Here is a 56,345-nt window from a genome sequence, read left to right as displayed (position 1 = left end):
TTCTTCTACCTACAACCTCAACAACGTGGTAACCGTAAGAAGTTCCTACAACTCCAATAGTTCCAACTGGCTCGTTGAATGCAAAATCATTAAATTCAGGAACCATAACACCTTCTGGGAAGTTTTTGTAAACTCCGTGGTTCATTTTCCCTCCTGGATCCTCATTGAATTGAGCTTCCATTTCAACGTAGTTGTCTTGCTCCTTAATCACATTCATGATGCTATCCGCTTTCACTTTAGCAGCAGCATAAGCATCTTCGTCATTCTTGTTTGCAGAAATCAAGATGTGACGAACGTGCGCTTGTTTTTGCTCTTCAATCTCTTTTACCTTAGCAACACCAATAAAAGTTGAAGTACTAATTGGTCCAACAATATCTCCCACTGCTAAATTTGTCATCTCTGCAGGGTAAACTTGTTGCATTTGCTGTGGGTTCAAGTAAGAATCCTCAGGGTAGAATTTAATCGCTTCTACCGTTGGTGTTTGCATGTATTGTTGTACAAACAATGTATCGTTTTGTGCATTCTCAAAAGAGTTTTTTAACTGAACCATATTGTTCAATGCAGAAATCGTATCATCTTCAGAAGGAGTTAATGGAACTGTAAAGTAAGAAACTTTACGTGTACCTTGTTGCTCGTACTTCTTTTCGTTTTTGTGTTCTGCGTAGTATGCCTTTAACTCATCTTCTGAAACTTCAATTTCATTCGATGGAATTTCACTGAAACGCTTAAAGATGAAAGAAACATTCTTCACTGTTTTTCCAGCTTCATATTCTTCCTTCGCCTCCAAAGTTGTCGCCTTTACTCCGTAAGACAACATAGACATGTACTTTTCGTTCAAACGGTTAAATTTGATTTCATCAACCACCGCTTGGTATCTTGCAGGATCTTCCATTTGCAATTGATCCAAAATCTGCTGTGCTCTTGCCGAGTTAAACAAACCATTTGAATCTACTGCTACCTGACGAATGATAGGAGAAGGTTCAAACCCACTTCTTCCGTAAAGAATTCCATCCAATTCGTAAGGAGAAACCATCAATCCTAACTCTTCATATTGTTCAGTAGTAAGCATTTTACCTACTAACGCATTCCATGCTTGAGTTTCAGCATTTTTTAAATCTTGTTCGGTTAAACTAGCGTTAGGGTCTTGTTGCCTTTTACTATTGAACATGTTTTGAGCAATGTTGTTTTTGTATTGCTCATAAGCATTAGCATCAACTCTTTCTCCATTAACAGTACCAAATCCAAGGTTCTCACCACGACTCGCTGACCCGTTAAAAATTTGGTCCCAAGGTAAAATGAAGGCCAACATAGCCACACCTACCACTACTAATAATAACCACGATTTCTCGCGAATTTGTCCAATTAAAGCCATTTGTTCTTTTTCTATAAGGTTGCGAATATAATGATATGAATTTATAAATGAAAGCTACTCCCCCCAGTATTTTAGAGTTTTCAGTTTATAAGCTGCATTTGTTTACACCCTTTACGCTTAACTCCTCATATTGAGTGCCTAAGTAAGAAATAATATGTTTGCAGAAGAAGCTATCGGGGCTTGTACGGGCTATTCACTTTAGTCCTCAAAAGCAGTGTTATTTTGTGTATTCGTCAACAAGCTTCTTAGGTCGCTTGCCCCCAAATTACACACATAAAACAGTGCTTTTTGTGGGCTGCCGCTGCTATCCCTAAGCCAAAAAAATTAAAAAATAAAGGAATGTTTATGAGTATCCGCTTTATTGCCGACCTTTAAAAAACTTCGCATAGACACATCGAAAAAGAGCGTAGATTCCCTTCCAATACCGTTCTAATTACAAAAATTTATCAAGAAAATAGGAATTCGGAAGAAAGGCGGATATTCAGCAAAAACATAAAAAATTGGTCGTCGTAATAACCGATTAGCTCTTAAGAATTAATCTTTTATTTCTATTCTCACCACTTCAATTCTTCGATCAGATACCTCCTCGATGATGAACTTATAATTGTTCAATTCGACCTCATCTCCTTCTTCTGGTATAGATGCAATTCGATTCAAGATTAATCCTCCAAGTGTTTCATACTCTGCAGACTCTTCGAAGTCAAAATCATATTTCTCATTCAACCAATCGATATCTGTTCTTGCAGAAAATCTATACGTGTGTTCATCTATTTGCTCCTCCAATAACTCATCCGCATCGTGCTCATCTTCAATATCTCCAAAGATTTCTTCAATAACATCTTCTATGGTCACAACACCAGAAGTTCCACCGAACTCATCCACAACTACAGCAATATTTCCTTGTTGTTTTGTAAACAATTCTAAGAGTTCTTTACCCGGAACCGCCTCTGGAACAAAGCTGATAGGTATTAAGATGTCTTTGATGCGTTTTGGGTGTTTAAACAATTCAAAACTATGTGAGTATCCTATCACATTATCTATGTTGTCTCTATAGATTAGGATTTTCGACAAACCTGTTTCAACAAAAAGTTCACTCAAATGTTGAATATCATCCTCAACATCCACGGCTACAATTTCTGTACGCGGTATCATACAGTCTCTTGCCTTTACATTTCCAAAATTTAATGCATTCTGAAGAATTTGCATTTCATTACCCAATTCGTCTTCATCCTCCATTCGCTCATTCAAATCACGCACATAATGATCTAAATCAACCTTTGAAAACACATTGCTTCCGTTATCTGACTTTACTCTAAACAAGCGCAACAAACCATTGCTCAACAACATGGTAAACTGAGTTGGAATAAAGAGTATGTAATAGATAATCACAAGCGGTATAGCCGCAAATTTTAAAATTCTATTGGGGTTAATTTGAAATATAGCTTTGGGTAAAAACTCGGCGGTAACCAGTATGAGCAATGTTGAAACTATGGTTTGCACCAAAAGTACCCAAGCACTCTCTCCCATCATAGCTTCTAAGGGAGCTTCGATTAGTTTCGCCATTTGTATACCATATATTACAAGGGCAATATTATTACCCAATAACATGGCCGCGATAAAGTTGGCATCGTATTGTACAAAACGACCTAAAATTTTACCACTGATATTACCCTTGGTTCTATCTAGCTCAATTTTCAACTTATTGGCCGATACAAAAGCAATCTCCATACCTGAGAAAAAGGCAGAAGCGATAAGTGTTCCTATAATGAAAAATATGGTATATGATTCCATCTGTTAAAACCCGAATTTAATAAAATTAATGGCAGCTTAAACCCACCTTATAAATATTTAATCCACATCGGGGTGCGTAAAATATCCTCTTTTATAAAACAAAAAACGAATGGCAACAGTGCGCTACCATTCGTTTATTATCAATTATTAATCAATCTATTTTAAATCGAATCCTATGTCTTTTCTGTAGTACGACTTTTCAAATTCTATTTTTTGAATATTCTCGTACGACTTTTCAAGAGCAGATTCCATGTCTTTACCGTAACTTGTAACAGCTAAAACTCTTCCTCCAGCTGTCGTTACTGCCGGACCATCAGCTTTTGTTCCTGCGTGGAATACGATACTATCTTGAACAGCGTTCAATCCGTAAATCGCTTTTCCTTTTTCATAAGCCTCTGGATACCCTCCAGAAACCATCATCACAGTTGTAGCTGTTCTTGGATCTATTTCCACGTCTCTTTCAGATAAAGTCTGTGTTCCTACACCTTCAAATAAGTCTAGTAAGTCAGACTTCAAACGCGGTAAAACAACCTCTGTTTCAGGATCACCCATTCTACAGTTATACTCGATAACAAATGGCTCACCTTTTACATTGATCAAACCAATGAAAATGAATCCTCTGTACTCGATTCCATCCGCTTTTAACCCTTTAATTGTAGGAATAATAACTTGGTTCAATACTTTATCAGAAAATCCTGAAGCGGCAAATGGCACTGGAGAAACAGCTCCCATTCCACCTGTATTTAAACCTGTATCACCTTCACCAATTCTCTTGTAATCTTTTGCCTCTGGCAATACTTTAAACCCATCACCGTCACTCAATACAAATGTTGACATCTCAACACCTGTTAAGAACTCTTCAATAACTACACGAGAAGAAGCATCTCCGAATTTCGCATCACTCAACATGCTTTCCAATTCTTGCTGAGCTTCATCTAAAGTTTCCAAAATCAAAACACCCTTACCTGCAGCTAATCCATCTGCCTTTAATACATAAGGTGCCTTTAACGAGGCTAAAAATGCTTTCCCTTCTTCCAAAGTATCTTTTGTAAAGGTCTTGTACTTCGCTGTTGGTATATTATGACGCATCATAAACTCCTTGGCGAAATCTTTCGATCCCTCTAATTGAGCAGCCTCTTTGTTTGGTCCGATTACATAAACTCCTTTCAACGCATCATCTGCAGCAAAGAAATCTGAAATCCCTTGTACCAAAGGATCTTCAGGACCAACAACAACCATTTCTATTACGTTTTCAATCACAAAAGTTTTGATTGCTTCAAAATCAGTAACTGAAATATTCACGTTAGTTCCTAACTCTTTAGTTCCAGCATTTCCCGGTGCTATGTACAATTCATCTAAATGACTACTTTGTGCAATTTTCCAGGCAAATGCATGCTCTCTACCTCCAGATCCTAATATTAAAACTTTCATCTTTTTCTATGTAATTTATACGCGTGGGCAAAATTAAACAATTGGTAGAATTAGAGCACCATCTAAACTCTATTTTTAGCAAGAACTTCGTGAGTAAATTCCTGGAAAAACACAATCCTTCAACTTTATTAAAGTTACTTTTCACATTATTTACAAAGCTCATTGCTCTTTTAGAAAGTGTTTCAAGAAGAGTTCATTACATTTGCAAGCATTGCTTTTGAGGATTCTCCTTGGAGCAAAAACACAAAATAGTACAAGTACAGAGGATGAAAAAAATATTTGTTATAGGTATAACGGCTTTATTGGTAGCCTGTGGAGGAAAAGAAGAGAAAGCAAATAATTCAGCACAAAAAACAGCAATAAAAGATACTGTTGTTGAGCTTCCTAAAAACATGAAGTACGGCTTCGATTTAAACGAATTCGATGTATACCATGATACGGTAAAAATGAATTGGACCATGAGTCACATGCTTCTACCTTATGGAATTGACCAGTATAGCATTAACACCATTGCAGAAATGGCCGGTGACTCTGCCGTTGGTTTAGATTATGTGAATTATAATGATCCTTTCGTTGTTCTTGTTAGAAAAGGAGATACAAATAACCGCGCACAACATTTAATCTATGAAGCCAACATAGAAAGTTATTATGTATTCAATTTTGGAGATAGTCTGAGCGTTGAGAAACATTACCGAGATATTAAAGTAAATCGAGAGACGTTAACTGGAGAAATTGTTCAGAACTCTAACCTTACCTTGGCTATAGACGAACAAATAAACGATTTTGGAACTACAGCGGCATTAGCAGAAGCCTTCGAAAACATCTTTGCATGGAGCATTGACTTCTTTAAGCTTCAAGCCGGAGATCAGTTCAAAGTGGTCTACGAACAAAAAAGCATAGAAGGTGAAGCTTACGGAATAGGTGATATCATTGGAATTTGGTTTAAGCACAGTGGAGAAGGTATGTACTCTTTTAGATATACTACAGACTCTACCAACATGGAAACAGGCTATTACAATGAAGAAGGTAAGGAAATGAAACGTCCCTTCTTAATGTCGCCCGTGAAATTTGCACGTATGACTTCGGCATACAACCTAAGAAGATTTCACCCTATTTACAAACGTGTAAAAGCACATAAAGGGACAGATTATGCAGCACCTTATGGAACCCCTATTTTAAGTACAGCTGACGGTACGGTAACCAAAGCTTCTAGATCTGGAGGAAATGGGAATTACGTTAAAATTCGTCACAACGCCACTTATGAAACACAGTACTTACACATGCAAAAATTTGCCAAAGGAATTCGTCCGGGTGTACGCGTAAAACAAGGTGATGTTATCGGATACGTTGGTTCAACTGGAGCTGCAACGGGTCCACACGTATGCTACCGTTTTTGGAAAAATGGTAGACAAGTAGATCACAGAGCACAGAAATTCCCTCAGTCTGAACCTATGAAGAAAGAATTGATACCGGATTACTTAACCTTTATTGAACCCTTGAAATCTGAATTAGATAGTTTAACGATTGCCCCATCTCGCGTAGGTATGGAGTAATACTCAAATAGATGAAAATTTATTGAATCCCCTGGTTTCGGCTGGGGGATTTTTTTGTTAAAATGGCATCGACTATCCTTCCAATTCGTGAGTCTCTGCAATTCTACCGACTAAATTGGAGTATTAAGGATTTCACACCCCCATCATATTGACATATATCACTTGATAAAACCTTCTTTTTTGTTAAATTGCAAGCCATTCTTGAAGAACATAAAATACAATGACGAACTATACGAATAGCTTAGAATTTGCGAGAGAGAAAGACGCGAAAGACGAATTAAATAAATACAGAACCCAATTCTACATTCCAAACTTCCGTGAGGATGTGGTTTACTTTACTGGGAACTCTCTTGGGCTACAACCCAAAACAACCAAAGAATACATAGAAAGAGAACTTAACGATTGGGCTAAGTGGGGTGTTGAAGGTCACTTCTACGCTGAAAAGCCTTGGTTCGAATACCATGAGTTCTTAACAGAAAAAGCAGCTAAAGTAGTGGGTGCTCTTCCTAAAGAGGTCGTGATAACACACTCATTAACTACAAACCTTCACCTTTTGATGGTAAGTTTTTACCGTCCAGAAGGTAAGCGTAAGAAAATCATTTGTGAGGCAAAAGCTTTCCCATCTGACCAATACGCTTTGGAGTCTCAAGTTAAATTCCATGGATTAGATCCACAAACGGACTTGGTGGAGGTTGCACCTCGTGAAGGTGAACACTTGATCAGAGAAGAAGATATCTATGCAAAAATCGAAGAAGTTGGTGATGAGCTTGCTTTAGTTATGATTGGTGGTGTAAACTACTATACTGGACAGTTGTTCGACATGAAAACCATCACTGAAAAAGCGCATGCTGTTGGTGCCATCTGTGGTTTCGATTTAGCACACGCTGCAGGTAACATTCATTTAAAGTTACACGATTGGGGAGTAGATTTTGCCGCTTGGTGTACTTACAAATACTTAAACTCTTCTCCAGGTGGAGTTTCTGGAATTTTCGTGCATGAACGTCATGAGTACAAACCAGAATTGCCACGTTTCGCGGGATGGTGGGGATATGATAAAGAAACGCGTTTCCAAATGGAACCTGGTTTCAACCCTATGAAAGGTGCAGAAGGATGGCAGTTGAGTAATGCTCCTGTTTTAGGAATGGCTGCTCACCTTGCGTCTTTAGATATTTTCGACGAAGTAGGAATGGAGAAACTATGTGCGAAACGCGATGATTTAACAGCTTACTTAGAGTTTGTTATCGATGAGATTTCTGCACGTAACGAAAACGCTACTTTCGAAATTATTACACCTCGAGATAAAACAAAGAGAGGAGCTCAGCTTTCTATTTTAGCGCACGGACAAGGAAAAGCTTTGTTTGATGCCATGACAGAAAGAGGTGTAGTTGCCGATTGGAGAGAACCGAACGTAATTCGTGTTGCTCCAGCTCCTTTATACAACACTTACGAAGACGTATTCAACTTCGGAAGAATTTTAGAAGAAAGTATACAGTAAAATGAATATCCAAGAATTGATACAAACCCGGTTTTCTGGGGCAATTAACAATGAGGCTGAATACATAGAAATTATTGTACAGGCCATTGCTGTATTGATTTTTGGTATCGTAGTTTGGCGTGGAATGGCCGCTGTACACAACAGAAAAAAAGCAAAGCGTGCTGACAATATGTTTTCACGTGAACGCTACGAAACAAAGTGGAGAAAATAAACAATGGATGTTTGTAAAACATCTTTGACTATAGAACTATGAAAAAAATTGCAATAGTAGGAGCAGGTTTAGTGGGAAGCTTACAAGCCATCTTAATGGCAAAAAAAGGCTACCAAGTGGATGTGTTCGAACGTAGACCCGATTTGCGTAAGGCGGATGAGATTGGTGGAAGGTCTATCAATTTAGCTTTATCAGATAGAGGTTGGAGAGCTTTAGAATTAGCTGGCATTTCAGATGAAATTAAGAAAATGTCTTTACCGATGTACGGTAGAAAAATGCACGATGTTGAAGGGAATTTATCTGACCTTCCTTACGGATTAAACGGAGAAGCAATCTACTCTGTATCGCGTGGAGGTTTAAATCAGAAGCTCATGAATTTGGCGGATGATTACCCAAACATTACTTACCGTTTCAACAGAAAGTGTTTAGACATTGATTTAAAATCAAACACTATCTCTTTTCTAAATACAGAGGAGAACAAGAAAGAAGAATATACTTACGACCAAATTTTTGGAACAGATGGAGCATTCTCTGCAGTACGTTCGCGTTTGCAAAAAACTCCAATGTTCAACTATTCGCAAGAATACCTTTCTCACGGATACAAAGAATTGGTTATTCCGCCGAATGAGGATGGAACACACCGTATCGCTAACGATGCTTTACACATATGGCCAAGAGGTGAATTCATGATGATTGCACTTCCAAATATGGATGGGAGCTTCACATGTACGCTGTTCTTCCCAATGAAAGGAGAGCTTTCGTTTGATACGATCAAAACAGAGGAGCAAGTAATGGACTTCTTCCAGAAGACTTTCCCAGACGCTGTACCTCACATGCCAACCTTGGTAGAAGATTACTTCGAGAATCCAACTTCTACTTTAGTTACGGTAAGATGTAGTCCATGGAACTACGATGATAAAGTATTGATTTTAGGAGATGCTTCTCACGCTATTGTTCCTTTCTACGGACAGGGAATGAACTCTGGTTTCGAAGATTGTACTGTATTCCACAACATGTACAATGAGATGGAAGGAGATTGGGATAAATTATTCGAAACTTTCAGTACTACTCGTAAACCAGATGCTGATGCTATAGCAGATCTGGCTTTGTACAATTACATTGAAATGCGCGATTTATCTGGAGATCCAGATTTCTTATTGCGTAAGAAAATTGAAAAGAAGTTTGCTAAATTACATCCAGACAAATGGATGCCACTATACTCTGAGGTAACCTTTAGTCATATTCCTTACTCACAAGCCCTTAAAGGTGGTGAAGAGAAAAATAGAATCATGGAAAAAGTAATGCAGATGGATAACATCCACGAAAACTGGGACAAACCAGAGGTAATGGACAAAATGTTAGAATTACTGTAAATCTTACATCAAATAGTAAAAGGCTTCCCGCAACGGAAGCCTTTTTTATGAACATAACTATCGTAAACTATTTACACGCTTCTAATGCATCCCAAGAGGAAAACATCTTTTTCGTACGAGCAGATAGTCCTTTTAACTTCTGAATATTTTTAACAATCTTCTTTATCTGTCCTGCAGATTTCACCTCTAAACTTAAGGTCCCAAAGGAATTACAGACACGTAACTTGTGTACATTCGGTTTTCGATCTTTCTTCTTGTCTTTCTCCTCTCTAAAATAATTACTGAGTACTTCTATGTCTGATCTACAAATTCCCTGATAGTAGGCAAACGAGGAGCTAAAATCCTTTTCATAACAGCGAAAAGACTTGGCCAAGTAAGAACTTGTTAAGGCACTGTTGGAATAATATAAAACAGAATCCATCAACACCAAACCTTCCGCTCTCGGAGCAACACTATCATTTAGGGGTATAACAAGCTCTACATAGAGAGCTTTCGGAAAATGTTTCTTTGTAGAGAAACTAGTAGTAAGTAATATAATTAGCAGTAGAAATATACAGTGGTATAATTTCATACCGAAAAAATAAAAGATTCATTGCGATCCCACAAATTTATTTTATTTCTAACTCTCCTTTTCTGGGTGTAGGGTAAGGGACAGCAACGGCAACCCGCAGCGCAACACCTATATCAAAAGTACACGTGCACAAAGCGACCCAAGAAGCTTAGTGCGCGCCCTACTTTTACAGGTGTTGTGGGAGGATTATAGTGTATGGCCCGGTGGGCTGTATTGCAAAGGAAGCACATACCCCCAAAGCTTATCAAATAATAAGTGTCTATAAGTTTTTCTAGTTCACCTTCTGCTGCTCTAACATCTATCCTTACCTTTGTGTGTAACCCATTCGTTATCATGAATTATTCTAGTATGAGAGTTCTTGTTTTTGTATTAATGTCTTTGCTGGCCTTCAATGGTTCAGCCCAAATGTATAAGCAAAAGAAAAAGCGTAAACAGCATTTTGGAAATCAGCGTTTACACAAGCCGCTTTACCGTTGGGTAACTGGAGATTATCTGCGTCATGGTATACAAATCGCGGTAGGCCCTACTTATTTGTTAACCAATTTAGAGGTGCCGCAGCGAGAAACAACGCTAGGAGGACGACCTGCTTTATATCAGTTTGATCCTGCAGGAAAACTTGGTGTTTACGGAGAAATCGGGATGGTACACATTACCAAACGTCCCCGCAAATTTATACAGTATTACGATTGGTCTTTGGGCTACAAATATTTTGGTGGTAAAGAGGAATTACAAATAGATTTACTCGACAATTCTGGGGATGTTGTAACTTCAGAATTTGGATCGGGCGACTTTAACTTAGGTTATGCTTTTGCGCGTTTCGGCGTTCACAATGTTTTCCAAATTAACCCGCGCAACTTTATTGATCACGCCTTAGGGGTTAACCTAGATTTTCGCGTAAGTGGTGGAAATATGGACTATGTTGGGAGCAGTTTACCGCAAACTCAATTCTTCCAAAATGATTTGGTATCACAGTTAAACTACGAAATTGGCTACGGTTTTAAAATAAATGGTGGATTTTTCATTATTCCTGGAGTACGAATGCCCATCATGGAAATTTACGAATGGAGAACAGGAAACCCTTCATTAGAGTGGTATTCGAGTACTTATCAGCCGCTACTTATTAAATTAAAATTCGTTTGGTTATTCAAAAAAGACCCGAATCGTTGTCCGCCTGTTGAGGTAAACTCGAAAGACAGGGAATTGATGAAAAACTTGTAAATAATCTTTAGGCTGCCTACCCCAAGTAACTTGGGTACCCGCTTTCCGCTAAAGTTACCCTATCCAACATCAAGTAGCAGGATACAAAAAAAGGCACTTCCTGTGGTCGTACCTTTTCTTGTAATGCTTCTAAATGTTTGCTAGGGCAAGCTACCGCTGCAATCTGGGGCAGTTTTACTTTTCCTTCGCTATAATGCGTATTCCTACATCAACAATTTCTTTTATTTCTTGCTGATTTGTGGCTTGTTCTATTTCAAATGAATAGTTTCCTTTCAATGGAAATTGTTGGGCACTAAAACGCATAGCGCTACTTACCAACGATCCAGATTTTGTACCTATCCATTTGCCTTTGTCATCTGCAATATTCACTTTCACCGCCTGTTTAGATGTTGTACTGTCTGGTGCTGTAATATTCACCATTACCCACAAATTACTAAAAGCATAATCTGTGGTTGTACGCAATTGCACATCGAAATAATAAGGCGTTAAAGTATCTGTAACATCTACGTGGAACACTGCTTTTTCTTGCTGGTTCCAGGCTCTATTTTCAAAAGAATAACTGTTATCAAACATAGGACGCTCCCCGCAAGATGCGAGGAGAATTCCTAAGCCTAATATCATCACAATTTTATTCACCATCTTTCTTGGCTTGTGGTTTATTTCCGCCCTGCGGACGTGGTTTTCTCTTCTTGAAATTCTTCTTTGGAGCAGCTTTTGGTTGACCTTCAGCTTTAGGTCCTTTAACTGGTTTTTTCTCCGTTTTTGCCTTTTGCTCTGGCTTTGGCCCTTTCGGTTTTGGCTTATTCCCACCCTTCACCTCTTTTGGGTTCTGGGTGTTTTTTGCTGCATTCTGAGGCTTCGGCTTACGCGGCTTACCTTTCGCATTTTGCGGACGAGGTTTACGCGTTGGCTTTGGCTTATTTCCTTCAGCTTTTGCTTCTTGCTTGGCTGCTGGTTTGTTGCTTGTTTTCTGTGCTTCTGCCTTCTTAGCTGCCGGTCTTCCTCCTGGTTTTTTACGCTTTTTCTTTCTGCGCTTAAACACGTGCTCAAACCTGTCTAAATCATCTTGTCCAACCACATTAGAGTAATCTGGCTCCACCTTGATTTGTTCTTCAAAGTCTTTTAAATCTGCCGGTTTCTCTCTTTTCTTGTTGAGTTCAACGATTTCTTCAACACGCTCAGGCGATAAAGGAATTAATCCTGATCCTACACCTGCCTCACCTTCATAAGCATACCACATCAAACGTTTAAACACATCTGTTTTTACGTGTATGGCAGAACCTTTTTCGGTGTACAAACGCGTATCTGGTTTAGGAAACTTTTTAATGCTGTCTAAGTACATGTCTAACTCGTAGTTTAAACAACATTTTAGTTTACCACATTGTCCAGCCAACTTTTGCGGGTTCAATGATAATTGTTGGTAACGCGCCGCACTAGTAGATACAGATCTAAAATCTGTTAACCACGTAGAACAACACAATTCTCTACCACAAGAACCTATTCCACCTAATCGAGCTGCTTCCTGACGAGCTCCAATCTGACGCATTTCAATTCTAATTTTGAATGCCTCCGCCATATCTTTTATCAACTGTCTAAAATCGACACGTTGATCTGCTGTGTAATAAAAAGTGGCTTTTGTTAAGTCCCCTTGATATTCCACATCTGAGATTTTCATCTCTAAATTTAGGTTAATCGCCAATTCTCGGGCTTGGTGCATCACCTCTTTCTCAAGGTTTCTTGCTTCCATCCACTTGTCGATATCTTCCTGATTCGCAATGCGATAAATCTTCTTTGCTTCGTGCGCCTTCATATTTGGCGCTTTCTTTTGAACTTGTATCCTGGTAAGTTCACCCACTATCGACACCACTCCAATGTCAAAACCTGGGCTACCTTCTACAACAACTACATCGCCAACTTGTAACGATAAGTCCTTTACATTTCTATAAAAACCTTTACGGCTATTTTTGAATCTTACTTCAATTATATCATATTGGCTCTGACCAGCAGGCAATTGCATATTTGCCAACCAGTTAAAAACGCCAAGTTTATTGCATCCACCAGAACTACAAGTTCCATTGTTTTGACAGCCTCTCGGAGTACCTCCTCCGCTGCTACAACTGGAACATCCCATAGTTACTAATTATTTTGAATTCAAAAATAACAATTATTTAGGCGATTCAAACCATAAAGCGCATCGAGGCAAAGCTTATTTGTCAGATTTCAACACGAAGATGACCGAAGGAAAACAAAAACCTATTGACATTTTGCCGTATAGATGAACTATTTACGTATAAAAGCAAGGAACATCACCTGCATTTCTTAACTTCGCAGCATGAAATTTCGTTTATTAAACCAGGAAGAAAGAGCAGCTTTTGACGAGGATTTTAAGCACTTCTTGATTGCCAATGGAGTAAGCAATGAAGAGTGGCTTGAGATGAATGAAAAAAACAGTGCAAAAGCAGAAGAGTTAGTGGCCATATTTTCTGATACCGTTTTTCAGAAAGTAATGGAAAAGATGAAGTTTTTAGAAATGCGTGCTAAAGACAGCCTACTCGTGTTTAAATGCACTAAAGAAGAAATAGAATTAATTGGAATTAATCCAAAATCTCCAGAAGCTGAAGTAGACCTTTCAACTCCGGAGTCTATTCATGAAAGTTTAAGTACGAAGGCACAACAATTACAATTCTTTAAGCATAAAAAAGCCTACAGCAAAGAAAGAGAAATTGAAGTTTTCGAAATGATAGAAAACGGATGTGTTCCTTCCCATGAGGCATTTTGGATGGCTTTGGATAAATCAATACAATAAGCATGACGATTGTAGAACAAGAAATGATCAATCGCTTCGGTGAAGGAAGAGTAATTCCTTACGAAGCTAAAACTGAAGACGAAGTTTCTTTGCTCATGCTAGAGCTGGAGTTACAGACTCCCGTTACGGTAATAATGACCAATGGATTGGCGCAAAAAGATATGCCCGTTCCGGAAAAATACAAGGACAGAAAACACTGCGAACTCTACTTCTGTTTACCCAGTTACTGGGAATGGGAAGACATAGAGAACCCAAACATGAATTGGGTTTTCCCCGCCATACAACGCTTGGCCAAACATTTGAGAGATAATGACACCTACTACAACGCGGGGCATACTTTCAAAGCGAATAGAGAAGGAAATCCTATCTCTGCTACTATGAAGCAAAATCATTTCATTTTAACAGATCCTATCTTGTTAGAACAACAATTGGCTCCTATAGAAAATGAGGATATCTATTTCTTTGCCATTGTGCCTATCTTCGAAGATGAGTTTGACTGGAAAAATGCAAAAGGTCACTTTAAATTTATGAGACGATTTACAGGAAAAAACAACTCTGAAAAATTAGATGACTTTAGAGAGTCTATCCGTAAAAGTCGCTTAAAATTGTTCTAGATTCATGAAGGTACTTGTAGTTCGTTTTAGTTCTATTGGAGATATTGTTTTAACCTCTCCCATTGTTCGTTGTTTGAAAGAACAATTGGGTGAACAAAGCGAAATACACTTTTTAAGCAAAGTTCAATTTACGGACCTTTTAATAGATAGTCCCTACATTGATAAGCTTTATACAATTAAAAAAGACATCAACGAGGTGCTTCCTCATTTAAGGAGTGAAGGTTATACCCATATTGTTGACTTACATAAAAACCTCCGTTCAAAGCGGTTAATTTCCAAATTAAAAGTAAAAAGCTCGAGCTTTCCTAAGCTCAACATAGAGAAATGGTTATTGACCAATTTTAAGATCAACAAAATGCCTCAGCTCCACATCGTTGATCGTTACTTTGAGGCTGTTTTAGAACTAGGAGTTAAAAACGACCAAAAGGGCCTAGATTTTTTCATTCGACCTGAAAACGAAATTAAGATAAAAGATGCTTACGCTTTAGAAAGCTTTAAAGCCATTGCTATTGGAGCCCAATTTGCTACCAAACGATTACCTTTTGAACAGTTGAAGCAAATCATTGCGCAACTTAATGGTCCTATTGTGCTTTTAGGGGGTCCTACAGACACAAAACTAGGTGAACAACTCGTGCAAGCCCTCCCAGAGAAAGACCTTCGCAATCTATGTGGTCAATTAAACCTACAAGAAAGTGCTAGCGTTTTAAAACAAGCCAGTGTGCTTCTTACCCACGACACAGGCTTAATGCACATCGCATCTGCTTTTAACATGCCCATAGTTTCAGTTTGGGGAAATACAGTTCCCGATCTTGGGATGTATGCATACATGCCGGCAAACCCCGGTTTAGTAAGCATACATGAGGTGAAGGATTTGAACTGTAGACCTTGTTCAAAAATAGGGTATAAAGGATGTCCAAAAAAACACTTTAAATGCATGATTGAACAGGATGTAGAGGGGATAGTTGAGGATGTAAACGGGTATTAAAAAGGTCCCAAAAACTACAACTTTCGTCTGATTATCCACAAAAAAAAGGTCCCTTCTCAGAAACCCTTTTTCAGTATGTATTTTTTAGATTAAACTCTTATTCTTCTTCCAATCCTAATTTGTAATCTTCTCCTTTATCCACAGCAGGAATTCCTTCTATTAACCATTCAGGAGCCGGAGCATCCAAGAGATAATAGTCAAAGAATTGACGCATACGAATACTTAAATCTACACGGTTCGCATTGATCATAAGGTTATGTCCATCCCCGTTGTAATTCAACATCCAAACTGGTTTACCCAGTCTTTTCAGTCCAACAAACATTTCAATTCCTTGGTACCATGGAACTGCTCCATCATTATCATTATGCATAATCAACACGGGAGTTTCTACGTTTGGTAAGTGAAAGATAGGCGAGTTTTCCACATATAATTCTGGTGCTTCCCAAATCGTTTTCCCTATTCTCGATTGAGTTTTCTCGTACTGGAACTGACGGTTTAAACCACTACCCCAACGAATTCCTCCATAGGCAGAGAACATATTAGAAACCGGTGCTCCTGCCATAGCTGCAGCATATCTATTGGTCATCGTAATCAGCTGAGCTGTTTGATATCCTCCCCAACTTTGTCCTTGGAGTCCCATACGCGTAGAGTCTATATTTGGATACAACTCCAAAATTTTATCTGTTCCACTCATAATGCAGTCGTATGCACTTTGTGCTGGGTGACCTTCCTCGTACCTTACATCTGGGAAAAATACCATGTATCCTGCAGATGCATATTCTGTAGCAAAAATGATAGAAGCTGTTGGACGAGGAGCATAATGGTTGTGCAATTCATCCGAATACAATTCATAATAATACACCAATAATGGGTAGTTTTTAGTTGAATCGTAGTTCTCTGGTTTGTACAACAATCCATTCAAACTATCTCCAGCATAACTCGTCCAATTTACTTGCTCTACCGTAGCCCAGTTGTACTCATCTTGTTGTGGGTTTGCCACAGAAACTCGAGTGGTCGTTTTAAAATTATCACGCGTTACTTTAATATCTGGATAGTCTTTGATTGACATCTCTCTGTACACGATAGCATCTCCTTCTTCCGCTTTGTGTAAATAAACAATAGCGTGATCTGTAAAGTACTGTTCCTTCACCTGTGCATCTTCTTCAAAAGAATTTAGCGTGAATACTCCTTCTGCTTTACTTACTTTATCAAAAGCTTTGATGTACGAATTTTCTGGAGTTAAATAAGTACTATCTCTTTCCCATTCGTTCAAACGGTATTGAATATTATTTTCCTTTCCTTCTGTAATTCTTCTTAAATCATGGGCTGCAATATCATAGTGCCATACATCGAATTCTGAATTCAATATGATAGCTTTTTCACCCTCCGTATATCCTGTTATTCCAAGAGGTCCCGCCATTGCCGGCATTCCGTTCATATCTTGCAACCAATTTACACCAGGTGCCATGCAGGTAATACATTTTTCTGTTCCCGCCTTAACGTCCTTAATTACAATACCCGTTGTATCGAAATACAAAAAGTAATTTCCCTTAGGCGACAAACCAGATGCGTAACCAATCTTTTTCCCTAATAGTTTCGTGTTACCCGTGTTAACATCCACAGCATAATAATCCGAAGGCCACGGGTATTCCCAATTATACGTTCCAGCATAACTTTCGTTAGACATTCCCAAAGCAATGTCACTATTTCCATGGTCCATTAAACGTACATCAAGTGTATCATTACTTAATACTGTAAAAGTCTTGGCATTTACTCTGTGGTAAACTACCATAAATGTTTTTCTCTCTTCCCAAGATTTGTACAACAACTGCTGCGGTTGTAATTGCTTATCCTTATAATGCCATAAATCAAGAGTCGCTTTCTCTGATGCTAACAATGTATCCTCTGATTCTTGCTCAGGAATATCTGCAATACCAAAGTATAATTTGCTTCCATCTCTAGAATATCTCGGTGCAGAAAAATTAGAGGCAGTTTTACCCTCCAATAATACATTGTTTGTATCCAAAATTTTGGTCAAAACATCCTGTTGTAAATTCCACTCGTATAAATCGAATAGCTTGTTTTCTTCTACTGTATCTCTACTTGCTAAGAAGGCAATAAACTCACCTTCATAATCGAAGGTAAATTGACCCAAAGCTGTAAAAGGCATTGACTGTGCAAACTCCTCACCTTTGTTCAAGTCAAATACAAAAAGGTAGCTGCTGTCTTTTTCATTCTTTTTAATTGCCTTAGTGTAGACTAAGTATTTTCCATTTCTACCAAAACGGTAATCACTTACATCTCCTATAATATGCTCTTCTCCTGTAACAGGGTTGTACACATTTAATTGTTTCCCTTCGCTGGTAAACTCAGGTTCTTCTTTTATCTTTTTACCAAAAATCCAAAACCTTCTTTTCTCCTTCAATTCACGTTCTACATTTTCTGTACGCATGAAGGCCATCCAATCGTTACGCTCGTTTAATTGATACGAAGAAACATTGTCGAATTTGCGAATTGAATCTGACTCCAACCAAACCACAACCATACTATCTTTTACCCATTCTGGTCTTTTTACCTCTTCCAATTCTAAGGTTCTTAGGGTATCAAAACCTGGGTTAATTCCAGCAACTAAGTATGAGTTATTGCTATTAAATTGAGGGTTCTCTCCACGGAGTAATGAATTTTGCGTTCCACTCACAGTGTTATACCAATACAATGTACCGTCTCCTCTGTGCGGTGTTATCTGATAGGCAATCCAGTTACCATCTTTAGAAGTTTCCGTGTTTCGGACGGACTTCCAATCGTTGTATACGGAATGATCTAGTGTTTTCTTTTGTCCTACAGCACTACCAACAGCTGCAAGCAAACAGGTTACTAATAGTTTTAATCTCATTTGGTTCTGATTTTCCTCAAAAATACTAAAACAAAAGCACTATTCTCAACGAATTTATACGTTCTAAAAGCCTAAGGTTGTTTCTCTTTTAAAATATTTCATGTGGTCCATATCAAACAGTGACAGCAATGGCAGCGCCCTGAAAGTTTGCCTTAGTAAGCACAAGTAAAAAGCCACGACCAGCGGAAGTGGTTTTGCGGTTTTGTGCGACTTAGGGAAAAGGAAGGGACTAAAATGGATGGCACGGCAGTTTGCCAAAAAAAGTTTAGCGAAGGAGGAGGGAGTATAGAAGATGAATTAATGGAACAAAAAAACGCCCCAAAAATATGGGGCGTTTGCATTGCGTGGTTTATAAAAACGGCACAATTATTAACCTATACGCAGTATTGTTCAAATGACTGGGTCTCACAAGTTTGAGTTATGCCGCTCATTCTCATGATAGCGACCCTATCATTTTCCTCAGATATCATCTTAAACGCAAGTGTTCTCGACGCTAACGTATCATCCTAAACACAAGTGGCTTCGCCGAATGCGTCCTGGATGCTAACGTATCATCCTGAACACATTTCGCAGTTATCCGGATCATCTAAAGAACATGCGATTTCTGCTTGTCTTTCTTCTTCCGTTTTAGCTACTACTTTGTCAGCTGTTATTGTTTTGTCTACTGTAAACTTAATTGCATCCGTAGCTGCTTTCGTTCTCAAGTAGTACATTCCTGTTTTCAATCCTTGTTTCCATCCGAAGAAGTGCATAGAAGTTAACTTACCGAAGTTAGCGTTCTCCATAAATACATTCAACGATTGAGATTGACAGATGTAAGCTCCTCTATCTGCAGCTTGCTCGATGATCTCTTTTTGAGACAATTCCCAAGCTGTTTTGTAAAGGTCTTTCAACTCTTGTGGAATCTCAGAAATGTTTTGAACAGATCCATTAGACGCCATCAATTTCTGACGCATTTCGTTGTTCCAGATACCTTCTTTTACCAAGTCTCTTAACAAGTGCTTGTTTACGATAATAAACTCACCTGATAATACTCTTCTTGTGTAAATGTTAGAAGTATATGGCTCAAAACATTCGTTGTTTCCTAAGATTTGTGCAGTTGAAGCTGTTGGCATTGGTGCTAACAACAATGAGTTACGTACACCGTGCTCTTTTACTTCTTCTTTCAACACATCCCATTCCCATCTGTCTGATGGAGTAACACCCCACATATCGAATTGGAAAATTCCTTTTGAAACTGGAGAACCTTCGATTGTTTGGTAAGGTCCTTCTACTTTCGCCAAGTCCTTAGAAGCAGTCATTGCCGCGTAGTAAATCGTTTCAAAAATCTCCTTGTTCAATTGTTTTGCTTCTGGAGAATCGAATGGGTAACGCATTAAAATGTACGTATCTGCCAAACCTTGAACACCTAAACCAATTGGTCTGTGACGTAAGTTAGAATTCTCAGCTTCTGGTACTGGGTAGTAATTTCCGTCGATAATTCTATTTAAGTTCACTGCTGCTTGGTAAGTCACCTCGAATAATTTATCGTGGTTAAATTTCCCATCCTCAACATACTTCGGCAATGCCAAAGAAGCCAAGTTACATACAGCAACCTCATCCGGTGCAGTGTATTCTATAATTTCAGTACACAAGTTAGACGACTTAATCGTACCTAAATTCTGTTGGTTAGACTTCTTGTTCGCAGCATCTTTGTACAACATGTAAGGTGTACCTGTTTCAATTTGCGATTCTAAAATCTTAAACCAAAGATCTTGTGCTTTGATTGTTTTTCTTCCTTTTCCTTCTGATTCGTACTTTGTGTAAAGTGCTTCGAACTCATCACCGTAAGTTTCAGAAAGACCTGGACATTCGTGAGGACACATTAAGGTCCATTGTCCGTTTTCTTCTACACGTTTCATGAACAAGTCTGGAATCCAAAGTGCGTAGAATAAATCTCTTGCTCTTTGCTCTTCCTTACCGTGGTTTTTCTTCAAGTCTAAGAAGTCAAACACATCTGCGTGCCATGGTTCCAAGTACATTGCGAAAGAACCTTTACGTTTTCCTCCACCTTGGTCTACATAACGTGCAGTGTCATTAAACACACGTAACATTGGAACAATACCGTTAGAAGTACCGTTTGTTCCTTTTATATAAGAACCTTTTGCTCTAATATCGTGAATAGCCAATCCAATTCCACCAGCACTTTGAGAGATTTGCGCGCATGATTGTAAAGTGTCGTAGATACCGCTGATGCTATCTTCTTTCATTGTTAATAAGAAACAAGAAGACATTTGCGGTTTTGGAGTTCCGGCGTTAAATAATGTTGGTGTAGCATGTGTAAACCAACCTTCAGACATCAAGTTGTACGTTTTGATTGCAGCTTCGATATCGTGTTTGTGGATACCTACTGATACACGCATCAACATGTGTTGAGGACGTTCAGCAATCTCACCATTTAACTTTAATAAGTAAGATCTTTCCAAAGTTTTGAAACCGAAGTAATCGTAACGGAAATCTCTATCGTAAATGATACTTGAGTCTAATCTGTCTTTGTTTTCCATAATAACGTCGTAAACGTCATCGGCTAACAAAGCAGCGTTTTCACCTGTCTTAGGATCAATGTATCTGTACAAATCTTCCATTGCCTCAGAGAAGGTTTTCTTCGTCTTCTTGTGCAAGTTAGATACAGAAATACGTGATGCTAATAAGGCATAATCTGGGTGATCGATAGTTTTAGCTGCTGCAACTTCAGCCGCTAAGTTATCTAATTCAGTAGTGGTTACCCCGTCATAGATTCCTTCAATAACCTTCATAGCTACACCTTCTGGTGATACTAATGGGTCTAATCCATAACAAAGCTTAATAATACGGGCAGTAATTTTGTCGAATTTAATCGGCTCTTTTCTTCCGTCTCTCTTTATAACGTACATGGGCGCGTGTTTTTGGTGTTTCTCAATAATTGGTTCTTAAAAGTCTTCATCCATAGAGAATGATTGACCCTCATTTCCTGACATTACTCCTGCTTTTTGGTACTCTCCTACTCGCTTCTCGAAGAAGTTAGTTTTCCCTTGGATAGAAATCATATCCATGAAATCAAACGGATTTGATACATTAAATACTTTTTCACATCCTAATTCTGCAAGTAATCTATCAGCAACGAACTCAATATATTGCGACATCAATTCAGAGTTCATCCCGATTAATCGAACAGGAAGAGATTCAAGAATAAATTCTTTTTCAATTTCAACTGCGTCTAAGATGATACTCTTAACCGTGTCAGTTGAAAGTTTGTTATTCAAGTGGTTGTTGTATAATAAACAAGCAAAATCACAGTGTAACCCTTCATCTCTTGAGATCAACTCATTTGAGAAAGATAATCCTGGCATTAAGCCTCTTTTCTTCAACCAAAAGATAGAACAAAATGATCCTGAAAAGAATATACCCTCTACTGCTGCAAATGCGATTAAACGCTCAGCAAAATTCCCTTCGTCTATCCAACGCAAAGCCCAGTCTGCTTTCTTACGTACACAATCCATTGTTTCGATTGCGTTGAACAGTTGATTCTTTTCTTTAGAATCTTTTATGTATGTATCTATTAATAATGAATACGTTTCTGAGTGGATGTTCTCCATGGCAATTTGGAAACCATAGAAAAACTTAGCCTCTGTATATTGCACTTCAGCAACAAAGTTTTCAGCTAAATTTTCGTTAACTATCCCATCTGATGCTGCAAAGAATGCTAACACGTGTTTGATGAAGTGACGCTCGTCGTCATTCAACTTGTTTTCCCAGTCGATTAAGTCTGGAGATAAATCGATTTCCTCAGCAGTCCAAAAACTTGCTTCAGCTTTTTTGTAGAACGACCAAATGTCGTCATGTTTAATTGGGAATAGAACGAATCTGTCCTTGTTTTCCTCTAAAATTGGTTCATTTTGTGCCATTTGTTTAACCTTTTTTAGTGCAATATTTATCTATAAGCAAACAACTCTTGTTTGCCCTGTTTTATTCGTCTTAAAACTTTACTTTGTCCTCTAAATTGTGGAAAGAATTTCTCGAATCAGTCATTCATTTGAGGCGTGTACAAATGTTGCTAAATTTTTGACATCAATCAATTAAAGAAATTCACAATTTTCCAACTTTATCCACATTGAAGATTGTAAACCCTTGACTTGTGGAAGGAAACCGGATTATCAACATCAACTCAAAAGATATTCACATAAAATCAATCTGATTTCCTTGGAAATTTTTTCTGTCTTTAGAAGCCCAGTAAAACCGAATCTTGACGAACTTTTTATAAAATTAATGACTTATCAATCAAAATCTTAGGAAATTTTTAAGTATATTTTCCAACATCACCTTGTTTAAAGATTTAAACTAAAAAACCACCTTTTGTCTCAATTTAATAAGCTATATTATCAAGTTACGAAAATAGGTCAAGCTATCCTGTCAATTCCGTTTCCAAACCGTTGTTTTGTATGCGAAAAAGACCTGCCTTCTCAACAAAATTGCTTATGCATTGAATGTCATAACAACCTAAGATTTACCCACTTCGAACAGCAAGGAAAAAACGCTTATATCAATGAAATTTTTTACGGAAGAGTTTATTTAAATCTTGTGCTGTCGCTGCTCTATTTTAAAAGTCATTCGAGTACCCAAAGTATTTTACATCAAATCAAATACAATCATGGAAAAAGCTTGGCGATTTACATGGGGCAACTCATGGCACATAAATGGAAAGCTTCACCTCATTTCGAAGCATTTGACGGAATCATTCCCGTTTCCTTACACAATAAAAAGCATTTCAAAAGGGGCTACAACCAAAGTTTATTGCTTGCACAAGGGTTAAGCGAAATACTCGAGATTCCCATTTACGAAAATGTTCTCATCAAGAGAAAACACAACAGTTCTCAAACTAAAAAATCGAGGGCCGAAAGAATAGACAATGTCGCAAAGGTATTTCAGTTACAAAACGAAGAAACAATTGTCCATAAACATATCTTATTGGTAGATGATGTCCTTACCACCGGTGCTACCTTGGAAGCTTGCGCTCTCCTTCTTAAAGAAAATGTTCCCGGGATTACCCTCAGTATTTACACCTTGGCCTATGCACAATAATCAACTCAAAAACTGATGAGAGTTAAGCTCCACTTTAGGAGATTGTTTACTTTTGATCTCGTATGAAAGTATTGATTATTGGTGGTGGTGTTGCTGGACTCAGTTTAGGACATCAATTAGAACAAAAAGGTGTTGATTTCTTAATTCTAACGGAACAAGAGAATCACAGTACACGCGTTGCTGCGGGTATGATTAACCCTTTCGTATTTCGTCGCATGTTAAAAAGCTGGCAAGCCGACACATTAATTCCTTACCTCAATACATTTTACAGAGATTTAGAGGAAAAGACACAAGAAAAGTTTTTCCATCATATTCCTATTCGCCGATTATTCTCTTCTGAGGACGAAGCCAATTTATGGAAAGAAAGAAGCGAGGATGATAATTACAAACATTACGTTCAATTGGATGTTCGACCTCATCCTAGTTATGCGAAAGACACTTTTGGACAAGGATACGTGCTTAAAGGTGGCTACATTCACAGTGCTACTTTTTTACGTGCCAACCGTCAATATTTTGAAGAAAAAGGTCTCCTCAAGTATGCATCAATTTCTTACGAAGATTTAAACATTGAAACCAAAACTTACCAAGGAGAGTCTTATGACAAGATTCTTTTCGCAGAAGGTTATAAAGGAAAGGAAAACCCGTGGTTCAATTATTTGCCCTTGGGTCAAACCAAAGGAGAATTATTAGACATCAGCTCTAACGAATTAAGAGAGGATGAAATATTAAACCGTAAATGTTTTGTTTTACCCGTAGGCGACAAACATTTTAAATTGGGGGCAACCTTCGATTGGAACACTACAGATTTAACACCAACAGAAAGCAAGAAACAAGAGCTTTTAGAGAAATACGCCATCAATTCTACAGCAGAATTCACCATTAATGAACACATTACTGGAATAAGGCCGACTTCTCCCGACCGAAGACCTTTCTTGGGAGAGCACCCAAAGCACAAAGACTTATTCATTTTTAACGGTTTGGGCACAAAAGGATATATGTTAGCTCCTTATTTAAGCGAACACCTATTACAACATATTTTTGAAGGAGCAGATTTAATAGACGAGGTTAATATTCAACGTTTTCACAAAAGATTTAGAAAACAAGAAGCCGGCGAACTCTAGAACAGAGGTCTTGTATTTCACTCGACAGTTATTTCTTGCCCATATCTAAAGATGCTTACTATCTTTGTAAAAAATTAAAAACGAAAAATATGTATCCTCCAGAATTAGTTGCTCCAATGAAAGAAGATTTAACTTCAGTTGGATTTGAACAATTAACTACAGCAGAAGAGGTAGACAATAAAATAAACGGAAGCGAAGGAAGTTTATTAGTAGTTGTAAACTCTGTATGTGGATGTGCAGCTGGTAACATGAGACCAGGTGTGAAATTATCTATTGAAGGTGATAAAAAACCAGACGCATTAACAACAGTTTTTGCGGGAGTAGACGGTGAAGCTACTAACCAAGCAAGAAAATATTTCTTGCCTTACCCTCCATCATCTCCATCTATCGCATTGTTTAAAGATGGTAAGTTGGTACACTTTTTAGAAAGACACCACATCGAAGGTGGAACTGCTGAAATGATTGCTGAAAATTTAAAAGAGGCGTACAAACAATTTTGTTAATTCCTCACAAAAGCATACGAAAAGGATCAGGTAACTGGTCCTTTTTCTTTTTCCGTACTTTCTGATTGATTATCTTGCTAGTATGAAAAAGCAAAACCTGAAGACCCGTCACTTTCTAATGGCTTACCTTGCTTGTTTGGTAAGCTCTATATTTATTGCAATTCCTGTTACTGGAAGGTTAGACGGGATAGGTGCGGGTTTGTTTGTCGCCTTAATAGCCCTAATCACTTCCTCGCCATTCATAATACTATTTCTGATTCTCATACATCAGAAATTAAAGAAAGAGAACACAAAGCTAGGCTTACACATGTACACCTTCATTCTACATACTGCCGGAGCATTGTTAACACTCCTTGTCTTTTTCATTTTCCTTTCGACCTCAGGTGAATTAAAAAGTGTCTTTTTATTCATTCTGGGTTATTATACCTTAGACACTATCTTTTTCCATGGACTTATTCAAGTAAAATTCAAGCCAAATTATGATGTTGAACTAGATACTTTAGATAGCTTTGGCCAAAGCAAAGAAATAGAATTTTGAAAAGCATACGCTTCATAGTATATTCCAATATTCTGGTAAGCCTTTCGGCGGCAAGTATGAGTTATGCCTTCTGTCTACAACAAGAAATTAAAAGGGCTGGTTATTACGCTCTTTTTGTTTTTTCTGCCACACTACTTACTTATAACGTTCAACGTATAATCAAAAGGAGCCAAGACAACAAAGATTGGGACAGTGGTCGTTTACTATGGTTAAAACAAAACACGCGACTACTCTACTTTCTAAGTATTCTAAGTTGTCTCATTTGCTTTTGGACCTACTTTTTTCACCTATATAATTTTCACTCTTTTCTCTTTCTTATCCCCCTGGCATTGATTTCGATTTTCTATGCACTAAAATTGGGTAATTTGAAAAACTTGAGAGAAATACCACATGTTAAAATACACCTCATCGCCTTAGTTTGGGTGAGTTCTACTTGTATTTTCCCAGCATTGAATGAAGAATTATTAACCTGGAAAAGTTTCCTTTTTGGTGCAGCCTTTTACCTCTATATTTTAGCTATTACCGTTCCATTTGATATTAGGGATTTAAATTATGACGACCCCACAAGTAAAACTGTTCCTCAAGTCTTTGGGGTAAATATTGCTAAGAAAATAGCCTTGATTACTTTGTTGGCTTCAGGGTGTATATTTACCTTTTTGAGTGATGGAATCTTGCAGCAAGTAGTGTTAATGATAGCCCTCATTTATCAGGCTATTTTAATACAACTTACTACAAAAAATAAACCTGAGCTTTTTTACTCAGGTTTAATTGATGGCGGTATTATAATACTGGCCATCAGTTTCTGTAAATGTGTGTAACATTGCTTTAAACGATGGCTGCTTTAAACTTTTCTACATCGTTATCAAAGTAATTTGCTTTTAAGAAAGAAATCAAGTACTCACTATAATCAGATTGTGTAACACGAGGCATATAGATATATCCTCTTCCTTTCTTTTTGTGTTCAATAAATTTTTTCTTTTCGAGGATACGCACAATGGTAGAAACTGTGTTGTACGAAGGCCGTGGCTTTTCATAAAGCTCCAAGATATCCTTAACTACGGCCACCTCTAGGCGCCATAATTTAAGCATAACCTTCTCCTCTGCTGGAGTTAATCGTTGCATAATCAATACGTTTAGTTGTTATATGCAATTTACGACATTATTAGTTACACACAAAACCGAATATTGATTTAGCTTCCACAAATACAAACTATACGGGCCCTTTACGCAAAAAAGCCTCCCCGAAGGAAGGCTTTTAATAATGTTAGTTGAACGAAACTTATAAATTTAGTTTCTTTTTCATCTCCTTAGACAATGCATCTTTATGTAGGTAAACATTGATTGTTTTCCATTTAAAGTAATTGGCAGACACATATAAATAACCTTCTGGATAATTCCCTGTTCCCCAGCTATTTTTCACCAAGAAATAAGGAGTTCCGTTCGCTTCTTTATACAAACCAGTAATGTGCATACCGTGATCGTCTGTAGTTGTTTTATTATCGTAACCTTTTTGACGCAATTCTGCAGTAATTTCTTTTTCTTCTACAGGTGTCATGAAAGCGTTAGAAATTTTCTCTGCTCCAGCATCAGAATAATTTCTATTGTCTTTCCCTCTTACCTGAATGGTAGACTCATCTGCAGGAACAATTGCTAATCCATCTCTGAAAGAAAATCCTTTCTCAGAAACATCAGCTCCCCATGCTACAGTATACCCATTTTCTAAGGCATCTTCGGTAGCGCTTACTAAATCTTCTAAGCTAACGTTGTAAGAGCTTCCCCAAGCCCAGTTATCTTGAATTGCTAAGAAACATTTTTGATTCAATGGGTGGTTCGTAAATGAAGTTAACGATACATAATCATCCATGTTTAAACCTGTCTCATCTGCAAATGTACGTGGCGTATACTCTTTTCCATTATAGGTGAAGTTTTTAGGGTCTTCTCCTAAATAAGCATCCAATATAGCTGTAAAACCAGATTTCCAAGAACTTGTTAATCCTCTAGAACTTACAGAAGACATGATTCCCTTTACAAAACCTTCTAACCCCGCAAACATTTCACTGTGGTTGTGCATGTCTGTTCCATAGTTTAATCCTTCATAAACTTCTGCAGGAACCAAACCGTGGTTTCTAAATACCCATGGAATATCGTGAAAAGCTCCTCCTTGAGAGAAGTTGGTTTTCCCATCCATACGAATGTATTTTTCTGCTTTTCCTTCGTATGCCTTGCGCGCTACATACATCTCCGATAATTGAGGTACATCTTTCTTCCCCATTCTAATCATTTCTGATTCAAAGAAAGAAAGTGCAGAAAAGCTCCAACAGGTTCCCGTGTATCCCTGAGATTGAACGGGTGTTGCATCCAAATGTGCAACTTCTTCAAATTTGTATTCTGATTTTTCACTGTTTGTTGTGAAATTCTGACTAAATGAATTAAATGTTAGCGCCAAAGCACCGAACATTAACACAGATTTTTTCATATAAAATGTATTGAATTAAAAAATGCTCCGAAAAGGAGCATTAAATTATTATAGATGAAGTAACCAAGTAATTACACCTGATCCTTGTAATTTCTTCTTAAGTGATAAAGCTTCTTCTCTGCTGTTACTTTGTGCAGCAGTTACGCGATACAAACCTTTGTGATAATCCAACACATATGCGTTTAAACCATCAGCTTTTAACGTATTCACCAAGCTTTCTGCATTTTCCTTCTCCGTAAAACACCCAGCAATTAAATGGCGACTAAAGCTCTTCTTAACATTTTCTGTTTCAGCGGCAGGAATACTTTCAGTTTCAATCACCTCTTGCTCCGGAGTATCTTTGCGCACCGTTAAGTAGAAGTAATCATCCACAGGGAAAGTATAGGTTTGTACACCTTCAGGAAGTTCGTCCATTATTTGTTCTAATGACTTCTCTTCTTCTATAGGTTCTACTTCCAAGACCGGAGTATTCGCAGGGTCATATTGTTTTACTTCTGGCTGAATGAAAGGATTAAAATCGCCCTTCAATACAACACCTGATTGTAAAACATCCGTTTGAGTTGGAATCCAATAAGAGTAAAATGCAATAGGAATGAACGCTGCAGCTGCTGCATATTTCCAAAAGGTCTTTTTACGACGCACTGGTTCTTGCGCTTCTTGCACTGCCGCAGGTTTAATTTCTTCTGCTTTACCAATTGCAATAATTGGTGTTTTTTCCTCTGTCTCTTCTTGTGTTTGTTGTTGAGCAGTGATTACTGGGGCAGCTTTCTCTTCTTTGGCGTGTTGAACAAAGTTCACATCACTTAAACCGTAAGAAGACATCAGCAAGTTAAAACATCTATCTTGCTCAAAATTAAGGTTCTGTTCTTTGTCGAAATACAAGAAACCAACACGTTCTATTTCTACGCGTTCCCCTTGTTTTAACTGTTGTTTCCAAGTAACTACTTCCTCTTGAATAGTAGTACTTGCCTGCTCAAAACTTAACTGGTTTTTATGTGCCAAATGGTTGGCCAATAAACCATCGTTATTGATCAGGTTTGTGTTAAATGTGAGGGCTTTTTTAGGAGCCTCTATTCTTCCTTGATTTAAATCTATCTGAGCATTAAGCACATTGGCAATGAATCCACCAAAATTGGGGATGATTACACAATTGTGTCTTAATAATAGTTCTGCTATCGCCTCGTTTACCTGCTTCATTCCTAACAAAAATACTCAATTTGGAGTAGAATGTCTACGGTCTCAAAGGAAAAATGTTGCGCTATTCTTCTAAAAATTGCAATACTTTTTCCAAATCTTCGGGTGTGTCTATGTTTGGGGTCTCAATATCAGTTTCTACCACCTTTATTTTATAGCCATAATACATCCATCTGAGTTGTTCTAAAGACTCCACTTGCTCTAAAAGACTAGGTTTTAATTGTGTCAATTGCAACAGCACTTCACTTCTATAGGCATACAGTCCTATATGCTTGTAAAAAGGAAAATCCTTAAGGGCATCTTTATTAGCGTGGTGTTGATTTGGAATAGCAGATCTTGAAAAATACAACGCTTCCGCTTTGGCATTACAAACCAACTTAATGCGGTTCGGGTTTGCGATATCTTCTGTAGAAATATTTCTGCTTGCTAATGTGGCAATTTCCACCTCTTCATCTTTAAACACTGATAATAGAGCATCCAGTTGTTTAGGGTTTACCAGAGGTTCGTCCCCTTGAATATTGATCACAACATCAAAATCAGCATATTGAGCTGCTACCTCTGCGCATCGGTCTGTTCCACTGGGATGGTAGTCGGCAGTCATCATTACTTTTCCTCCAAAAGCTTCTACCTCATCTACTATGCGTTGATCATCGGTAGCTACAACTAGCTCATCCAACAAGGTAGATTGCTTCGCTCCTTCGTACACCCGTTGTATCATCGATTTCCCTTTGATGTCTAACAAAGGTTTTCCCGGAAATCTACTTGAACCATATCGAGAAGGAATTACACCCAGCACTTTCATTGTTGTTGTTTTTTGGATTGGCTTCAAAGATAAAGGAATTAGTTTTTGATGCTTGGTGAACTTTCGTTATCTTTAAAAGAAGCAGCAATGTTTTATCAACCTAATCGACATGACAAAAGAAGAATTGAAATTATTCCTCGGCTTTCAATTTATGAAGGGCGTGGGAATTAAAACCGCCAAAAACCTCATAGCTTACAGCGGGGGTATAGATCAGTTTTACAGTATGAGCAAAACCCAACTTACCCAATTAGAAGGCGTGAGCGAAAAATTAATTCAGAAAATTAACCGCAAACAAGCCTTGCATGACGCGGAAGCTTACCTCCCTTTTTTAACCCGACAAGATGTTTCCACTTTTAACTATTTGGCACCGAACTACCCGCGCAGATTAAAACATTGCGGAGATGCTCCCTTGCTCCTTTTTTGGCAAAGGAAATTTGAATTTTGATTATCCCAAAACTGTTGCAATTGTAGGGACTAGAAATGCGAGCCAATATGGCAAAATGCTTGTGGATGAGCTGATAGAAAAATTTGCTGAGCACCAAATTCAAGTTATCTCGGGCTTGGCTTATGGCATAGATATACATGCACACAAACAATGTGTCCATTATGGCGTATCCACTATTGGTGTACTGGGTCATGGACTAGATAGAATTTACCCGGCCATACATAAAAGCACAGCCCAGCAAATGCAGGCCAAAGGTGGAGTGCTTACAGAGTTTCTACCCGGAACGAAACCCGATAGAGAAAACTTTCCCACGCGAAATAGAATTGTTGCGGGTATGTGCGATGCTACCATTGTTGTAGAAAGTGGTGAAAAGGGAGGGTCGCTAATCACAGCATACTTAGCCAACGATTACAACAGAGATGTTTTTGCTTTTCCGGGAGATGTGAACAAGACGTACTCCAAGGGCTGTAATAAACTTATACGCTTACAAAAAGCTCATCTTATAAGCTCCTCAGACGATTTGTTTTATCTTATGAATTGGAAAAAGGAGTCGGGAAAAACAGTTCAAATTCCTCTCTTTCTAGAACTCAATGATGAAGAGCAAAACATCGTTGACTTACTGCGAGAAAACAATGAACAAAGCATCGATGAATTAGCTTATCACCTACAACAACCTGTAAGTAAAGTAAGTACTACACTACTCAATTTAGAGTTTCAAGGATGCGTAAAAAGTTTACCCGGCAAACGGTATTTACTAGCGGTGTAAAATTGCGTCACATAGTCATTTATTGGAGAGATGCGAAGAAGGAAGTTCATTTCTGGTTAGAACTTAAATAACAGCGATTCTTCATTTGAAGCCATTTGACATTCTGCTTTTCTAAATACCAGACCGCTATCCTGCTTTTAAGGACTGTATTCCTATTTTAAAACAAGAAGATTTTATTAGCTTTGTGGCACTACAAAATTTTAATTATGTCATCAGAGAAAGCAAAAATTATTTACACAAAAACAGACGAGGCGCCGTTTTTAGCAACACATTCATTACTTCCTATCGTTGAAGCGTTTACAGCTCAGGCAGATGTGAACATGGAAACGAGAGACATTTCGTTGGCTGGAAGGATTTTAGCTAATTTCTCAGACTACTTAAAGGATGATCAAAAAGTAAATGATGCTTTGGCAGAATTAGGTGCTTTGGCAAAAACACCTGAGGCGAACATCATTAAGCTTCCAAATATTTCTGCTTCAATTCCACAGTTAACTGCGGCAATTGCAGAATTACAAGCACAAGGATTTGCATTACCAAACTACCCTGAAAACCCTCAAAATGAAGAGGAGAAAAAGATTCAAGGTTTATACAACAAAGTTAAAGGTAGTGCGGTAAACCCTGTTTTGAGAGAAGGTAACTCAGACAGACGTGCACCACAGGCGGTTAAAAATTACGCCAAAAACAATCCACACTCTATGGGAGCTTGGGCAAAAGATTCTAAGTCGCACGTAGCAAGTATGGAAGGTGGAGATTTCTACGGTTCAGAAAAATCTTACACAACTTCAAAAGCAGAAACGGTAAACATCGTTTTCAAAGGAGCTAATGGAGAGAAAGTATTGAAAGAAGGATTAAACCTTTTAGAAGGTGAAATTATCGATGCTTCTGTAATGAACATGAGCCAATTGAAAGCTTTCTACAAAAAACAAATTGTTGACGCAAAAGAAAAAGATGTATTATTCTCTGTACACCTTAAAGCAACAATGATGAAAGTGAGTGATCCGATTTTATTTGGATCATTGGTAGAGGTTTTCTTCGAAGACTTGTACACTTCTCACGCTCCATTAATGGAAAAATTAGGTTTCGATGCGAACAATGGTTTGGGTGATTTATACACACAGATGGAAAAACTTTCTGCTGATGAAAAAGCAGAATTATTGAGCGCTATTGAAGCAATCTACGCGAAGCAACCAGCATTAGCAATGGTTGATTCTGATAACGGAATTACTAACCTTCACGTTCCTTCTGATATTATTATCGATGCATCTATGCCAGCGATGATTAGAAACTCAGGACAAATGTGGGGACCAGATGGAAACCCTAAGGACACGAAAGCAGTTATTCCAGACAGATCTTACGCAGGTATTTACCAAGCAACTATCGATTTCTGTAAAGAAAACGGAGCATTTGATCCAACAACAATGGGAACTGTTCCTAACGTAGGGTTGATGGCACAAAAAGCAGAAGAGTACGGTTCTCACGACAAAACTTTCCAAATGTCAGAAAGCGGAAAAGTTTGTATCGTTGATGCTGCAGGAAACACATTGTTAGAGCACGATGTTGAAGCTGGAGATATCTGGAGAGCTTGTCAGGTGAAAGATGCACCTATCCAAGACTGGGTTAAATTAGCCGTTACGCGTTCAAGAGCTACAGGATGGCCAGCAATTTTCTGGTTAGATGAAAACAGAGCGCACGATGCTGAGTTAATCAAGAAAGTAAACACATACTTAAAAGATCACGATACTTCTGGATTGGAGATCATGATTAAAAACCCATACGATGCTACTATCTACACTTTAGATAGAGTTAAAGCTGGAGAGAATACAATTTCTGTTACAGGTAACGTATTGAGAGATTACTTAACAGATTTATTCCCAATTTTAGAATTAGGTACATCTGCAAAAATGTTATCTATCGTTCCATTAATGAACGGAGGAGGATTGTTCGAAACTGGAGCTGGTGGATCTGCACCGAAGCACGTACAACAGTTTGTTAAAGAAGGTCACTTAAGATGGGATTCTTTAGGTGAATTCTTAGCCCTGGCTGTTTCTTTAGAGCACTTAGGAGAGAAGTACAACAACAACAGAGCTATCGTATTGGCTACTGCTTTAGATAAAGCAACTGAGAAATTCTTATTGAATGACAAATCACCAAAACGTAAGGTGAATGAGTTAGACAACAGGGGATCTCACTTCTACTTAGCAATGTACTGGGCTGAAGCTTTAGCTGCACAAGAAGAAGATGCTGAAATGAAAGCAACATTTGCTAAAGTTCATGCTTCAATGGCTGAGAACGAAGCAAAAATCATTGATGAATTGAACGCTGCACAAGGTGAAGCACAAGAAATCAAGGGGTACTACTACCCATCTGTTGATTTAGTGAACAAGGCAATGCGTCCAAGTGCAACTTTAAATGCAATTATCGAAGCTATCTAAAGATAGGTTTTGAAAAATATAGAAGGGTGGTACTTAGGTATCGCCCTTTTTTTATGCCGAAGTTTATGTAAAACGGCTTAGGGATAGCAGCGGTAGCTCCTGAAGGTGTTCTTGCTTTTGAGCTTAAGCTTGGGGAAGCGACCTTGGAAGCTTAAACGAGCGTTTAGCGCAATGAAAGGACAACAAAGGATTAAAGCGAATAGCCCGCAAAAGCTCCGCTTCACTTTTTCCTCCTTGTATAGGATTCCTCCAATGCCTTTTTCTAAAATCAATCTAAACAATGAGTACCCCCTAGATGTTTAGTAGATAAATGTTAAATTTGATACAAATAAACATACCCACAATATGAACGCAAGAGTAGAACAAAAATTAAACGAGCAAATAGTTAAAGAATCTTCTTCATCTCAATTTTATTTAGCGATGGCTTCTTGGGCCGAGGCGAATGGATTGAATGGAACAGCTAAATTCATGTACACACACTCAGACGAAGAGCGCTTCCACATGTTGAAATTGGTGAAGTTTGTGAACGAGCGTGGAGGAAAAGCAATTATTCCTTCTGTTGAGCAACCCCCACAAGATTTTGACACCTTAGAACGTGTTTTTGAGTTGTTGTTGGAGCATGAAATTATGGTAACTGAAAGTATTAACGATGTAGTTGATATTTGTTTACAAGAAAAAGATTACTCTACACACAACTTTATGCAATGGTATGTAACAGAGCAATTAGAGGAAGAAGCATTGGCCAGAACAATTTTAGACAAATTAAAATTAATTGGTACAGACAAAGGTGGACTTTACTTGTTCGATAGAGATCTTGAAAATGCAGCGATAACTCCAGAAGTTGCCGCACAAGGAGCAGGAAATTAATGACTCGTTTTTATGATATTGAAGCCGTATTCGAAAGGATACGGCTTTTCTTTTTCCCTTTCATTTTCTTTCCCCTTCTTTTTTTCATCAAACAACCTATCTTTGTGTAAGAAACACTTCAATCTATTTCGTGTAAATGAAACAATTATTGGTTTTCCTCACCGTTCTCTTACATCTGTCTTTTGCGATAGGTCAGGAAAACATACAGTTCAATAATTACACGATTAAAGATGGTTTATCTCAAAGTGTAAGTACCGCCATGATTCAAGATGATTTTGGTGCATTGTGGATAGGTACTCAAGACGGGTTAAATCGTTTCAATGGTAGTAAATTTGATGTATTTACATCGGGTGAGACAGAAGGAATAGAAAATGAATTTATCCTTTGTGCGGCCAAAGACAAGCGAGGTTTTCTCTACTTTGGAACTTACAAAGGCATCATTATTTACAACCCGCTCCTCCAATCTTTCGAAACTGTTTATACAGAGTCCGGTACGCGGAAAGAAATTAATACACTTGCCTACATTAATGATAAAATTTGGGCAGGTACGGAAGACGGAAAGCTCCTTGAATTGACCCAAGAAAAGGATAGAAAATTCTTACAGACTAAAAAGCCAGTATTTCTAAGAAGTGGAATAAACACGATAGAAGAAGGAAAGAAGAACCACCTGATCTTAGCAACGCAATTCGGGAGGATTTATCAATACGATTTGGGCAATGAAGATCTTGTTGAGCTCCAAACACAACTGGCTCCAAATTCTAGAATTAATAAAATAAAAAAGTACAGTAAAGACAGCCTCTTTATTTGTACCACCAAAGGTTTATACTCCTATAACTTAAAGAAGGAAACACTTCAGCTTTTTTCTCATCAACTCGAAAACTTTGATATACAAGACATACATCTTCAGGATGAGAGTATATATCTGGCCTCAGCGAAAAATGGTTTTATTCGAGTAAACAAAAATGAGAAAGACCAAATTCCTGAAATATTCATAGCAGATTTCTTTCAGAAAAACGCCATCGCCGATAACCACATCAACTTTATTTACGAAGATTTGCGCGGTGTTATATGGGTTGGGTCTAACCGCGGTATATCTAGCTATAACCCCATGCAAAGAGAATTTGTTTCTGTGGGGATTTCAACGAATCCTCAGAAAGGACTGAATACGCTATCGGTGTGGAGCTTAACCAAGAATGAAAAAAATAAAAACTTATACGTTGCTACAGATAAAGGGGTAAGCCTTTACCACGCTCAGCAACGAAGGTTTTACCATTACGTTCGTTCATCTACTCCTGGAGAACAAGCCGCGAGTCACCCCTCCTTTTCTTTGTTCGAAGAGCATAACGGAAAGCTTTTGGTGGGGAATGATGACGGTCTTTTTCAATTGGAAATAGACACGAATGATTTCAACAACTACAGCTTCAAACGCTTAGAGATGCCCGCAAACAGACCTCCTGGTTTTAATTTGATTTATGACATAGAGGCATTTGATACTACCACTTATCTATTCGGTACAAAGGGTGGTGTTGCTGTTTGGTTTAAAGACACGGATACCTGGAAATTTCTGGTACACAAAATCAATGATGGTGAAACGATAGGCCCAGGAAGTTGTCGTTTAATCTTCAAAGGCAAAGACGGTAAGTTTTATGCTGCTCCGAGTTCGGGATCTTTGTATGAATTACGCTACAACAAGGAAGGGAAGTTTATCGCTGAACAACCCAATTTTTACAGAAAGATAAAGCTCACTATACAAGACTACATTACAACAGCATATCAACCCAACCCAGATGAATATTGGTTTGGAACATTAGGTGGTGGACTGCACTACTTTAACCAAAAAACAGAAGAGATAAAGAGCTTTACCAAGGCGCAAGGTTTACCCAATGAAGTAATCTACAGTATTAAATCTACGGATGGTAAAGACCTCTATTTATCTTCTAATCGCGGTATTATTAAGTATTCTATTCCCAAAAATAAATTCACCGCTTACACAGAAGAAGATGGTTTATTGAGTGATGAGTTCAACATGAATGCGGCCTACCAAGACGATGAAGGATATATCTATTTTGGTGGAATAATGGGGTACAATTATTTTCATCCCTCAAAATTAAATCAGTCGTACAAACGCATGAATGTTTACTTCTCGAGTCTTTGGCTGGAGAATGAAAAAATAATTCCAGGAAATACAGATTACCTCTCTCGAAATTTAGCCCTTACAAAAACAATCACTGTTCCTTATAACCACAGGACTTTAAGTTTAAGTTTCTATGCCGATGATTTCTCTAATCCGCAACAAATCAATTACAAGTACAAGCTAAAGGGAGACGACGAAGTAGAAGAATACTTGGGCGATGAAAACCAAATTCGTTTTACGAGTATTTCTCCGGGAATTTATACCCTTCACGTTTATGCTCGTCGTGGAAATGGAGAATGGACAAGTTTACCTGCGAGTATTACCATTGTGGTAGAAAAGGCGTTTTGGATGACGTGGTGGTTTAGAATCACTGTAGCCCTTTTATTTGCCCTCTTTATTTTCATTTACATCAGAAAACGTATAGATACGGCCCGCAGGGAACAAGTTATTCTTGAGTTGCGCATTAAGGAACGTACACACGAATTAGAGGAGAAGAATAGAGAAATTGAGAAGCAGAAAAAGAAAATTGAGGAACAAAAAGCAAAAATAGAAAAGCAGAAAGACAAGGTTGAGCAACAAAAGAATCAATCGGACAGTATTTTGCGTAACGTATTACCCTCTGATACTTTAACACAGTTGAAAAGAGAAGGGAAAGCCAATGCCCGTGGTTACGAGGCAGTATCTGTAATGTTTACCGACTTTGTAGGATTTACAACTATTTCTGACAACCTCGAGCCACAAGAATTAGTATCTATTTTAGATAGATATTTTAGAAAGTTCGACGATATCATTGGTCAGCATGATTTGGAAAAAATTAAAACCATCGGGGATGCTTACATGTGTGCGGGTGGGGTTCCAATCCGCAACAAGACCAATCCAATTGATACTGTTTTAGCTGCCTTAAAAATCAGAGAGTTCGTAAAAGAAGAACAAGAAAGAGCCAAAGAAACGGGCGATATTCAGTGGAAGGTAAGAATTGGTATTAATACAGGTCCAGTTTCAGCGGGTATTATCGGTACCAAACGTTTTGCTTACGATGTTTGGGGGAAAACAGTAAACCACGCTCAGCGTATGGAACGACTTTCTCAACCCGGAAGAATTGCCATTACAGGATCTACTTTTGAGTACATCGAAGCTTATTTCGAATGTTCTTTTGCCGGTATAGCAGAATCAAAGAGTAAGGGTAAAATTGACATGTACTTTGTAGATAGCATAAAGCCAGAGCTTTCTATTAATGGAAAAGGAATATTGCCCAACGAGGCGTTCTATAAATTGGTGAACCTCCACCATTTTTCTTCTATTAACTACATGAATGCAGAGCGTAAGATAATGCGCATGTTGAAAAAACGCCTTTCTCCTAATTTACATTACCATAGTGTAGAACATACTATAGATGTAACGCGACAAGCGGAGCGTATTGCCATTGGAGAAGGTATTACGGATAAAGACTTGTTCTTGTTAAAATCTGCCGCTTCTTATCACGACGCTGGGTTTATTGAACAATACGAGAAAAATGAACCTATCGGTGCGCGGATGGCCGAGGAGGTATTGCCAGAATATGGTTATACAGAAGATGACATTGATCGCATCAAAGAATTGATCTACTCAACGGCAATTCCACACAATCCAAAAAACCACTTGGAGGAAATTATTTGTGATGCCGATCTCGATTACTTAGGTCGTGATGACTTCCATGAAATTGCCGATAAATTGAAGCAAGAATTAATGGAACACGGTAAGATTGCCAGCGATAAAGAATGGGACATAATGCAGGTTGCCTTCCTGAAGATGCACAGGTACTTTACCAAGACATCTATAGAAACACGTCGTCCTAAAAAGATGGAGAACCTCAAAGAAATCGAAGAAAGATTGGCTAAAGACGAATATTAATTCCGTTCCATCATTTCTAAAAAAATCGTAACTTCCCTACAAAACTTGATTTTATGAAAAAAGTATTGATCTTTTGCGGGATGGCATTATTCATGTTCTCCTGCACATCAAACACAACTTCCAACGATGCAGAATTAACTCCTGAAGAGAGTGCTAAAATTGAAAAAAACGAAGAAGTGATTCAGGAGCTTTCTACGGCTACAGATGAATTGAAGAAATACAATGACGATGCCTCTGAAGCATTGCATGAATTGGACAGTTTATAAAAATTTAAACGATGAAAAAGTTAATAAAAGTATTGTTTGCCCTCTTTCTATTGATGGGTATGAATCAGATAAGTTTTGCTCAAGGTCCGCAAGGAAAGGGCAAAGAGAAAAAGGCTGAAAAAACAGAACAGAAAGGAAAAGAGAAGAAAGAAAAAGAAGCGGACGACGATGATGACGACGACGCAGACAAAGACAAAGACAAGGACAAGGACAAGGACAAGGATAAAGGACAAGGGAATGCTGCTGATAAGGCCAAAGGGAAAGACAAAGAGCACCCAGGAAAGGGAAATGCTTACGGTAAGAACAAAGGCGATTTAAGCGGAAGAGAATTCGGTCAAAAGAGGGCTGAAGACGCTAAAAAAGCAAAAACTGAACTTGAAAAAGAAATTGAAGAAAGTGAAGTTACTGTTGCCACCGGAGAAGAACGTGTACGTGAGGCACTCGAAAAAATTCGTGTTGCCTTAGAAAACAAAGAAATTTCTCAGGAAGAGCACGACCAGAAAAAAGAAAAAATTACAGCAGCGCAAGATAAGTTGGATAAACTTAAAGCGGAATTAGAAAAGAAAAAGAAGATTCTAAGTGAATTAGAAATAGAGCAACCCTAAGCTCCTATTCATATTCAACTGTTTATAACATTAATTTTTTAGATGCGAAGGACGAATAATCCTTCGCATCTTTGTTTAAAATAATTAGTTATGAAGTCTATTGTTAGCATATTAGGTATAGGATTAATTGTTGCCTCTTGTGTAACTCCTCAGAAATACCAGGATTTATTAAGTAAGGAACAAGCGTGTAGCCAAGAGCTTGAGAAGTACAAGACCATGGCCATAGATAACGAAGCGAAAGCCAAAAATCTTACAGAAGAAAGAGACGTTTTACGTGCCGAAGTATCGCAATTGAAAAAAGACACCTTAGAAATGGGTGTTGACTACCGCGTACTACAAACACAGTACGATAAAATGGTGGAGTTAAATACGACTTTAGAAAAAGAATTTACACTCTCTAGATCGAGAGATGCTATAGAAACTGCAAAACTACAGGCCAATTTAGAAGCGAGCATTTTAGAAGCGCAACGCAAGGAAGATGCTCTTTTAAAATTAGAAGATGAGCTGGGTAGAAAGCAAAAGTTATTGGTAGATAGAGAGCAACGTGTAAAAGAATTAGAAGAGATTATTGCACGACAAGATGCTGCAGTTTCTGCTTTGAAAAACAAAGTTGCTGAAGCTTTACACGGATTCAACGATAAAGGTTTAACCGTAGAACAAAAAGATGGTAAAATCTACGTAAGCTTAGAAGCAAAATTATTATTTGCCTCTGGTTCTACGAACGTTGAAGCAGAAGGACAAAAAGCAATCATCGAATTAGCGCGAGCAATTCAAGGTGATGACGATTTAGAAATTATCGTTGAAGGTCATACTGATGCTGACGCGTTAAACAGTGCGAAGCACCCAAAAAACAACTGGGAATTGTCTGTTTTAAGAGCAACAGCAGTTGTAGAAATTATGTTGGCAAATTCTGACATCAACCCAGCTATCTTAAGTGCTTCAGGTAGATCTCAATTCCACCCAGTAAGCGAAACAGATAAAGCTAAAAACCGAAGAATCGAAGTTATTATTTCTCCAAACTTAAACGCGTTGTTTGAGATTATTGGAAACGAACAATAAGCACTTCTCAACATAAAAGATTAAAGAGGAAACACTGTTTTCCTCTTTTTTTTGCTTTAATTTTAAAAAAGTTGAAAGGAGCATAGGGGTATGTTCTATTTCTACTGTCTACTACACAAAGCGATAAGAAAGAATGGAGCTAGTTGAAGCGATTACTTCCCAAACTTTGGAGTCTTGGTTTAACCAATACTACGAATCCTTAGCGCGCTATGCCTATACGATGGTAAAGCGTCAGGAAGTGGCTGAGGATATTGTACAAAAGCTATTTATAAAGCTTTGGGAAAAAAGAAAAGAACTGGAAATTAAAGGTCAAACCAAATCTTACCTGTACAGCGCTGTACACAATGCCAGTCTCAATCATTTAAACTCAGCAAAGCGCAAAAATTCTCATCGCGAAGTAGAAGAAGACTATAGCTTGTCGGGCTCTGAACGAACAGACAGTGGTATAGAAAGTAAGGAATTAGAACAAACCATAGAATTAGCTATGCAAACATTACCCCCCAAGTGTAGAGAAGTTTTTCAGCTTTCCAGACAGGAACAACTCTCCTATAAAGAGATTGCTGATCAACTCAACATTTCAACAAAGACGGTAGAAAATCAAATGGGCAAAGCCCTAAAGCTGATGCGTTCAGCCTTGCACGAATATCTACCGGCTTTTATCATTCACATTTTAATCTTAAGAGGATGGTAGAAGAAAACACATACATGGAAGATTTAATACAGCTTTACCTCAAAGGTGAAGCCCTTCCCCACCAAGCTGAAGAAATCAGCAAATGGATGGAAGCATCAACAGCGAACAAAGAACTCTTTTTAGAATACGAAAAAGCTTTTGCGCTTTCACATCAACAAGAGGTGTTTAAAGCAGTGAATACAAAAGAGGCTTGGAAAAAAGTAGAAGGACAAATTCAGAACAAAGGAAAAAACAACCTGCGCCTACTTTACAGTGCTTTGGCAGTGGCCGCAAGTATTGCCTTGGTATTTACGGTCTTTACGTGGAACAATGAGGTAGAGCCTGTTGAAATCACTGAACAACCCGTGATCAATGACAGTATTCAAAACACCTTTAGTTTAGAAAGTTACACGGCTAGCACAGAAGCAACCTCTTTTGCCTTGAAGGATAATTCTAAAGTAAAATTAGAACCGCACAGTAAGATTATGCTCAACGAAGGTTTTGACAAAAGCAATAGAAGTTTAACCTTGGAAGGAAGTGCAGAATTTGCGGTAGAACATAAAGACGACTTGCCGTTTACTGTTCACGTAAAAGAACTCAAAGTGGTGGATGTAGGTACAGTCTTCAACATTCATGACAAAGGAGATACCGTGAAAGTTGTAGTCACCGAAGGAATCGTTGAATTGAAATTGGGTGATGAAGATATACGCCTAATTGAGGGAGATAGTGCTTTCTACGTTGCCAAAGAAGCGCTTGTTAAGAAGTACGAAAAAACAGAGTCGAGAAAAGATAAAGTTTTTGAATTTGACGGCACTAAACTGAAAGAAGTTACAGAAATTCTATCTGCATTTTACCAAAAAGAGATCATCATTAAAAATGAAGCTATTGCAGATTGTGAATTGAGTGTGACCTTTAAAAATGAATCTTTGGCTACGATTTTAAACATCATTAAAGAGTTGATGGATTTAGAAGTGAAGTATAACAATAACCAATATGAAATTTACGGAGATGAATGTATTTAGATTAATAATATTGGGTTGTTTTTTACAGGTAGCAATGGCCTTTGGCCAAACTACTCCCCTTCCCCCATTAGAACGAAAAGTGAGCTTGCAACTTCAGTCTACCACACTGAAAGTAGTGTTAGATGAAATGGAAAAAATTGGTAATTATACCTTCGCCTATAGAACGGATGCAATTGATGAAAATCAGCGCTTATCACGTAGTTATCAAAACCAAACTACGCGTGAAGTTTTGGACGATATTTTCCAAGGAAAGATTACGTACAAAGTGAAAGGAAATTACATCCTCTTGCGCAAAACTACCGTTCCAAAACCCGGAGAGGTACACCTACAAGGATATGTAGTTGATGCGCAAACACAAACGAAAATTCCTTATGTTACCTTATACGATACATTAACCTTGAGTTCTGCTGTTTCTGACCAATATGGATACTACGATTTACAGGTTTCAAGTTCAGAAAAAGTCTACATCAATGTGAAGAAGCAAGGATACAAAGACACCTTGATATTATGGCCTATGGAAGGTTATGCTGTACTCAATGTTGCCCTTGAACCAGAAAACACAATTGCCGATACCACTACAGGAAGTCAGCTTTTAGATAAGGTCAGAGCTTTCAAATGGTTTAAGTTATCCGATGAAAACAAAGCCAACATCTCTAATTTCTCCAATAAACTAGAAGGAAAAAGTCAATTCTCTATAGTACCAGGAGTAGGTACTGCCGGAAGATTGAGCAGTGCCAGTTCCTATGATTTTTCTTTCAATCTTTTGGGAGGAATTACCGGAGGAGTAAATAAAATGGAAGTCGCCAGTCTATTCAATTTAAATGTGGATAGCGTTCGTTATTTCCAAGCAGCCGGACTATTTAACGCTGTGGGTGGAAACCAGCGCGGATTGCAAATGTCGGGCATAACTAACTTAAATGGGGCCAATTTTAATGGTGGTCAATTTACAGGTTTGGTAAATTATACCAAAGGAAGTTTTACCGGCGGACAGTTTTCTGGATTTTCTAACATTGCCTTAGGCGAAGTAAAAGGAGTACAAGGTGCTGGTTTTATGAACTACGCCAACAACAATGTAAAAGGAGCACAGTTAGCCGGATTCATGAACATTGCTCGCGGAGAAGTTCGCGGTTTACAAGCAGCAGGGTTTTTGAATATCGCCACACATGTAAAAGGTGCGCAAATTGGGTTTATTAATATTAGTGATAGTATTTCTGGACCAACAATAGGTTTCTTTTCTTATTCGAAACACGGTTACCATAACTTAGAGTTATCGGCCAATGAAATAACAGAGGCCAATATTGCTTTGCGTTCTGGATCGCACAGTTTTTACAACACCTTTAGAGCAGGTGCGAGTTTTCAAAGAAGTGAACCAGTGTATACTTTTGGATATGGTATAGGATCCTCTGTAGGTTTAAGTAAACGATTGCGTTTGTTCTTCGATTTAGAAGCCAGTACACTGCAAACGGAATACTATTTAAATCCTAATGTTCTGGGTAAAATAAACATGAGTTTCCATTGGCAAATGTTTAAGAAAGTGGCCTTGGCTTTTGGACCGAGTTTGAACGTACATACCATATCTGATTACAGCTCACCTACCGGCCAATTTTTGGATAATTTAATGCCCTGGGAAGGCTACAGTTACACCCATGATTCTTACGTAAAATCAAATGCCTGGATAGGTGCCCATGTGGCCTTGAGATTTTTCTAATTTTAAAAAGATAGTCCCCATGTTATTTGGGGACTATTACATTTTCAATGTCATATTCAACTTCGCACCTAATGCATTGAAGATTCGCATAAGGGTTTCTAGCGTCACATTACCCGTACTATTTTCCAACCGTGAAATCTGCGCCTTTTTAACCCCCACTAATTCTCCCAGTTGTTCCTGAGTTAACTGTCGTTTATTACGTGCAGTCTTAATCATATCCCCAATGAGTTCTAGTTTTAACTCAAATTCATACTCTTCTCTTTCTTGGTTTCCCTTCTTACCAATTAAAAGATCTTCCGTCTTATCTAATGAATAACTTTTCATTGTTTTTTATTTTTTAGATACTTCAACCTAATCTTTTCAGCTTTGTCTATTTCTTTTGGGTCAACCTTACTCGTTTTCTTTACAAAGCCATGTGTTGCGAATACCAATGTTTCTTTTTTGTTTTCCTTATCCCAAAATGCCAGCAATCTATATTGATTCCCATTATATTTGATTCTAAATTCCCAAATTTCATGATTCAGTTTTTTAAAGAATTTAGGATCCGTAAAAATTTCTGCCCGTCTTATATTCTGTAATATCTTCTTCCTAACTTTCATATCTTGTTGCTGAACAAAATCAAAAGCTTCTTCCAATATCTTGGTTTCAAATCGTTTTAGCATGTGGTTATAGTTGATAGGACAAAGATATTAAAAGTTTCTTTATTTGTAAACTTTTATTTTCTCAACACACTAAAAAAGAATACATTAGTTAATTTCAGCACCTAGGTAACTTTGCAGTTTTTCTAACCCACCCCTGATAGCAGCGTCAGCCCCAAAATAAAATTGGGGACTTTGCGTATAGCCGGAATAGGGGGCAAGCTTTAATTCATAAAGATGCACATACCGGTAGTTGAAAATTTTAAAATTGGAAGTTTCTCAAAACTCCTTACTCACACTCCAACCTGTTCTTGGCAAACGGCCGTGCCATCCATTATAGTCCCTTCAGTTTTTCCTAAGTCGCGCATAAGGGCAAGGTTACTTCCGGTGGTCGTACCCTTTTCCTTGCGCTTACTAAGGCCAAACTTCAAGGCGCTGCCATTGCTGTCACTGTTTGAGAAAAAAATGAAAAAAATTTAAAGAGACATAGGGGTAAACACTTTTTGCCTTGTCTACCTTAAAAATAGAAATTATGAAAAGGTATTTATTCTTGATAACATTGGTTGGATTGGTAGTTAGCTCATGCTCGAAATTTAAAATCAACCCATCGTCTACGGTAACCACAGAAGATAAAGGAATTACAGGATTCACAAAATTAAAATTGAGAGACAACATCAACGCCTATGTTACTTTCTCTAGTGAAAACGAAGGTGTAATCATAGAAGCCAACGAAAACATACACGATAGAATTGTCGTTTCTATGGTTTCTGGAGAATTGGAAATTGACATAAAACCCAACACGCGTTTTAGAAATGGTGCTGTTATTAATACTTACATCACTGTACCTTATTTATCTCGCGTTAGTGCGCATGATGCAAGTAGTTTAACTTTTGAAAACAGGCTAGAAACAGATCATTTGGAAGCCATAGTTACAGACGCGAGTCATTTTTACGGAGAATTGAACGTAGATGATGCCTTTATGAAAGTAAGAGATGCTTCTCACATCGATTTAGCAGGAACGTGTAATACCCTAGAATTGATTTGCGAAGATGCTTCAAGTTTTGAAGATTATAGTTTCGAAGTAGAACATTTGGACGTTTTCTTGAGAGATGCCAGCAACGCAAAAATAACAGTAAACCAAACTTTACGCGTAACTGCAAAAGATGCAAGTAGTTTGAAATACAAAGGAAATCCGACTGTGGATCACATTGATATTTCTGATGCTTCTTCGGTAACGAAAATGTAGGTTAGATTTCTAGAGCGCTAGATTTCTAGATGCCTAGACGAAAGGATTTTTAGACAGTTAGATTTTTAGTCTCTCGACTTCGCTCGAGAACCTAAAATAATCAGGCTTTAAAACAAACAGGGAACCACTGTGGTTCCCTGTTTTTATTTCTTTAAATGCTTAAATCATTAAATACCCAACTATTTCACCAACCCTATCTCTCTCAACCTTTCCATCAAATAATCTCCCGCCGTAATATCCGTATAAACTTGTGGGTGTTCTTCATCTATGCACGACGCCAAACAGTTTAAGGGCATGGTTGGTTTTGGGTGTAAGAAGAAGGGAACTGAATACCTGCTCTTGCCCATTTCTGCTGCAGGTGGGTTAACTACACGGTGAGTTGTAGATTTTAGTCTGTTGTTGGTCAAACGTTGTAGCATGTCTCCAACATTCACTACGATATGATCTTGAATTTCAGTTACCGCAACCCACTCGTTGTTTTTGTTCAACACTTCCAATCCGTCGGCAGAAGCTCCTACCAAAAGTGTAATTAAATTGATGTCCTCATGCGCACCCGCTCTTACCGCTCCTGGTTCTACTTCACCTTGAATCGGTGGGTAATGTAAGGGACGCAAGATGCTGTTCCCGTTGTGCACAAATTCATGAAAGTAGTTTTCTTCCAGTCCTAAGAATAAGGCAATGGCTTTCAATAATTCTTGACCACTGTTTTCAAAACTCTTGTAAGCATCTCTACCTATTTTTAAAAAATTGGGTAACTCCTCCACCGCTACATTATCTATGTACTCAGCTTTGATCGGGTCACCATCTTCAACGAACTGACCAAAATGCCAGAACTCTTTCAAGTCACCCGCTTTCATTCCCTTGGCGTGTTCTTTTCCAAAAGAAGTATACCCACGTTGGCCAGCAATACCCTCAATTTCATACTTTGCTTTTACCTCCGTTGGCAACGCAAAAAAGGCTTTCATTTCTGCATACAAAGCATCTATCAATTCTTGTGGAATTCCATGGTTTCTCACCGCTACAAAACCTATAGTTTCGTAAGCGTTACCAAGATCTTGCACAAACTGCTCACGCTGTTGGGGTGTTCCTTTTACGAAATCTGCTAAATCTACAGAAGGTATTCCTTTGGGTGTACTCATATTGTTCTTTTTTGGAAACTCTAAAATAGGAAAGTCTTGGAGACTTTTATACGGTTAGACACTTAGATTTTTAGAGAGTATGTCGTTTGAGAGTTTGAAATTACTCAATGTCATACTTACCCCATATACTTCATACTGAAAGGTGGACTGAGGCTACTCGAAGCCCAACTTCTTTTCCATCCATAAGTCACATGAAAAATGACCAGAATCTCCCAGGGGTGCGTCTAACTTTTTAAAACCTACTTTTTCGTACAAATGCACGGCTTCATTTAAGGCTGGAATAGACTCCAAATACAAATATGTATAGCCCATAGCTTGTGCGGCATCCATACTTTTTTGCATGAGTTCTTTTCCGTAACCCTTTCCTCTAAGGTTTGAATTGAGATAAAGTTTTACCAATTCTGCGTAGCCTGTTGGGAGACCTTTGGTCGGGTAAATACCACAACCGCCCACAACTTTACCTTCCAATTCCAAAATGAAATAAATAGAACCCTCCGTTTTAAAAAGTTCAAACAAATGATCGGTTGTAGGATCAGTATACACCGTTCCTTCTTTGGCCTGACCATATTCTTCCAAAGCGCTGCGTATTACACCCGCAATGGCTTTATTGTCTTTCGCTTGTATTTCTCTAATCATGGGTTATAATAAGACCTTAAAGATAGAAGAACTTGCGCTTTCCAAAGCTGAGAGAAACGCTATCTTTGTTACAAAATCAGAATTCATGAGTGAGGGAACTTTCCGTAAAGACATCAAAGTAGGGTACATTGTAGAAATCGTGCAAAAACACCACCAACGTACAGGTGAACTTACAGAAGGTGAAGTAAAACGTTTGTTAACCAAAAGTCCGCAGCACCCCCACGGCATAAAAGTGCAGTTAACAACTGGAGAGGTTGGGCGCGTACAGCACATTTTGGATACAGACATTTAGTTAGAGTTCTAGATGGCTACATACCTAGATTTCTAGTCTTTTAGACCGTTAGACGCTTAGATGACTAGTTTGATGGTTTGTCTCTCGACTCCGCTCGAGAACCTTGTTCGAGTGTTGGTTTAAAATTAAAATACTTAAATCTTAACAAGAATAAAGATAACCGGTTCCAGAGTGGATATGGTTTTGAACCATTAAAACAGAACTTATTCAGTAGGTTTTCGAACGGAGTCGAGAAACCGTAATTAGAAGTTTATATCTTTTTCATCCCACTACAATATTCTTTACGAATTCAGCACAAGTCCAATTATCTCCTTATCTTTAAACCCAATGAAATTCACAGAATTAAACTTAAACGAAGAGCTTGTAAATGCGTTAGATTACATGGGCTTCGAAACTGCAACGCCCATCCAAGAGCAAGCCATTCCACTGATCTTAGACAACAAAGATGTTTTGGCCTGTGCGCAAACTGGAACAGGGAAAACTGCAGCATTTGTATTGCCTATATTGAACAAGTTGGTGGGGAAACAAGACACCAATATCGACACCCTTATCATTGTTCCAACACGTGAGCTTGCCGTTCAAATTGAACAACAAATTCAAGGTTTATCTTACTTTATTTCTGTGGGGTCTAAAGCCATTTACGGTGGTGGTGACGGTGCAGATTGGTCGGAGCAAAAAGAAGCTTTGTCTAAAGGAACAGACATCATCGTTGCTACACCGGGTAAGTTATTGTCTCACTTAAAAATGGGTCACGTTAATTTTAAACATGTAAAACATTTGGTATTGGACGAAGCCGACAGAATGTTAGACATGGGATTCATTGATGATTTAAAATCCATCATTTCTTACTTACCTAAAAAGCACCAAACCCTGATGTTTAGTGCAACCATGGCCAAAAGCTTGATGGGATTAGCTACGCGAATTCTTCTTGATCATACAGAGATTCGTTTAGGAATTGCCAAGCCTGCTGAGGGAGTAGATCATAAAATTTACTTGGTACACGACAACCAGAAGTTAGACATCCTCAAGCATATATTTGCAGATAGAACAGACTACGATTCCATCATCATATTTACCTCATCGAAGAGTAAAGTGAGTGAAATTGTGAAGTCGCTCAATAAAAACGGTTTCAAAGCCAAAGGAATTTCTTCGAATTTAGAACAAGACAAACGAGAAGAAGTATTGCGTGGATTTAGATCTAAGCGTATACGTATTTTGGTAGCTACTGATGTAATGAGTAGAGGTATAGACATCAAGGAAATTAACATGGTCATCAACTATGATGTGCCCCATGATGCTGCCGATTACGTACACAGAGTAGGTAGAACTGCCCGTGCAAATACAAAGGGAGAAGCCTTTACTTTGGTGAACGAAAAGGACATGTTCCGCGTGCGCAACATAGAAAAGTTGATAGAATCTTCTATTCCAAAACTAGCATTGCCAGAAGGTATGGAACCGGGTCCCGTTTGGAAAGATGCTCCGGCAAGGTCTAAAAACAAAAAGTTCTCAGGGAAAAAGAAATTCTACAAGAAACCAGGGAAAAAAGGAGGAGGAAAACCTAAAGCAGAAAGCCCAAAGAAAGAAGGGTAAGTCAGTTTGGAGTGTGAGTAGGGAGTTGAAATTTCGTCGCAAAAATCTCCACACATAGAAAAAAGGACTGTTTATTTTAAATAAGTGGTAGTAGTAACATATTTCCTCCATTTAGTAAATACTGCTTATCTTTTAATATAAACACCTTGAATTGGTTTAGAATAAAATTAAAAAGCTATCAATAGCTTTTGACCTTCTTGGCATATACTATCTGTTGTATTACATTTGAGAATCCATTATCCGCAGATTAGAAGTGAACGTTCATAGCAACATAAATGATAAAACAATTGCCGTTCTTCCTTTCGTGAACATGAGTGCGAATGAGCAGAATGAATACTTTAGTGATGGTATCACGGAAGAGATTATCAATGCTTTAGCGAAGATTGATGGATTGAAAGTTACATCTAGAACCTCTGCCTTTCATTTCAAAGGGAAAAACATTCCCATTCGCAATATTGGAAAAGATTTAGGGGTTTCTACCTTGCTCGAAGGTAGCGTCCGATTATTCGGTGATTCCGTACGCATAACTGCTCAGTTAATAGACGCAGTAGAGGATTTTCACTTTTGGTCAGAATCTTGGGATAGAAAACTTGAAAATATTTTCGAAGTTCAGGATGAAATTAGTTTGTTGATTGCAGATCGATTGAGGGAGCATTTCGGTCACCTTGAAATCAACGAACACTTGGTTGAAAAACAAACTGAGAGTATTGATGCATACGAATATTCGCTAAAAGCCTCGTTTTACAAAAACAAGTGGAATCCAGAGGATGTTCAAATCGCTATTACTTTCTATGAAGAAGCGCTGGAGAAAGATCCGAATCATGCAAAATCACTGGTAGGACTTGGCGATGCTTATAGTTTTCTGGCAACTTGTGGATATATTTCTTTTGAGGAGGGCTGGGGGAAAGCTGCTGCACTAGCAAACCAAGCAGTGCAACTGAACGACCAATTACCAAATGCATATTGCCTCCTTGCTAATATTGCTTTCTTTACCGAGGGTAATTATCGAAGGGCATTTGAACTTAATTCAAAGTCCATTGAGCTAAATCCTAATTATGTAGAAGCACAGCAATTCATGGCTTTACTCTATGTTTTGGCTGGACAAAAAGAAAAAGCCAAAAAGCATTTGGATATCGCGCTCACTCTGGACCCATTGTCTCATGAAACCCAATTCTTTAGTGGTTACTTGGATTATATGTTAGAGGATTATAACAAATCCTTAAAGAAATTGGATAGATGTTTAGAGTTCAGTCCAAAGAACATACCTGTGCTATCAGTCAAAGCTACTTGTCTTCTTATGATGGGACGAAGCCATGAGGTAATTCCTTTTTTCAATGCAATGCCTCCCGAAATTCTTATTAAGGAAGAAAAAACCGGTGCCATTGCCTTATCTTACGCAATTAACAAGGACATAGAAAGCACAGAAAAATACCGAAATGCTTTGGTGGAGCAAGCAAAGGTTTCAGATGGATTTACAGCTAGTTCCTACCTTTTCCTTTTGTATTGCGCTCTAGGAGAAACTGAGAATGCTTTCGATTGGGTTTCACAAGCAATGGAAACCAAATCTCCAATGCTTTTGCTCCGATACACAGATCCATTGGTCAACCCAATTAAAGGTGATCCCAGATATTCAGAGTTTCATAAAAAACTCTTTCCTGAAGAACTTTTTGAATTGTATACAGAAGTAACTACAAAAAAAGGTCTCCTTGATGAGGAAGCTACAGTTAAATTCAAAGCTAAACTTCAGCAACGTATAGAAATCGAAAAATCCTATCTGAACCCAAACCTTTCCTTACGCACATTAGCGGATGAATTGGGTATGCATGCCAACCAACTTTCCTGGTTACTGAACGATATAATAGGCAAGAATTTCAATGAGTTCATCAATCATTACCGTATAGAGGAGTTTAAATATTTAGCCAAACTTCCTGAGAATGCACATCTCACGATTATGTCCATTGCCTACGACTGTGGTTTTAACTCAAAAACTGTTTTCAACACTTATTTTAAAAAAGAAACAGGTCTTACGCCAAAACAGTTTCTGAAAGACTAATACTTTGCCTAAGACAAAAAACCCCACCACAGTAGGAGGGGATTTTAATTAACTCTTTATTACAAAATAAGGGACCTCAGTTAATGATTTAGAAGTTGAACACTATTCCCATGCGTACCTGATGTTCTACTTGTTTTATATCTGCTCCAAAAGAACTATTAATTTGTTTATAGTCATAGTTAAGGTTCAATTCCAAGAAATTAGTCACCTTATAACCTATCATCAACCTCGCTTCTGGAACTTTGTAGTTTTTAGGTGTAGCTCTTTTTCCATTTTCAAAAAGTGGAGAGAATTCGCCATTGACTATCGTTATCGTGGGGTCAGTAGATCTGTAGACATGTGCCATTATTGGCATGTTCAAGCCCAATGTAGTGCGCCATCTATCCTTTTTATATTCGAACTGCATAGCGACATTCAAGTGATGCGCCGTAAGTGAACTGAAGTTGCCATCAGTCAGGTTACGTTTTTCCCAATTAGCAAAGCGAGTACTAAAAGCATAGCTAGCTCCCAAGTGCATGTTGAAACCACCCTTAGTCTTCACCACTGGCGCCAAAAAACCTAGGCTCGATTCAAACGCAACATAAGGCGCATCAAGTCCCTCACTTTTCTGTTTAAGCTTGGTAGCATCGTTGGACAGATAAAACTGAAAACGGAAATCATTTTTCAAGTGATGTTCGTATCCCAATTGAGCACTAACTGAACTGTACTTTATCCTGTCAATAGACAATTGCTTATCTTCGATTTTACCAGACCCTGTACCTAATTCAAACTGAATGTGGTTACGTTTCATCTCGAATTTTGGTTTACTATCACCTGTAAGTTGTGCTATAGATGCGGTTGACAATAAAAGAAATGATACTACTAATAAATTGCTGTTTTTCATTTTTTCTTGATTAAAAGTTTAAACTATTATTTGATTCTGTTTTTAATTGATATTATCATTTATGACAATACGAGTTAAATGACTGATTTTCACAATCAAGAACAAATATGAGGAGGTTCAGCTGCAGAGAAGTTCCGAATTATAGGTCTTGGTTCGGATATGTAATTGCGAACATACACTTGAGATTACGAACCTTTATAGAGCCTTGAACATCGACCTTTGTCCTCGTAATCTTTAAAAGTCATTTATTATGAAAAAAACTTTATTAATTATAATACTAACAGGACTAACGCTAGTCTCAAAAGCTCAAAACATAAGTGTTGAAAGATCTACATTTGGAATACAAACTGGCGTTTTAGGGGGCTGGGTATATAATGAAGTCAAATTAGTTAACAGCATAGCACTAAGAACCGAAATTGGTTTTGATTTTGGTATTTGGGAAACTACTTATTATGATGATTATGATTCTCCTTTCCTACTTACACCTGTTATAGTTATTGAACCAAGATATTACTATAACCTCAAAAGACGCTCACAAAATTCAAAAAGAATTGATGGAAACAGTGGTGATTTTATCGCTTTAAAAACAAGCTTTCACCCTGACTGGTTTGTACTGTTCAACCCTGACAATGCTCCTGTTGTAAGTGATTTCTCCATTATTCCAACATGGGGTATTAGAAGAAATTTAGGAAAACATTTTAATTACGAAGCAGGTCTTGGTGTGGGTCTTAGTCACACCTTTGCCGAACGTGCAGGGTATCCAAAGGATAAAACTGAATTAGAATTAAACATGCACTTACGTATAGGGTATAGGTTTTAGTAAAAACAATAATCATTTCCCCTGCTTTTAAACCTATGCACCCAACATTATTGAAGTTATTAAAGTCAATTAAACAAGATTAATTATGAAAGCGATTAAATGCCTTAAATACGGAGGGTCTGAACACCTGGTAATGGGTGATGTTGAGAAACCAACACCCAAGGCAAATGAAGTACTAATAAGTATAAAAGCGACTTCAGTAACCGCAAGTGATGTCCTTATTCGTAAGTTGAACGAACCTCCTGTTTCCAAATTTATACTTCAACTGATCTTTGGTTTCGGAAAACCCAGAAATCCTGTTTTAGGAATGGTAACATCTGGTGTAGTTGTGGATAAAGGTTTTAAAGTTAATTCATTTAATATTGGAGATGAAGTTTTCGCATACGGTTCTATTTCTCCTATGAAAAATAGGTTTGGATCTTATGCAGAATTTATTTGTTTGCCACAGGATTGGAACATCGCTACCAAGCCAGAAAATGTAAGTTTTGAAGAGGCTGCTGCTATTCCTTATGGTGGATTATTGGCTTCTCACCTAATAAACCAAACTAAAATTAAAAAAGGTGATAAAGTACTTATCTACGGAGCATCTGGAAGCATTGGAACCGCGGCATTACAGCTTGCCAAAAACGAGGGAGCACTAATAACAAGCGTTTGTAGTAAAAGAAATTTTGAACTCGTTAACTCATTGGGATCAGACATGGTAATTGACTACACCGCAGAAAATGCAGAGCATGAATTGGACACCTATAAATACGTAATCGACGCAGTTGGAAACAGTAAGTCATCAACCTTAAAAGAAAAAAGCAAACTGGCGCTAACCACTGGAGGAAAATACATATCCATTGACAAAGGTGTTCCCAAAACTCCAAAAAAGGCATTTTTAAAACTTAAAGAATTGGTAGAAAAGGGTAAACTTAAACCGGTTATTGATAAAGTTTTTCCCCTTGATAAAATTACTGAGGCCCATAATTATGTGGAATTAGGACATAAACGAGGAAATATCATTATAACCCTTTCTCATTGAATAACATTTTACACACAAGAAGGATTAGTTTTAAAACTTATCTAAAATCAAGAAAGGCGAATAAAGTGAGTGTTGTAGTAGCATGAGCAAATCAATAAACATGAGAGAATGAAACAAACAAATTATGTAGCTGCAGGTATCGCTATAGGAACAGGTATTGGCGCAGCCATAGGAATGATATTGGACAGCCTTGCCATAGGAATTTCAGTTGGTATTTCTATCGGAGCCTTAATTGGATACATTAAACAAAAAAATCATAAATGAAATCATTATTTAAATCAGAAAAAGGAAAAAAGGAAATCTTTAAACTTTATGATAGAAAGCTAAAGAGCCTGAACATTGATTTCGAATTCCAAACAATAAAAACCAGTTTTGGAAACACCAATATCATAGTCACTGGAAACCCTTTGAATCCACCAATAATCATTGTGCATGGTTCAAACGGATGCGCCCCAGTAGCATTGGAAACTTATCCTAACCTGCATCAAAAATTCAGAGTTTACGCTGTAGATGTTATTGCTCAGCCGAATAAAAGTGCAGAAACAAGGCCCAGTATGAAAGACGAATCTTATGGACAATGGATGAATGAGATTATTACAGAACTCGATATCACAAACGTAACAATGGCAGGTTTCTCCTTTGGAGGTTTGGTAATTTTAAAAACTTTGGAGCATGATGAAAGTAAGATCAAGGAAGTGTTTTTATCTGCACCTGCTTACATTGTAAACGGTAATCCATTAAAAGCATTATTCAAAGTGTTTATACCTATGAAAAGATTCATGAAATCAAATAAAATGGCGCATTTAGAGAAATTCTTATCCAACCTTTTCACCGACCGGGATAAGTTTGCTTTAGCATTTCTTCAGAAAGTGATTCCTGAATTTGAAATGGATTTTACACCAGTACCAATTATAGATTCTAAGAAAGCAAAGAATATAACAACTCCGATTACCATTTTCGCTGCAAAAGAAGATATTCTTTTCCCCGGTAAAAAAATGCTTATTCGCGCTTCAAAAATATTCCCCTCTTTGAAGAATAGTAAATTGTTCGAAGATTCAAAACATGTTCAAAATAAAAAACAGAATAGAATTATTGAAGAAGTAATTATGCATTAAAAATTTCGCAATATAATAAGTAGACTTGTTCGGATAGGAAGATAAATAAAAGGTGTTTATACTCAAAACTGACTCACCACTCTCTCCTCCACCATTTGCGTAATTCGTTTATCCAAATCCCTTTTGTTTTCCCTATAAAACTCAAATTCTTCCGTAGTAAAAAGTGCGCAGGTCATACCTATACTTTCGTATTTAAAGGCATTGTTCTTTTTTATGAAATTGCGCAATTGAAGTTCTTTTTCTTTAGAGGGTAAACTCTTTTTGAGTAGCAGTTGAAAATGGGTATCCGCCTTAATTAGCGTCCATAATTTATCGTTCAAATGTTTTAGAACAGGACGTAAAACGCGGTGCTGAAATTCTTCTACCTCAGATTTATTGTCTTTGATCTCTGCCTCGAAAGTACGAAGGGCTAATAAATGTTCGTCGTTTGTCATGTGATATGAACGTTTGAGGAAGGGCGTTGGTTCTGTGGAATTGATATAAAGGTGTATCGGCCCCTCGACACTTCGACAAATGCTCAGTGCATCGCTCCGCTCGGGAACCTATTATTAAAAACTCATAACTCTACACTCATAACTTTATTCCATACTCCCTACCCACTCTCCAAACTGATTTGGCTTAGGGATAGCAGCGGCAGCGCCTGAAGGTGCTTATGTATTGGAGCTTGGCCTATAAAAAGCGACTTTAGAAGCTTGGTTTAGGCTAAAGCGCAAAACAAAAGCAACAAAGGACTATAGCGGAGAGCCCGTTATAAGCCCCGTAATAAATTGGAAATTCGAAATTAATAGTCGTCCTCTAGCGTTCGACCTATCTTGCTTAGGTAGTTCGGCCCCTCGACTCCGCTCGGGAACCTAGTTTAAACCTATTAATTAAAGCACAAAAAAGGCCCTTTCGGGCCCTTCAGTAATTCTATATTTCAAAACTTTTACAAATTCTTCAAGTTCTCTTCTACCATTTCTAAAGGCACATAACCTCTGGCGATGGCGTAGAGTTTTCCTTCT

The 56,345-nt window shown here is 37.9% G+C and carries 51 protein-coding genes; 32 read left to right on the top strand and 19 right to left on the bottom strand.

Going from position 1 to position 56,345, the window contains the following annotated elements; translation table 11 throughout:
• The 3 genes from AC22ZQ_RS00255 to purD form a co-directional block, all read right to left on the bottom strand.
• Window positions 1-1,372 (bottom strand): peptidylprolyl isomerase (locus AC22ZQ_RS00255; protein WP_318956564.1); only part of this gene is annotated, 1,372 nt, incomplete at its 3' end.
• Window positions 1,373-1,906: 534 nt separating this feature from the next.
• Window positions 1,907-3,163, bottom strand: coding sequence for a hemolysin family protein (locus AC22ZQ_RS00250; RefSeq protein WP_318956563.1), 1,257 nt, complete (start codon window positions 3,161-3,163; stop codon window positions 1,907-1,909).
• Window positions 3,164-3,319: 156 nt separating this feature from the next.
• The gene (gene purD, locus AC22ZQ_RS00245; RefSeq protein ID WP_318956562.1) at window positions 3,320-4,594 is read right to left on the bottom strand and encodes a phosphoribosylamine--glycine ligase; all 1,275 of its coding nucleotides are present in this window, start codon (window positions 4,592-4,594) and stop codon (window positions 3,320-3,322) included.
• A gap of 266 nt (window positions 4,595-4,860) precedes the next feature.
• Here purD and AC22ZQ_RS00240 point away from each other — a divergent pair, with 266 nt between their 5' ends.
• The 4 genes from AC22ZQ_RS00240 to AC22ZQ_RS00225 all read left to right on the top strand — a co-directional run bounded on the left by AC22ZQ_RS00240 (window position 4,861) and on the right by AC22ZQ_RS00225 (window position 9,226).
• Window positions 4,861-6,147, top strand: a complete 1,287-nt coding sequence (locus AC22ZQ_RS00240; RefSeq protein ID WP_318956561.1) for a M23 family metallopeptidase — start codon at window positions 4,861-4,863, stop codon at window positions 6,145-6,147.
• A 220-nt stretch (window positions 6,148-6,367) separates the two neighbouring features.
• Window positions 6,368-7,642, top strand: coding sequence for a kynureninase (gene kynU, locus AC22ZQ_RS00235; protein WP_318956560.1), 1,275 nt, complete (start codon window positions 6,368-6,370; stop codon window positions 7,640-7,642).
• Window position 7,643: 1 nt separating this feature from the next.
• Complete coding sequence (locus AC22ZQ_RS00230) at window positions 7,644-7,853, top strand: hypothetical protein (protein ID WP_318956559.1); 210 nt, start codon at window positions 7,644-7,646, stop codon at window positions 7,851-7,853.
• Window positions 7,854-7,891: 38 nt separating this feature from the next.
• Entirely contained in the window at window positions 7,892-9,226 is a 1,335-nt protein-coding gene (locus AC22ZQ_RS00225) for an FAD-dependent oxidoreductase (protein WP_318956558.1), read from the top strand.
• A 67-nt stretch (window positions 9,227-9,293) separates the two neighbouring features.
• On the opposite strand, the gene AC22ZQ_RS00220 is transcribed toward AC22ZQ_RS00225, so the two are convergent.
• Window positions 9,294-9,797, bottom strand: coding sequence for a hypothetical protein (locus AC22ZQ_RS00220; protein ID WP_318956557.1), 504 nt, complete (start codon window positions 9,795-9,797; stop codon window positions 9,294-9,296).
• Window positions 9,798-10,145: 348 nt separating this feature from the next.
• Between AC22ZQ_RS00220 and AC22ZQ_RS00215 the strand changes: the two genes are divergently transcribed.
• Window positions 10,146-11,015 carry a hypothetical protein gene (locus AC22ZQ_RS00215; RefSeq protein ID WP_318956556.1) on the top strand — a complete coding sequence of 290 codons (870 nt, stop codon included), beginning with the start codon at window positions 10,146-10,148 and terminating at the stop codon, window positions 11,013-11,015.
• Between the two features lie 174 nt (window positions 11,016-11,189).
• On the opposite strand, the gene AC22ZQ_RS00210 is transcribed toward AC22ZQ_RS00215, so the two are convergent.
• Both AC22ZQ_RS00210 and AC22ZQ_RS00205 read right to left on the bottom strand, forming a co-directional pair.
• Complete coding sequence (locus AC22ZQ_RS00210; RefSeq protein WP_318956555.1) at window positions 11,190-11,654, bottom strand: gliding motility lipoprotein GldH; 465 nt, start codon at window positions 11,652-11,654, stop codon at window positions 11,190-11,192.
• Window positions 11,644-13,146, bottom strand: a complete 1,503-nt coding sequence (locus AC22ZQ_RS00205; protein ID WP_318956554.1) for a regulatory iron-sulfur-containing complex subunit RicT — start codon at window positions 13,144-13,146, stop codon at window positions 11,644-11,646. The genes AC22ZQ_RS00210 and AC22ZQ_RS00205 overlap by 11 nt, the downstream gene beginning before the upstream one ends.
• Window positions 13,147-13,347: 201 nt before the next feature.
• On the opposite strand from AC22ZQ_RS00205, the gene AC22ZQ_RS00200 reads away from it, so the two are divergent.
• From AC22ZQ_RS00200 to AC22ZQ_RS00190, 3 genes are read left to right on the top strand one after another with little or no spacing between them, the layout of a single operon-like run.
• Window positions 13,348-13,821, top strand: coding sequence for a DUF6495 family protein (locus AC22ZQ_RS00200; RefSeq protein ID WP_318956553.1), 474 nt, complete (start codon window positions 13,348-13,350; stop codon window positions 13,819-13,821).
• A gap of 2 nt (window positions 13,822-13,823) precedes the next feature.
• Window positions 13,824-14,435 carry a suppressor of fused domain protein gene (locus tag AC22ZQ_RS00195; protein WP_318956552.1) on the top strand — a complete coding sequence of 204 codons (612 nt, stop codon included), beginning with the start codon at window positions 13,824-13,826 and terminating at the stop codon, window positions 14,433-14,435.
• A gap of 4 nt (window positions 14,436-14,439) precedes the next feature.
• Window positions 14,440-15,420 carry a glycosyltransferase family 9 protein gene (locus tag AC22ZQ_RS00190; protein ID WP_318956551.1) on the top strand — a complete coding sequence of 327 codons (981 nt, stop codon included), beginning with the start codon at window positions 14,440-14,442 and terminating at the stop codon, window positions 15,418-15,420.
• Between the two features lie 97 nt (window positions 15,421-15,517).
• On the opposite strand, the gene AC22ZQ_RS00185 is transcribed toward AC22ZQ_RS00190, so the two are convergent.
• The 3 genes from AC22ZQ_RS00185 to AC22ZQ_RS00175 all read right to left on the bottom strand — a co-directional run bounded on the left by AC22ZQ_RS00185 (window position 15,518) and on the right by AC22ZQ_RS00175 (window position 22,236).
• Window positions 15,518-18,313: an alpha/beta hydrolase family protein gene (locus tag AC22ZQ_RS00185; protein WP_318956550.1), complete on the bottom strand. Its 2,796-nt coding sequence runs from the start codon at window positions 18,311-18,313 to the stop codon at window positions 15,518-15,520.
• 551 nt (window positions 18,314-18,864) lie between these two features.
• Window positions 18,865-21,225, bottom strand: coding sequence for a ribonucleoside-diphosphate reductase subunit alpha (locus AC22ZQ_RS00180; protein WP_318956549.1), 2,361 nt, complete (start codon window positions 21,223-21,225; stop codon window positions 18,865-18,867).
• A gap of 36 nt (window positions 21,226-21,261) precedes the next feature.
• Entirely contained in the window at window positions 21,262-22,236 is a 975-nt protein-coding gene (locus AC22ZQ_RS00175; RefSeq protein ID WP_318956548.1) for a ribonucleoside-diphosphate reductase small subunit, read from the bottom strand.
• Window positions 22,237-22,909: 673 nt separating this feature from the next.
• Between AC22ZQ_RS00175 and AC22ZQ_RS00170 the strand changes: the two genes are divergently transcribed.
• From AC22ZQ_RS00170 to AC22ZQ_RS00150, 5 genes are all read left to right on the top strand, one after another.
• Window positions 22,910-23,410: a ComF family protein gene (locus AC22ZQ_RS00170; RefSeq protein ID WP_318956547.1), complete on the top strand. Its 501-nt coding sequence runs from the start codon at window positions 22,910-22,912 to the stop codon at window positions 23,408-23,410.
• A gap of 62 nt (window positions 23,411-23,472) precedes the next feature.
• Complete coding sequence (locus tag AC22ZQ_RS00165; RefSeq protein ID WP_318956546.1) at window positions 23,473-24,531, top strand: NAD(P)/FAD-dependent oxidoreductase; 1,059 nt, start codon at window positions 23,473-23,475, stop codon at window positions 24,529-24,531.
• Between the two features lie 89 nt (window positions 24,532-24,620).
• Window positions 24,621-25,034, top strand: a complete 414-nt coding sequence (locus tag AC22ZQ_RS00160) for a BrxA/BrxB family bacilliredoxin (protein WP_318956545.1) — start codon at window positions 24,621-24,623, stop codon at window positions 25,032-25,034.
• Between the two features lie 82 nt (window positions 25,035-25,116).
• A complete protein-coding gene (locus AC22ZQ_RS00155; protein WP_318956544.1) occupies window positions 25,117-25,572 on the top strand; it encodes a hypothetical protein in 456 nt (151 codons plus the stop codon).
• A gap of 365 nt (window positions 25,573-25,937) precedes the next feature.
• Window positions 25,938-26,390 (top strand): UbiA prenyltransferase family protein, encoded by a 453-nt coding sequence (locus AC22ZQ_RS00150; protein ID WP_318956543.1) that lies wholly within the window; start codon window positions 25,938-25,940, stop codon window positions 26,388-26,390.
• A 7-nt stretch (window positions 26,391-26,397) separates the two neighbouring features.
• Here the strand turns inward: AC22ZQ_RS00150 and AC22ZQ_RS00145 are convergent, their stop codons facing one another.
• The 4 genes from AC22ZQ_RS00145 to kdsB all read right to left on the bottom strand — a co-directional run bounded on the left by AC22ZQ_RS00145 (window position 26,398) and on the right by kdsB (window position 30,044).
• The gene (locus AC22ZQ_RS00145; RefSeq protein WP_318956542.1) at window positions 26,398-26,694 is read right to left on the bottom strand and encodes a BlaI/MecI/CopY family transcriptional regulator; all 297 of its coding nucleotides are present in this window, start codon (window positions 26,692-26,694) and stop codon (window positions 26,398-26,400) included.
• A 157-nt stretch (window positions 26,695-26,851) separates the two neighbouring features.
• Entirely contained in the window at window positions 26,852-28,048 is a 1,197-nt protein-coding gene (locus tag AC22ZQ_RS00140) for a C1 family peptidase (protein ID WP_318956541.1), read from the bottom strand.
• A gap of 48 nt (window positions 28,049-28,096) precedes the next feature.
• On the bottom strand, window positions 28,097-29,245 hold the full coding sequence (locus AC22ZQ_RS00135) for an HU domain-containing protein (protein ID WP_318956565.1): 1,149 nt from the start codon (window positions 29,243-29,245) through the stop codon (window positions 28,097-28,099).
• A 61-nt stretch (window positions 29,246-29,306) separates the two neighbouring features.
• The gene (gene kdsB / locus AC22ZQ_RS00130) at window positions 29,307-30,044 is read right to left on the bottom strand and encodes a 3-deoxy-manno-octulosonate cytidylyltransferase (RefSeq protein ID WP_318956540.1); all 738 of its coding nucleotides are present in this window, start codon (window positions 30,042-30,044) and stop codon (window positions 29,307-29,309) included.
• 109 nt (window positions 30,045-30,153) lie between these two features.
• Between kdsB and AC22ZQ_RS00125 the strand changes: the two genes are divergently transcribed.
• From AC22ZQ_RS00125 to AC22ZQ_RS00075, 11 genes are all read left to right on the top strand, one after another.
• Complete coding sequence (locus AC22ZQ_RS00125; protein WP_318956539.1) at window positions 30,154-30,489, top strand: helix-hairpin-helix domain-containing protein; 336 nt, start codon at window positions 30,154-30,156, stop codon at window positions 30,487-30,489.
• Window positions 30,446-31,255, top strand: coding sequence for a DNA-processing protein DprA (gene dprA, locus AC22ZQ_RS00120; protein ID WP_318956538.1), 810 nt, complete (start codon window positions 30,446-30,448; stop codon window positions 31,253-31,255). Before AC22ZQ_RS00125 ends, dprA begins: the two co-directional genes overlap by 44 nt.
• Window positions 31,256-31,461: 206 nt before the next feature.
• A complete protein-coding gene (locus AC22ZQ_RS00115; protein ID WP_318956537.1) occupies window positions 31,462-33,687 on the top strand; it encodes an NADP-dependent isocitrate dehydrogenase in 2,226 nt (741 codons plus the stop codon).
• A 345-nt stretch (window positions 33,688-34,032) separates the two neighbouring features.
• Window positions 34,033-34,554 carry a ferritin gene (locus tag AC22ZQ_RS00110; RefSeq protein ID WP_318956536.1) on the top strand — a complete coding sequence of 174 codons (522 nt, stop codon included), beginning with the start codon at window positions 34,033-34,035 and terminating at the stop codon, window positions 34,552-34,554.
• 136 nt (window positions 34,555-34,690) lie between these two features.
• Window positions 34,691-38,578, top strand: coding sequence for an adenylate/guanylate cyclase domain-containing protein (locus tag AC22ZQ_RS00105; RefSeq protein ID WP_318956535.1), 3,888 nt, complete (start codon window positions 34,691-34,693; stop codon window positions 38,576-38,578).
• A gap of 53 nt (window positions 38,579-38,631) precedes the next feature.
• A complete protein-coding gene (locus AC22ZQ_RS00100) occupies window positions 38,632-38,844 on the top strand; it encodes a hypothetical protein (RefSeq protein WP_318956534.1) in 213 nt (70 codons plus the stop codon).
• 11 nt (window positions 38,845-38,855) lie between these two features.
• Complete coding sequence (locus AC22ZQ_RS00095) at window positions 38,856-39,449, top strand: hypothetical protein (protein ID WP_318956533.1); 594 nt, start codon at window positions 38,856-38,858, stop codon at window positions 39,447-39,449.
• A 90-nt stretch (window positions 39,450-39,539) separates the two neighbouring features.
• The gene (locus AC22ZQ_RS00090; RefSeq protein ID WP_318956532.1) at window positions 39,540-40,508 is read left to right on the top strand and encodes an OmpA family protein; all 969 of its coding nucleotides are present in this window, start codon (window positions 39,540-39,542) and stop codon (window positions 40,506-40,508) included.
• A 133-nt stretch (window positions 40,509-40,641) separates the two neighbouring features.
• Window positions 40,642-41,199: an RNA polymerase sigma-70 factor gene (locus AC22ZQ_RS00085; RefSeq protein WP_318956531.1), complete on the top strand. Its 558-nt coding sequence runs from the start codon at window positions 40,642-40,644 to the stop codon at window positions 41,197-41,199.
• Window positions 41,193-42,200, top strand: coding sequence for a FecR family protein (locus AC22ZQ_RS00080; RefSeq protein ID WP_318956530.1), 1,008 nt, complete (start codon window positions 41,193-41,195; stop codon window positions 42,198-42,200). Before AC22ZQ_RS00085 ends, AC22ZQ_RS00080 begins: the two co-directional genes overlap by 7 nt.
• Window positions 42,172-43,908 (top strand): STN and carboxypeptidase regulatory-like domain-containing protein, encoded by a 1,737-nt coding sequence (locus tag AC22ZQ_RS00075; protein WP_318956529.1) that lies wholly within the window; start codon window positions 42,172-42,174, stop codon window positions 43,906-43,908. The genes AC22ZQ_RS00080 and AC22ZQ_RS00075 overlap by 29 nt, the downstream gene beginning before the upstream one ends.
• 36 nt (window positions 43,909-43,944) lie before the next feature.
• Here AC22ZQ_RS00075 and AC22ZQ_RS00070 read toward each other — a convergent pair whose 3' ends face one another.
• Together AC22ZQ_RS00070 and AC22ZQ_RS00065 are read right to left on the bottom strand one after the other, a co-directional pair.
• On the bottom strand, window positions 43,945-44,232 hold the full coding sequence (locus AC22ZQ_RS00070) for a helix-turn-helix domain-containing protein (protein WP_318956528.1): 288 nt from the start codon (window positions 44,230-44,232) through the stop codon (window positions 43,945-43,947).
• Window positions 44,229-44,570 (bottom strand): type II toxin-antitoxin system RelE/ParE family toxin, encoded by a 342-nt coding sequence (locus tag AC22ZQ_RS00065; protein ID WP_318956527.1) that lies wholly within the window; start codon window positions 44,568-44,570, stop codon window positions 44,229-44,231. Before AC22ZQ_RS00065 ends, AC22ZQ_RS00070 begins: the two co-directional genes overlap by 4 nt.
• A gap of 508 nt (window positions 44,571-45,078) precedes the next feature.
• On the opposite strand from AC22ZQ_RS00065, the gene AC22ZQ_RS00060 reads away from it, so the two are divergent.
• Window positions 45,079-45,792, top strand: a complete 714-nt coding sequence (locus AC22ZQ_RS00060) for a head GIN domain-containing protein (protein WP_318956526.1) — start codon at window positions 45,079-45,081, stop codon at window positions 45,790-45,792.
• 179 nt (window positions 45,793-45,971) lie between these two features.
• Here the strand turns inward: AC22ZQ_RS00060 and AC22ZQ_RS00055 are convergent, their stop codons facing one another.
• Both AC22ZQ_RS00055 and AC22ZQ_RS00050 read right to left on the bottom strand, forming a co-directional pair.
• Window positions 45,972-46,931: an isopenicillin N synthase family dioxygenase gene (locus tag AC22ZQ_RS00055; protein ID WP_318956525.1), complete on the bottom strand. Its 960-nt coding sequence runs from the start codon at window positions 46,929-46,931 to the stop codon at window positions 45,972-45,974.
• Between the two features lie 153 nt (window positions 46,932-47,084).
• Window positions 47,085-47,567: a GNAT family N-acetyltransferase gene (locus tag AC22ZQ_RS00050; RefSeq protein WP_318956524.1), complete on the bottom strand. Its 483-nt coding sequence runs from the start codon at window positions 47,565-47,567 to the stop codon at window positions 47,085-47,087.
• On the opposite strand from AC22ZQ_RS00050, the gene AC22ZQ_RS00045 reads away from it, so the two are divergent.
• From AC22ZQ_RS00045 to AC22ZQ_RS00035, 3 genes are all read left to right on the top strand, one after another.
• Window positions 47,566-47,859, top strand: coding sequence for a YwbE family protein (locus AC22ZQ_RS00045; RefSeq protein ID WP_318956523.1), 294 nt, complete (start codon window positions 47,566-47,568; stop codon window positions 47,857-47,859). The two genes, AC22ZQ_RS00050 and AC22ZQ_RS00045, sit on opposite strands and share 2 nt — an antisense overlap.
• Before the next feature lie 327 nt (window positions 47,860-48,186).
• On the top strand, window positions 48,187-49,449 hold the full coding sequence (locus AC22ZQ_RS00040; RefSeq protein WP_318956522.1) for a DEAD/DEAH box helicase: 1,263 nt from the start codon (window positions 48,187-48,189) through the stop codon (window positions 49,447-49,449).
• 253 nt (window positions 49,450-49,702) lie between these two features.
• Window positions 49,703-51,502 (top strand): helix-turn-helix domain-containing protein, encoded by a 1,800-nt coding sequence (locus AC22ZQ_RS00035; RefSeq protein ID WP_318956521.1) that lies wholly within the window; start codon window positions 49,703-49,705, stop codon window positions 51,500-51,502.
• Window positions 51,503-51,590: 88 nt separating this feature from the next.
• On the opposite strand, the gene AC22ZQ_RS00030 is transcribed toward AC22ZQ_RS00035, so the two are convergent.
• The gene (locus AC22ZQ_RS00030) at window positions 51,591-52,385 is read right to left on the bottom strand and encodes a hypothetical protein (protein ID WP_318956520.1); all 795 of its coding nucleotides are present in this window, start codon (window positions 52,383-52,385) and stop codon (window positions 51,591-51,593) included.
• A 250-nt stretch (window positions 52,386-52,635) separates the two neighbouring features.
• On the opposite strand from AC22ZQ_RS00030, the gene AC22ZQ_RS00025 reads away from it, so the two are divergent.
• The 4 genes from AC22ZQ_RS00025 (at window position 52,636) to AC22ZQ_RS00010 (ending at window position 55,344) form a co-directional block, all read left to right on the top strand.
• Complete coding sequence (locus AC22ZQ_RS00025; RefSeq protein ID WP_318956519.1) at window positions 52,636-53,205, top strand: hypothetical protein; 570 nt, start codon at window positions 52,636-52,638, stop codon at window positions 53,203-53,205.
• An 85-nt stretch (window positions 53,206-53,290) separates the two neighbouring features.
• Window positions 53,291-54,229 (top strand): NAD(P)-dependent alcohol dehydrogenase, encoded by a 939-nt coding sequence (locus AC22ZQ_RS00020; RefSeq protein WP_318956518.1) that lies wholly within the window; start codon window positions 53,291-53,293, stop codon window positions 54,227-54,229.
• 108 nt (window positions 54,230-54,337) lie between these two features.
• Window positions 54,338-54,493 (top strand): glycine zipper domain-containing protein, encoded by a 156-nt coding sequence (locus AC22ZQ_RS00015; protein WP_318956517.1) that lies wholly within the window; start codon window positions 54,338-54,340, stop codon window positions 54,491-54,493.
• Window positions 54,490-55,344 carry an alpha/beta hydrolase gene (locus AC22ZQ_RS00010; protein WP_318956516.1) on the top strand — a complete coding sequence of 285 codons (855 nt, stop codon included), beginning with the start codon at window positions 54,490-54,492 and terminating at the stop codon, window positions 55,342-55,344. The genes AC22ZQ_RS00015 and AC22ZQ_RS00010 overlap by 4 nt, the downstream gene beginning before the upstream one ends.
• A 62-nt stretch (window positions 55,345-55,406) precedes the next feature.
• On the opposite strand, the gene AC22ZQ_RS00005 is transcribed toward AC22ZQ_RS00010, so the two are convergent.
• Complete coding sequence (locus AC22ZQ_RS00005) at window positions 55,407-55,778, bottom strand: hypothetical protein (protein WP_318956515.1); 372 nt, start codon at window positions 55,776-55,778, stop codon at window positions 55,407-55,409.
• Window positions 55,779-56,345 lie beyond the last annotated feature (567 nt).

It is taken from the genome of Lishizhenia sp. (genome assembly GCF_057456495.1).
This window is presented reverse-complemented; position numbering and strand designations above follow the sequence as displayed.

Bases quoted from the DNA above. Each gene is read 5' to 3' on its own strand.
- AC22ZQ_RS00140 (WP_318956541.1), bottom strand. From the start codon at position 28,048: ATGAAAAAATCTGTGTTAATGTTCGGTGCTTTGGCGCTAACATTTAAT.
- AC22ZQ_RS00165 (WP_318956546.1), top strand. From the start codon at position 23,473: ATGAAAGTATTGATTATTGGTGGTGGTGTTGCTGGACTCAGTTTAGGA.
- AC22ZQ_RS00225 (WP_318956558.1), top strand. From the start codon at position 7,892: ATGAAAAAAATTGCAATAGTAGGAGCAGGTTTAGTGGGAAGCTTACAA.
- AC22ZQ_RS00155 (WP_318956544.1), top strand. From the start codon at position 25,117: ATGAAAAAGCAAAACCTGAAGACCCGTCACTTTCTAATGGCTTACCTT.
- AC22ZQ_RS00100 (WP_318956534.1), top strand. From the start codon at position 38,632: ATGAAAAAAGTATTGATCTTTTGCGGGATGGCATTATTCATGTTCTCC.
- AC22ZQ_RS00195 (WP_318956552.1), top strand. From the start codon at position 13,824: ATGACGATTGTAGAACAAGAAATGATCAATCGCTTCGGTGAAGGAAGA.
- AC22ZQ_RS00020 (WP_318956518.1), top strand. From the start codon at position 53,291: ATGAAAGCGATTAAATGCCTTAAATACGGAGGGTCTGAACACCTGGTA.
- kdsB (WP_318956540.1), bottom strand. From the start codon at position 30,044: ATGAAAGTGCTGGGTGTAATTCCTTCTCGATATGGTTCAAGTAGATTT.
- AC22ZQ_RS00105 (WP_318956535.1), top strand. From the start codon at position 34,691: ATGAAACAATTATTGGTTTTCCTCACCGTTCTCTTACATCTGTCTTTT.
- AC22ZQ_RS00075 (WP_318956529.1), top strand. From the start codon at position 42,172: ATGAAATTTACGGAGATGAATGTATTTAGATTAATAATATTGGGTTGT.
- AC22ZQ_RS00050 (WP_318956524.1), bottom strand. From the start codon at position 47,567: ATGATTAGAGAAATACAAGCGAAAGACAATAAAGCCATTGCGGGTGTA.
- AC22ZQ_RS00085 (WP_318956531.1), top strand. From the start codon at position 40,642: ATGGAGCTAGTTGAAGCGATTACTTCCCAAACTTTGGAGTCTTGGTTT.
- AC22ZQ_RS00215 (WP_318956556.1), top strand. From the start codon at position 10,146: ATGAGAGTTCTTGTTTTTGTATTAATGTCTTTGCTGGCCTTCAATGGT.
- AC22ZQ_RS00010 (WP_318956516.1), top strand. From the start codon at position 54,490: ATGAAATCATTATTTAAATCAGAAAAAGGAAAAAAGGAAATCTTTAAA.
- AC22ZQ_RS00060 (WP_318956526.1), top strand. From the start codon at position 45,079: ATGAAAAGGTATTTATTCTTGATAACATTGGTTGGATTGGTAGTTAGC.
- AC22ZQ_RS00230 (WP_318956559.1), top strand. From the start codon at position 7,644: ATGAATATCCAAGAATTGATACAAACCCGGTTTTCTGGGGCAATTAAC.
- AC22ZQ_RS00190 (WP_318956551.1), top strand. From the start codon at position 14,440: ATGAAGGTACTTGTAGTTCGTTTTAGTTCTATTGGAGATATTGTTTTA.
- AC22ZQ_RS00080 (WP_318956530.1), top strand. From the start codon at position 41,193: ATGGTAGAAGAAAACACATACATGGAAGATTTAATACAGCTTTACCTC.
- AC22ZQ_RS00135 (WP_318956565.1), bottom strand. From the start codon at position 29,245: ATGAAGCAGGTAAACGAGGCGATAGCAGAACTATTATTAAGACACAAT.
- AC22ZQ_RS00040 (WP_318956522.1), top strand. From the start codon at position 48,187: ATGAAATTCACAGAATTAAACTTAAACGAAGAGCTTGTAAATGCGTTA.
- AC22ZQ_RS00220 (WP_318956557.1), bottom strand. From the start codon at position 9,797: ATGAAATTATACCACTGTATATTTCTACTGCTAATTATATTACTTACT.
- purD (WP_318956562.1), bottom strand. From the start codon at position 4,594: ATGAAAGTTTTAATATTAGGATCTGGAGGTAGAGAGCATGCATTTGCC.
- AC22ZQ_RS00015 (WP_318956517.1), top strand. From the start codon at position 54,338: ATGAAACAAACAAATTATGTAGCTGCAGGTATCGCTATAGGAACAGGT.
- AC22ZQ_RS00125 (WP_318956539.1), top strand. From the start codon at position 30,154: ATGACAAAAGAAGAATTGAAATTATTCCTCGGCTTTCAATTTATGAAG.
- AC22ZQ_RS00180 (WP_318956549.1), bottom strand. From the start codon at position 21,225: ATGTACGTTATAAAGAGAGACGGAAGAAAAGAGCCGATTAAATTCGAC.
- AC22ZQ_RS00005 (WP_318956515.1), bottom strand. From the start codon at position 55,778: ATGACAAACGACGAACATTTATTAGCCCTTCGTACTTTCGAGGCAGAG.
- kynU (WP_318956560.1), top strand. From the start codon at position 6,368: ATGACGAACTATACGAATAGCTTAGAATTTGCGAGAGAGAAAGACGCG.
- AC22ZQ_RS00110 (WP_318956536.1), top strand. From the start codon at position 34,033: ATGAACGCAAGAGTAGAACAAAAATTAAACGAGCAAATAGTTAAAGAA.
- AC22ZQ_RS00185 (WP_318956550.1), bottom strand. From the start codon at position 18,313: ATGAGATTAAAACTATTAGTAACCTGTTTGCTTGCAGCTGTTGGTAGT.
- AC22ZQ_RS00030 (WP_318956520.1), bottom strand. From the start codon at position 52,385: ATGAAAAACAGCAATTTATTAGTAGTATCATTTCTTTTATTGTCAACC.
- AC22ZQ_RS00210 (WP_318956555.1), bottom strand. From the start codon at position 11,654: ATGGTGAATAAAATTGTGATGATATTAGGCTTAGGAATTCTCCTCGCA.
- AC22ZQ_RS00065 (WP_318956527.1), bottom strand. From the start codon at position 44,570: ATGCTAAAACGATTTGAAACCAAGATATTGGAAGAAGCTTTTGATTTT.
- AC22ZQ_RS00145 (WP_318956542.1), bottom strand. From the start codon at position 26,694: ATGCAACGATTAACTCCAGCAGAGGAGAAGGTTATGCTTAAATTATGG.
- AC22ZQ_RS00250 (WP_318956563.1), bottom strand. From the start codon at position 3,163: ATGGAATCATATACCATATTTTTCATTATAGGAACACTTATCGCTTCT.
- AC22ZQ_RS00070 (WP_318956528.1), bottom strand. From the start codon at position 44,232: ATGAAAAGTTATTCATTAGATAAGACGGAAGATCTTTTAATTGGTAAG.
- AC22ZQ_RS00175 (WP_318956548.1), bottom strand. From the start codon at position 22,236: ATGGCACAAAATGAACCAATTTTAGAGGAAAACAAGGACAGATTCGTT.
- AC22ZQ_RS00025 (WP_318956519.1), top strand. From the start codon at position 52,636: ATGAAAAAAACTTTATTAATTATAATACTAACAGGACTAACGCTAGTC.
- AC22ZQ_RS00115 (WP_318956537.1), top strand. From the start codon at position 31,462: ATGTCATCAGAGAAAGCAAAAATTATTTACACAAAAACAGACGAGGCG.
- AC22ZQ_RS00090 (WP_318956532.1), top strand. From the start codon at position 39,540: ATGAAGTCTATTGTTAGCATATTAGGTATAGGATTAATTGTTGCCTCT.
- AC22ZQ_RS00200 (WP_318956553.1), top strand. From the start codon at position 13,348: ATGAAATTTCGTTTATTAAACCAGGAAGAAAGAGCAGCTTTTGACGAG.
- AC22ZQ_RS00095 (WP_318956533.1), top strand. From the start codon at position 38,856: ATGAAAAAGTTAATAAAAGTATTGTTTGCCCTCTTTCTATTGATGGGT.
- AC22ZQ_RS00055 (WP_318956525.1), bottom strand. From the start codon at position 46,931: ATGAGTACACCCAAAGGAATACCTTCTGTAGATTTAGCAGATTTCGTA.
- dprA (WP_318956538.1), top strand. From the start codon at position 30,446: ATGCTCCCTTGCTCCTTTTTTGGCAAAGGAAATTTGAATTTTGATTAT.
- AC22ZQ_RS00205 (WP_318956554.1), bottom strand. From the start codon at position 13,146: ATGGGATGTTCCAGTTGTAGCAGCGGAGGAGGTACTCCGAGAGGCTGT.
- AC22ZQ_RS00240 (WP_318956561.1), top strand. From the start codon at position 4,861: ATGAAAAAAATATTTGTTATAGGTATAACGGCTTTATTGGTAGCCTGT.
- AC22ZQ_RS00160 (WP_318956545.1), top strand. From the start codon at position 24,621: ATGTATCCTCCAGAATTAGTTGCTCCAATGAAAGAAGATTTAACTTCA.
- AC22ZQ_RS00045 (WP_318956523.1), top strand. From the start codon at position 47,566: ATGGGTTATAATAAGACCTTAAAGATAGAAGAACTTGCGCTTTCCAAA.